Annotated in this window: 53 protein-coding genes (1 of these 53 only partly in view); 16 read left to right on the forward strand and 37 right to left on the reverse strand. The window is 61.7% G+C overall.

Going from position 1 to position 56,629, the window contains the following annotated elements; genetic code table 11:
• The first annotated feature begins 14 nt into the window (after positions 1-14).
• Positions 15-2,453, forward strand: coding sequence for a mechanosensitive ion channel domain-containing protein (locus ACNQ62_RS08540; protein ID WP_418094652.1), 2,439 nt, complete (start codon positions 15-17; stop codon positions 2,451-2,453).
• 83 nt (positions 2,454-2,536) lie between these two features.
• On the opposite strand, the gene ACNQ62_RS08545 is transcribed toward ACNQ62_RS08540, so the two are convergent.
• The 14 genes from ACNQ62_RS08545 to ACNQ62_RS08610 all read right to left on the reverse strand — a co-directional run bounded on the left by ACNQ62_RS08545 (position 2,537) and on the right by ACNQ62_RS08610 (position 16,813).
• Complete coding sequence (locus tag ACNQ62_RS08545) at positions 2,537-4,108, reverse strand: acetolactate synthase large subunit (RefSeq protein WP_418094653.1); 1,572 nt, start codon at positions 4,106-4,108, stop codon at positions 2,537-2,539.
• Between the two features lie 14 nt (positions 4,109-4,122).
• Complete coding sequence (locus tag ACNQ62_RS08550) at positions 4,123-5,691, reverse strand: class I adenylate-forming enzyme family protein (RefSeq protein ID WP_418094654.1); 1,569 nt, start codon at positions 5,689-5,691, stop codon at positions 4,123-4,125.
• Positions 5,692-5,792: 101 nt separating this feature from the next.
• Positions 5,793-7,520, reverse strand: a complete 1,728-nt coding sequence (locus ACNQ62_RS08555; RefSeq protein ID WP_418094655.1) for a SulP family inorganic anion transporter — start codon at positions 7,518-7,520, stop codon at positions 5,793-5,795.
• Positions 7,521-7,524: 4 nt separating this feature from the next.
• Positions 7,525-8,409, reverse strand: coding sequence for an MBL fold metallo-hydrolase (locus ACNQ62_RS08560; RefSeq protein ID WP_051577563.1), 885 nt, complete (start codon positions 8,407-8,409; stop codon positions 7,525-7,527).
• Between the two features lie 182 nt (positions 8,410-8,591).
• Positions 8,592-9,029 carry a DUF302 domain-containing protein gene (locus ACNQ62_RS08565; protein WP_005851974.1) on the reverse strand — a complete coding sequence of 146 codons (438 nt, stop codon included), beginning with the start codon at positions 9,027-9,029 and terminating at the stop codon, positions 8,592-8,594.
• A gap of 72 nt (positions 9,030-9,101) precedes the next feature.
• Positions 9,102-10,127 carry a c-type cytochrome gene (locus ACNQ62_RS08570; protein ID WP_418094656.1) on the reverse strand — a complete coding sequence of 342 codons (1,026 nt, stop codon included), beginning with the start codon at positions 10,125-10,127 and terminating at the stop codon, positions 9,102-9,104.
• Entirely contained in the window at positions 10,111-11,373 is a 1,263-nt protein-coding gene (gene soxC / locus ACNQ62_RS08575) for a sulfite dehydrogenase (RefSeq protein ID WP_418094657.1), read from the reverse strand. Before soxC ends, ACNQ62_RS08570 begins: the two co-directional genes overlap by 17 nt.
• Before the next feature lie 24 nt (positions 11,374-11,397).
• Positions 11,398-13,101 carry a thiosulfohydrolase SoxB gene (gene soxB, locus ACNQ62_RS08580; protein WP_418094658.1) on the reverse strand — a complete coding sequence of 568 codons (1,704 nt, stop codon included), beginning with the start codon at positions 13,099-13,101 and terminating at the stop codon, positions 11,398-11,400.
• A gap of 96 nt (positions 13,102-13,197) precedes the next feature.
• A complete protein-coding gene (gene soxA / locus ACNQ62_RS08585; RefSeq protein ID WP_037943598.1) occupies positions 13,198-14,052 on the reverse strand; it encodes a sulfur oxidation c-type cytochrome SoxA in 855 nt (284 codons plus the stop codon).
• A 27-nt stretch (positions 14,053-14,079) separates the two neighbouring features.
• Entirely contained in the window at positions 14,080-14,409 is a 330-nt protein-coding gene (gene soxZ / locus ACNQ62_RS08590) for a thiosulfate oxidation carrier complex protein SoxZ (RefSeq protein ID WP_418094659.1), read from the reverse strand.
• 18 nt (positions 14,410-14,427) lie between these two features.
• Complete coding sequence (soxY, locus tag ACNQ62_RS08595; RefSeq protein WP_037943596.1) at positions 14,428-14,847, reverse strand: thiosulfate oxidation carrier protein SoxY; 420 nt, start codon at positions 14,845-14,847, stop codon at positions 14,428-14,430.
• Between the two features lie 38 nt (positions 14,848-14,885).
• Positions 14,886-15,362, reverse strand: coding sequence for a sulfur oxidation c-type cytochrome SoxX (gene soxX, locus ACNQ62_RS08600; RefSeq protein WP_074635260.1), 477 nt, complete (start codon positions 15,360-15,362; stop codon positions 14,886-14,888).
• A 119-nt stretch (positions 15,363-15,481) separates the two neighbouring features.
• Positions 15,482-16,054 carry a thioredoxin family protein gene (locus ACNQ62_RS08605; RefSeq protein WP_418094660.1) on the reverse strand — a complete coding sequence of 191 codons (573 nt, stop codon included), beginning with the start codon at positions 16,052-16,054 and terminating at the stop codon, positions 15,482-15,484.
• An 18-nt stretch (positions 16,055-16,072) separates the two neighbouring features.
• Positions 16,073-16,813 carry a cytochrome c biogenesis CcdA family protein gene (locus tag ACNQ62_RS08610; protein ID WP_418094661.1) on the reverse strand — a complete coding sequence of 247 codons (741 nt, stop codon included), beginning with the start codon at positions 16,811-16,813 and terminating at the stop codon, positions 16,073-16,075.
• Positions 16,814-16,884: 71 nt separating this feature from the next.
• Between ACNQ62_RS08610 and ACNQ62_RS08615 the strand changes: the two genes are divergently transcribed.
• Positions 16,885-17,271 (forward strand): hypothetical protein, encoded by a 387-nt coding sequence (locus ACNQ62_RS08615; protein ID WP_064216231.1) that lies wholly within the window; start codon positions 16,885-16,887, stop codon positions 17,269-17,271.
• Between the two features lie 84 nt (positions 17,272-17,355).
• Positions 17,356-17,673 (forward strand): metalloregulator ArsR/SmtB family transcription factor, encoded by a 318-nt coding sequence (locus tag ACNQ62_RS08620; protein ID WP_348000473.1) that lies wholly within the window; start codon positions 17,356-17,358, stop codon positions 17,671-17,673.
• A gap of 7 nt (positions 17,674-17,680) precedes the next feature.
• Here ACNQ62_RS08620 and ACNQ62_RS08625 read toward each other — a convergent pair whose 3' ends face one another.
• The 5 genes from ACNQ62_RS08625 to ACNQ62_RS08645 form a co-directional block, all read right to left on the reverse strand.
• Positions 17,681-18,646 carry a DNA topoisomerase IB gene (locus ACNQ62_RS08625; RefSeq protein ID WP_418094662.1) on the reverse strand — a complete coding sequence of 322 codons (966 nt, stop codon included), beginning with the start codon at positions 18,644-18,646 and terminating at the stop codon, positions 17,681-17,683.
• Positions 18,647-18,649: 3 nt separating this feature from the next.
• On the reverse strand, positions 18,650-18,865 hold the full coding sequence (locus tag ACNQ62_RS08630) for a DUF2945 domain-containing protein (protein WP_278375504.1): 216 nt from the start codon (positions 18,863-18,865) through the stop codon (positions 18,650-18,652).
• A 67-nt stretch (positions 18,866-18,932) separates the two neighbouring features.
• Positions 18,933-19,739 carry an ABC transporter permease gene (locus ACNQ62_RS08635; protein ID WP_174226599.1) on the reverse strand — a complete coding sequence of 269 codons (807 nt, stop codon included), beginning with the start codon at positions 19,737-19,739 and terminating at the stop codon, positions 18,933-18,935.
• Positions 19,732-20,499, reverse strand: coding sequence for an ABC transporter ATP-binding protein (locus tag ACNQ62_RS08640; RefSeq protein ID WP_009826249.1), 768 nt, complete (start codon positions 20,497-20,499; stop codon positions 19,732-19,734). The genes ACNQ62_RS08635 and ACNQ62_RS08640 overlap by 8 nt, the downstream gene beginning before the upstream one ends.
• Before the next feature lie 69 nt (positions 20,500-20,568).
• Complete coding sequence (locus tag ACNQ62_RS08645; protein WP_418094663.1) at positions 20,569-21,588, reverse strand: ABC transporter substrate-binding protein; 1,020 nt, start codon at positions 21,586-21,588, stop codon at positions 20,569-20,571.
• Positions 21,589-21,829: 241 nt separating this feature from the next.
• Here ACNQ62_RS08645 and rpe point away from each other — a divergent pair, with 241 nt between their 5' ends.
• Positions 21,830-22,519, forward strand: coding sequence for a ribulose-phosphate 3-epimerase (rpe, locus tag ACNQ62_RS08650; RefSeq protein ID WP_418094664.1), 690 nt, complete (start codon positions 21,830-21,832; stop codon positions 22,517-22,519).
• A gap of 97 nt (positions 22,520-22,616) precedes the next feature.
• Here the strand turns inward: rpe and ACNQ62_RS08655 are convergent, their stop codons facing one another.
• The 11 genes from ACNQ62_RS08655 to ACNQ62_RS08705 all read right to left on the reverse strand — a co-directional run bounded on the left by ACNQ62_RS08655 (position 22,617) and on the right by ACNQ62_RS08705 (position 34,270).
• The gene (locus ACNQ62_RS08655) at positions 22,617-24,110 is read right to left on the reverse strand and encodes a class I adenylate-forming enzyme family protein (protein WP_289084569.1); all 1,494 of its coding nucleotides are present in this window, start codon (positions 24,108-24,110) and stop codon (positions 22,617-22,619) included.
• 84 nt (positions 24,111-24,194) lie between these two features.
• Positions 24,195-24,968, reverse strand: a complete 774-nt coding sequence (locus tag ACNQ62_RS08660) for an oxepin-CoA hydrolase, alternative type (protein WP_418094665.1) — start codon at positions 24,966-24,968, stop codon at positions 24,195-24,197.
• Positions 24,965-25,423 carry a PaaI family thioesterase gene (locus ACNQ62_RS08665; RefSeq protein WP_235208512.1) on the reverse strand — a complete coding sequence of 153 codons (459 nt, stop codon included), beginning with the start codon at positions 25,421-25,423 and terminating at the stop codon, positions 24,965-24,967. Before ACNQ62_RS08665 ends, ACNQ62_RS08660 begins: the two co-directional genes overlap by 4 nt.
• Positions 25,374-26,507 (reverse strand): acyl-CoA dehydrogenase family protein, encoded by a 1,134-nt coding sequence (locus tag ACNQ62_RS08670; protein ID WP_418094666.1) that lies wholly within the window; start codon positions 26,505-26,507, stop codon positions 25,374-25,376. The genes ACNQ62_RS08665 and ACNQ62_RS08670 overlap by 50 nt, the downstream gene beginning before the upstream one ends.
• Entirely contained in the window at positions 26,504-27,709 is a 1,206-nt protein-coding gene (locus tag ACNQ62_RS08675) for an acyl-CoA dehydrogenase family protein (RefSeq protein WP_005851934.1), read from the reverse strand. The genes ACNQ62_RS08670 and ACNQ62_RS08675 overlap by 4 nt, the downstream gene beginning before the upstream one ends.
• A gap of 46 nt (positions 27,710-27,755) precedes the next feature.
• The gene (locus tag ACNQ62_RS08680; protein WP_418094667.1) at positions 27,756-29,852 is read right to left on the reverse strand and encodes an FAD-dependent oxidoreductase; all 2,097 of its coding nucleotides are present in this window, start codon (positions 29,850-29,852) and stop codon (positions 27,756-27,758) included.
• A 28-nt stretch (positions 29,853-29,880) separates the two neighbouring features.
• Positions 29,881-30,657: an IclR family transcriptional regulator gene (locus ACNQ62_RS08685; RefSeq protein ID WP_009826240.1), complete on the reverse strand. Its 777-nt coding sequence runs from the start codon at positions 30,655-30,657 to the stop codon at positions 29,881-29,883.
• Entirely contained in the window at positions 30,654-31,994 is a 1,341-nt protein-coding gene (locus ACNQ62_RS08690; protein ID WP_005851928.1) for a TRAP transporter large permease, read from the reverse strand. Before ACNQ62_RS08690 ends, ACNQ62_RS08685 begins: the two co-directional genes overlap by 4 nt.
• Positions 31,994-32,527 carry a TRAP transporter small permease gene (locus ACNQ62_RS08695; RefSeq protein WP_418094668.1) on the reverse strand — a complete coding sequence of 178 codons (534 nt, stop codon included), beginning with the start codon at positions 32,525-32,527 and terminating at the stop codon, positions 31,994-31,996. The genes ACNQ62_RS08690 and ACNQ62_RS08695 overlap by 1 nt, the downstream gene beginning before the upstream one ends.
• A 27-nt stretch (positions 32,528-32,554) precedes the next feature.
• Complete coding sequence (locus tag ACNQ62_RS08700) at positions 32,555-33,610, reverse strand: C4-dicarboxylate TRAP transporter substrate-binding protein (protein ID WP_037943567.1); 1,056 nt, start codon at positions 33,608-33,610, stop codon at positions 32,555-32,557.
• A gap of 165 nt (positions 33,611-33,775) precedes the next feature.
• Complete coding sequence (locus ACNQ62_RS08705; protein WP_243251378.1) at positions 33,776-34,270, reverse strand: class I SAM-dependent methyltransferase; 495 nt, start codon at positions 34,268-34,270, stop codon at positions 33,776-33,778.
• Positions 34,271-34,430: 160 nt separating this feature from the next.
• Between ACNQ62_RS08705 and ACNQ62_RS08710 the strand changes: the two genes are divergently transcribed.
• Genes ACNQ62_RS08710 through ACNQ62_RS08725 form a run of 4 tightly spaced genes read left to right on the forward strand, consistent with a single transcriptional unit; the run spans position 34,431 to position 40,300 of the window.
• Entirely contained in the window at positions 34,431-36,206 is a 1,776-nt protein-coding gene (locus ACNQ62_RS08710) for a dipeptide ABC transporter ATP-binding protein (RefSeq protein WP_418094669.1), read from the forward strand.
• A complete protein-coding gene (locus tag ACNQ62_RS08715) occupies positions 36,199-38,124 on the forward strand; it encodes an ABC transporter substrate-binding protein (RefSeq protein WP_407474387.1) in 1,926 nt (641 codons plus the stop codon). The genes ACNQ62_RS08710 and ACNQ62_RS08715 overlap by 8 nt, the downstream gene beginning before the upstream one ends.
• Entirely contained in the window at positions 38,121-39,149 is a 1,029-nt protein-coding gene (locus ACNQ62_RS08720) for an ABC transporter permease (protein ID WP_005851921.1), read from the forward strand. The genes ACNQ62_RS08715 and ACNQ62_RS08720 overlap by 4 nt, the downstream gene beginning before the upstream one ends.
• Entirely contained in the window at positions 39,146-40,300 is a 1,155-nt protein-coding gene (locus tag ACNQ62_RS08725; RefSeq protein ID WP_338460486.1) for an ABC transporter permease, read from the forward strand. The genes ACNQ62_RS08720 and ACNQ62_RS08725 overlap by 4 nt, the downstream gene beginning before the upstream one ends.
• A gap of 72 nt (positions 40,301-40,372) precedes the next feature.
• On the opposite strand, the gene ACNQ62_RS08730 is transcribed toward ACNQ62_RS08725, so the two are convergent.
• Together ACNQ62_RS08730 and ACNQ62_RS08735 are read right to left on the reverse strand one after the other, a co-directional pair.
• Positions 40,373-41,143: an MBL fold metallo-hydrolase gene (locus ACNQ62_RS08730; RefSeq protein ID WP_418094670.1), complete on the reverse strand. Its 771-nt coding sequence runs from the start codon at positions 41,141-41,143 to the stop codon at positions 40,373-40,375.
• A 79-nt stretch (positions 41,144-41,222) separates the two neighbouring features.
• Positions 41,223-43,655 (reverse strand): mechanosensitive ion channel family protein, encoded by a 2,433-nt coding sequence (locus ACNQ62_RS08735; RefSeq protein WP_418094671.1) that lies wholly within the window; start codon positions 43,653-43,655, stop codon positions 41,223-41,225.
• Positions 43,656-44,066: 411 nt separating this feature from the next.
• Here ACNQ62_RS08735 and ACNQ62_RS08740 point away from each other — a divergent pair, with 411 nt between their 5' ends.
• From ACNQ62_RS08740 to ACNQ62_RS08765, 6 genes are read left to right on the forward strand one after another with little or no spacing between them, the layout of a single operon-like run.
• On the forward strand, positions 44,067-45,272 hold the full coding sequence (locus ACNQ62_RS08740) for a glycosyltransferase family protein (RefSeq protein ID WP_418094672.1): 1,206 nt from the start codon (positions 44,067-44,069) through the stop codon (positions 45,270-45,272).
• Positions 45,269-46,531 (forward strand): glycosyltransferase family 4 protein, encoded by a 1,263-nt coding sequence (locus ACNQ62_RS08745; protein ID WP_418094673.1) that lies wholly within the window; start codon positions 45,269-45,271, stop codon positions 46,529-46,531. The genes ACNQ62_RS08740 and ACNQ62_RS08745 overlap by 4 nt, the downstream gene beginning before the upstream one ends.
• Positions 46,531-47,607 (forward strand): glycosyltransferase family 4 protein, encoded by a 1,077-nt coding sequence (locus tag ACNQ62_RS08750; RefSeq protein WP_418094674.1) that lies wholly within the window; start codon positions 46,531-46,533, stop codon positions 47,605-47,607. Before ACNQ62_RS08745 ends, ACNQ62_RS08750 begins: the two co-directional genes overlap by 1 nt.
• Positions 47,604-48,185 carry a histidine phosphatase family protein gene (locus ACNQ62_RS08755; protein WP_418094675.1) on the forward strand — a complete coding sequence of 194 codons (582 nt, stop codon included), beginning with the start codon at positions 47,604-47,606 and terminating at the stop codon, positions 48,183-48,185. Before ACNQ62_RS08750 ends, ACNQ62_RS08755 begins: the two co-directional genes overlap by 4 nt.
• Positions 48,182-49,321 (forward strand): glycosyltransferase family protein, encoded by a 1,140-nt coding sequence (locus tag ACNQ62_RS08760; protein WP_418094676.1) that lies wholly within the window; start codon positions 48,182-48,184, stop codon positions 49,319-49,321. The genes ACNQ62_RS08755 and ACNQ62_RS08760 overlap by 4 nt, the downstream gene beginning before the upstream one ends.
• Entirely contained in the window at positions 49,318-50,067 is a 750-nt protein-coding gene (locus ACNQ62_RS08765) for a polysaccharide deacetylase family protein (protein ID WP_418094677.1), read from the forward strand. The genes ACNQ62_RS08760 and ACNQ62_RS08765 overlap by 4 nt, the downstream gene beginning before the upstream one ends.
• Positions 50,068-50,125: 58 nt before the next feature.
• On the opposite strand, the gene lepA is transcribed toward ACNQ62_RS08765, so the two are convergent.
• Positions 50,126-51,925, reverse strand: a complete 1,800-nt coding sequence (gene lepA / locus ACNQ62_RS08770) for a translation elongation factor 4 (RefSeq protein ID WP_005851903.1) — start codon at positions 51,923-51,925, stop codon at positions 50,126-50,128.
• A 355-nt stretch (positions 51,926-52,280) separates the two neighbouring features.
• On the opposite strand from lepA, the gene ACNQ62_RS08775 reads away from it, so the two are divergent.
• Both ACNQ62_RS08775 and ACNQ62_RS08780 read left to right on the forward strand, forming a co-directional pair.
• Positions 52,281-53,375 (forward strand): porin, encoded by a 1,095-nt coding sequence (locus tag ACNQ62_RS08775; protein WP_037943540.1) that lies wholly within the window; start codon positions 52,281-52,283, stop codon positions 53,373-53,375.
• A 156-nt stretch (positions 53,376-53,531) separates the two neighbouring features.
• Entirely contained in the window at positions 53,532-53,891 is a 360-nt protein-coding gene (locus ACNQ62_RS08780; RefSeq protein WP_107277672.1) for a hypothetical protein, read from the forward strand.
• Between the two features lie 35 nt (positions 53,892-53,926).
• Here ACNQ62_RS08780 and ACNQ62_RS08785 read toward each other — a convergent pair whose 3' ends face one another.
• The 4 genes from ACNQ62_RS08785 to ACNQ62_RS08800 form a co-directional block, all read right to left on the reverse strand.
• Complete coding sequence (locus ACNQ62_RS08785) at positions 53,927-54,391, reverse strand: low molecular weight phosphatase family protein (RefSeq protein ID WP_005851897.1); 465 nt, start codon at positions 54,389-54,391, stop codon at positions 53,927-53,929.
• Entirely contained in the window at positions 54,392-54,871 is a 480-nt protein-coding gene (locus tag ACNQ62_RS08790) for a UPF0262 family protein (RefSeq protein ID WP_009826222.1), read from the reverse strand.
• A 94-nt stretch (positions 54,872-54,965) separates the two neighbouring features.
• On the reverse strand, positions 54,966-56,267 hold the full coding sequence (gene hisD / locus ACNQ62_RS08795) for a histidinol dehydrogenase (protein ID WP_418094678.1): 1,302 nt from the start codon (positions 56,265-56,267) through the stop codon (positions 54,966-54,968).
• Between the two features lie 81 nt (positions 56,268-56,348).
• A protein-coding gene (locus ACNQ62_RS08800) for a DUF2948 family protein (protein WP_005851890.1) crosses the window boundary here: on the reverse strand, positions 56,349-56,629 show its 3' portion. Its footprint extends 190 nt past the window's final position; only the last 281 of its 471 coding nucleotides appear in the window; its start codon lies beyond the right edge, outside the window — the gene reads right to left on this strand; it ends in the stop codon at positions 56,349-56,351.

The raw sequence follows: 56,629 nt of genomic DNA on the forward strand, positions 1-56,629 counted from the left end.
TGAAAGAGGCCCCCATGTCAAAAACCGGAAAGATCGCGATGCCAACCCAAGGGTGGCTCTACGTACTGACGGGGCTTGTGGTGGCACTCTTCCTGACGCTCGCCCCTTTCGCGGCGCAGGCGCAATCGCTGTTCACCGGTGGCGGGTCTTCCGACACGGAAACAACCGAAACGACACCCGAGGCAGAGGCGAAGGCACCGCTGGATACCCTGCTGGAAGTGCTTAAGGACGATGACGCCCGCGCGGCGCTGATCGCGGACCTTGAAAAGTCGCTGGATGCCTCGGGCGACCCCGCGGGTGATGAAAACCCCGCGATTGAAACGATCACCGAAGCCGCGGATGCCGAAGGGGTATCGGTCGGGCGACAAATCGCCCTGATCACCCAGCAGATCGGCCAAGACACGGTCAGCACGCTCACCTCTTTCTGGAACGGGTTCGAACGCGGCGGCAAGGTCTTCTCTGGCCTCAGCGGTGCGGAACTGACCGTATTGCTGGAAGCGATCCCCGGTCTGCTTGCGGTCATTGCGATCACCGTCGCGCTCTTTGTGGTGCTGCGCTACCTTGCGCGGGGGCTATATGCGCGCATGGGGCGCACGGCCGAGCATGTGGGCCTCTTCCGCTCTATCGGGCTGTTTCTGGGGTCGAACCTGCTGGACGCCTTTATCGTTGTCGTAGCTTGGGCCGCTGGTTATCTGATCACCATCCTCGCCGTTGGCGAAGTCGGGCAGATCGGCATCCGCCAATCGATGTATCTGAACGCCTTCCTGCTGGTCGAAATGACCAAAGTCGTCATCCGGTCGTTCCTGTCGCCGGTTGCGTCGGGTCTGCGTCTGGTGCCCGTCGGTGACAAGGCCGCCGCGGCGCTGACCCGCTATCTGAGCATCGTGGTCAGTGTTCTGGGGTACGGGCAACTGCTGGTCGTGCCAATCGTCAACCAAAGCGTCAACACGGCCGCGGGCGCTGGCGTGTCGGCCCTTCTGTCGGTTCTCGTACTGCTGTATTTTGTCTACATCGTGCTGCGCCGTCGCAAGGCCGTCACCCGCTGGCTGCAAAGCGAGGCCGACCCCAGCGAGGCGCAAGCCGCCGAGGGTGTCGATCCGGCCACCATCGCAAAGGCGCGCCGCGGCTTTATCGCGCGCACGCTGCACGGGTTGGCAGGCATCTGGCACTGGTTCGCGCTGGCCTATATCGCGGTGATGTTCATCGTGGTCATGACCCAGCCCGCCGAGGTCACGCTGAACGCGATTGTCGGGTCGGGCAAGATCCTTGCCGCGATCATCATCGCCGCCCTGCTGTCGGGATGGTTGGCACAGGCCGTGCACCGCGGCATTTCACTGCCCGAGGACGTGAACGCCAAGCTGCCGCTGCTGGAACGTCGCATCAACACCTTTGTCCCCCGCGCCTTCAGCGCCTTGCGGCTGTTCCTGCTGGTCTGCGTGCTGTTCTTTACGTTGGACGTGATCGGCACGATCGACATGCGCAGCTGGCTTGAGGGGCAGGTCGGGCTGGCGGTGACCAAGGCGCTGATCTCTGTCGGGTTGATCCTGACGGTGGCCTTCGGCATCTGGCTCGCGCTGACATCCTTTGTCGACTACAAGCTGAACCCAGAATACGGGGCTGTGCCAACCTCGCGGGAAACCACCCTGCTCACCTTGCTGCGCAATGCGGCGACCATTACGCTGATCATCCTCACGCTGATGTTCGTGCTGAGCGAGATCGGGCTGGATATCGGGCCACTGCTCGCTTCTGCCGGGGTCTTGGGTCTGGCGATTGGTTTCGGCGCGCAGAAGATGGTGCAAGACATCATCACCGGTGTGTTCATCCAGTTCGAGAACGTCATCAACGTGGGCGATGTGATCACCGTGGGCGGCACCACTGGCACCGTCGAAAAGCTGTCGGTGCGCTCTGTCTCGCTGCGCGATGTGCAAGGCGCATTCCACATGATCCCCTTCTCTACCGTTGATGTGGTCAGCAACTATATGCGCGGCTTCTCCTACACGGTCTGTGACATGGGCATCGCCTACCGCGAGAATGTCGAAGAGGCCAAGCAGGCCATGTTCGACGCCTTCGACCGCATGATGGAGAACGAGCCAGAGATCGCCAATAGCATCATGGGAGAGCTGGAATGGTTCGGCGTGCAATCCCTTGGTGACAGCGCCGTGGTGCTGCGCGTGCGGATCAAGACCGATCCCGGCAAGCAATGGGGCATCGGGCGTATGTACAACGGCTACCTCAAGACGGTCTTTGACGAGCGTGGGATCGAGATCCCCTTCCCACAGCAGACCATCTGGCTGGGCGAGAACAAGGACGGCACCACCCAGCCGTTCAAGATCGAAGGCCCCGCCGCGCAGGACACAGGCCTGCCGCCGACCAAAACCGTGTCCAAGCCGATCGAGGCAGACGATGTGCCGGACAGCGATGATGCCGACGGCGATGGTGGTGCAGACCGCTAACAGACGCGGATGACTGAAATAGAAAAAGGCCCCCGATCAGTGCTGATCGGGGGCCTTTTCGTGTCGGGTAGTTGGCGCAGGCGCTACATCACCGCTTCGATCAGATACGGACCTTTATGCGCCAACCCTGTCTCGATCGCGAGCTCAAGCGCTTCGCAATCTGTGACCTGTGTTGCCTCTACCCCCATCGACTTTGCCATCTGTGCAAATTCAAGTGTCGGCTGGTCCAACGACAGCATATCCATCGCCTTGGGCCCCGCATTGCTGACGCCGACATTGGTCAGCTCGCCGCGCAGGATCTTGTAGACGCGGTTGGCGAAGATCACGATGGTGATGTCCAGCCCCTCGCGCGCCATCGTCCAAAGCGCTTGCACCGTGTACATCGCGCTGCCATCCCCGATCAGCGCCATCACCTTGCGGTCAGGGCAGGCCACGGCCGCCCCGATCGCCACAGGCATGCCATAGCCGATGGACCCGCCGCAGTTATTCACCCAAGTGTGCTTCGGGGCCCCTGCTGTTGCGGGGAAGAACGCGCGGCCTGTGGTGATCGCCTCGTCGATGACAATCGCATCCTCGGGGATGGTGCGCGCTAGGGCTTGCGCGATGCCGCCCGGCTCCAGCGGGCCGCTGGGTTTGTCGGAGGTGGCGGCTTCGGCCACATGGGCGGGTGGAGTGTCCGCCGCACCCACACCGCTGCACAGCGCCTCCAGCGCCCCTGCGATATCCTGCGCGGTGGTGCACAGGTTGGTGATCTGCGTGCCCTCGGCGGTCAGAATCGCGGGCTTGTTCGGATAGGCGAAAAAGCCGATGGGTGCGCGTGCGCCCAGCAGAACGATGCGCTTGAACGGGGCAAGCGTCTCCAGCGCCTGATCGATGGGATAGGGCACGCGGTTGACCACCACACGCCCTGCTCCGCGTTCCTGCCGCGCATTGGCCCATTCGCTTAGCAGTTTGCAGCCCGTCTTGGCCGCGATCCGCCCCGCAATCTCAAGCATCTCGGCGCTCAGCGCGGCACCGCCCAACAGCAGCAGGCTGTCGGGGCCGGACAGCGCGGCGACGGCTTCCTCCAACGCCGCCGCGTCGAAGGCAGGGCGCTGTGCAGGCTCTAGCGCGGGCGCGACAGCGCCGCCTTCGTTCCAGGCGGTGTCACTGGGCAGCATCAGCGTCGCCACCTGCCCCGGTGCCACATTTGCCGCCTGCACCGCACGGGCGGCATCCGCGCCCACATCCGCCGCCGACATGGATGTATGCACCCAATGGGACACGGGCCGCGCGATCCCTTCGATGTCAGAGGTCAGCGGCGCGTCCAGCTCGATATGGGTGACCGCATGTTCGCCGACAATATTCACCACGCCCGAGCCTGCCTTTTTCGCGTTATGCAGGTTCGACAACCCGTTGGCGAGCCCTGGCCCAAGGTGCAGCAGGGTGCAGGCGGGCTTGCCGGCCATACGGTAGTACCCATCCGCCGCCCCCGTCGCCACGCCCTCTTGCAGGACAAGGATCGACCGCATGCCGGGCACGTGATCCAGCGCGGCAACAAAGTGCATTTCCGACGTGCCGGGATTAGTGAAACAGGTATCAAGCCCACTATCGAGCAGCGTCTGCACAAGGCTATCGGCCCCGTTCATCTGGTCTGTATCGTCTTGGTCGCTCATGTCATCTTCCTTGTTCACGCAGAAACCGCCGCCCAGAAGGGCGCGCGCAATTCTTTCTTGAGGATCTTCCCGATAGAGCTGCGCGGCAGCTCTTCGCGCAGTTCCACCGCCGACAGACGCTGGCTTTTACCCAGCTTGGCATTGGCGTCAGCGCAGATATCATCGCCCGAACGCGTCGCCCCCTCGCGCAGCACCACCAACCCGTAAGGCGTTTCGCCCCAAGCGTCAGAGGGCACGCCGATCACGGCGGCATCCGTCACATCGGGGTCGGCCAGCAGCACCAGTTCAAGATCGTCGGCATAGATGTTCAACCCGCCCGAGATGATCATATCTTTCTTGCGGTCCGACAGGATCAAAAAGCCGTCCTCGTCGAAACGGCCCATATCGCCCGAGCGGAAGAAGACGTTGCCCGCTGCGTCGCGCCAGATGTAGTCAGCGGTCAGGTCATCGCGCCCGAAATACCCTGCCATCATCGTCGGCCCGCGGCCGCAAATTTCGCCCACGGAGCCCTTGGGAACCTCTGCACCGGTCTCGTCGATCAGGCGGATTTCATTGCCCGGCGCAGGCTGGCCCACCGTGTGCAGCTTGTCGGGATGTTCGGCAGAGTTCAGTACCGTGACCCCGCCGCCTTCGGTCAGACCATAGTATTCCAGCAGCTTGCCGGGAAAGCGCGCCAGCACATCCGCCTTGACCTCGGCCCTCAGCGGCGCGGAGGTGGAGAATTTCACCTGCATCGATGACAGGTCGAAGGCGTCAAAGTCTGGCACGTCCATGATGCGTTTGTACTGTACCGGCACCAGCATCGTGTGGGTGATCTTTTCACGCTGCACGATCTCGAGGTATCCGCGGGCGTCAAACTTCGGCATCAGATAGACGGTCGAGCCGCCATAGAGCGTCGGCAGGAAGGACACGATCGTTGTGTTGGAATACAGCGGCGTCGACAGCAGCGTGCGGGCGTTATCGTCATATCCGTTGGGCGACACGCGGTCCATCTGCGCCGACCGCATCCAGTGATTGTGCAAGATGCCCTTGGGCGTGCCGGTCGTGCCCGAGGAATAGATCAGGTTGAACGCATCCGACATCTCGATCTGGATTTCGGGGTCGGAGTCCGAAGCCCCGTCAACCGCAGCGCCATAAGGCTGAAATGCGGGATGGTCGAAATCAATGGCAAAGCGCGCCAGATCCAGATCAGCGATAAAGCCATCGACCAGTTCAAGGTATTGCGCCGCGACAAAGATCGCGCGTGCGCCGCAGTCGGTCAGCATCTTTTGCAGCGCGTCGGGCGAGGCCATCGTCGACAGCGGCGTCACGCAGGCCCCTGCCCGCAGGATGCCCATAAACAGTTCTGCATAAGGAATGGAATTGGGCGAGATGATCGCGATGTTGTCGCCCTTGCTCACCCCCATCGACAGCAGCAGATTGGCGATCTTGTTGATGCGCTGGTCGAATGCCCCCCAGCTGACGGTTTGCCCGCCACAGACCAGCGCAAGTTTTTCCGGATGTGCTTTGGCGTTGTCGCGCACGACCTCGACGATGGTTTTCGTGGGTGTCGTCGCCGGTGCCGGCGGATTGATCGGTATCATATCACTGTCCTGAAATAGTTCTCTCCCCGCTGCGGAACGCCGTTCCGCAGCCCCTGACAGCAGTTGTAACGATCAAACAGAAACTTGCAAACGATGGGTGACTATGCGGCAGCTTTTCCCAAGGCGACATAGGCTGCATGCTGGGACAGGAACACGCTGCCTGTCAAATCCGAGATGAAATGCTGCTTTTTCAGACGGTCCATGACAGGGCCTTTGACCTCGGACAGGTGCAGTTTGATCCCCATGTCGCGCAGCCGTGCGTTGATCGCTTCAAGCGATTCCAGCGCGCTAAAGTCGATCTCGTTGATGGCAGAGCACATCAGCACGACATGGCGCAGACAGGTGTTGCCCGCCAGCCGGTCGTAGATGCAATCCTCCAGGAACCGCGCATTGGCGAAATACAGGCTCTCGTCGATGCGCAGGGTCAGCACCGTTGGGCAGGTCTCTACCTCGTGGCGGTTGATATTGCGGAAGTGTTCGGTGCCCGGGACCAGCCCGACTTCGGCAATATGCGGTTTGGTGGTTTTATAGAGATGCAGAAAGATCGACAGCACCACCCCGCAGGTCACCCCCAATTCGACCCCGCTGCCCAAGGTGATCAACATGGTCGACAGCACGGCAGCGAAATCGGATTTGGAATAGCCCCATGCCTTTTTCAGGATGGAGAAATCCACCAGCGTCAGCACGGCCACGATGATTGTCGCGGCCAGGGTCGCTTGCGGCAGAAAGAAGACCAGCGGCGTCAGCGCCAGTGCGGCCACGGCCAGCCCCACGGCGGTATAGGCCCCCGCCGCCGGTGTCTGCGCCCCTGCGTCAAAGTTCACCACAGACCGCGCAAACCCGCCCGTGACCGGATAGCCCCCCGTAAAGGCCGCGCCGATATTGGCCGCCCCCAGACCAATCAGCTCTTGATCCGGATTGATCCGCTGACGCCGTTTCGCGGCAAGCGTTTGCGCGACAGAGATGGATTCAACAAACCCGATGACAGAGATCAGAAAAGCCGGCAGCAGCAGGCTGCCCATCAGTTCGAACGACAGGTCCGGCAGCGTCAGCGGCGGCAGGCTTTGCGGCACGGCCCCCACGATCTTGACGCCCTGCCCCGCGAGATCAAAGGCCCAGACCGCCAATGTGGTGACAACCACCGCCGCCACGGGCCCCGCCTTGGTCGCCACATCCGCCGCCCGTGGGCCCACGCCACGCGCGCGCAGGAAAGGTTTCAGCCCCTTGCGCACCCAGAACAGAAACAGCGTCGCGGACACACCAATCCCCACCGTCGTCCCGTTCACCGTGCCCAGATTGGCCCAGATCGACATCAGCAGCTCTGCCAGATTGCCGCCAGAGGCATCAATGCCCAGAATATGCTTGATCTGGCTGGCGGCGATGATCACACCAGAGGCGGTGATAAAGCCCGAGATCACGGGGTGAGACAGAAAATTCGCCAGAAACCCCAGTTTGAAAACGCCCATCACCAGCAGCATCACCCCAGACAGCAAGGCCAGCGTCAGCGCGGCGACGGCATAGCCCATCGTGCCCTGATCAGCGATATTGCCCAAGGCGGCGGCTGTCATCAGCGACACCACCGCCACCGGCCCCACCGCCAACGCGCGGCTGGTGCCAAAGACGGCATAAAGCAGGATCGGCGCGATAGATGCATAGAGCCCCGCTTCGGGCGGCAGCCCTGCCAGCAGCGCATAGGCCAGCGATTGCGGGATCAACATGATCGTGACGATCACCGCCGCGATCAGATCATTGGACAAAGCCGCCTTGTCATAGTCGCGCCCCCAGTCGAGGACAGGCAGATAGCGGCGGGCAGCGGCGGGGATACGCACCCGATTACAACCCGTTCACCGGCACCTTGAGCATCAGGTTCCCGTCCTTGTCACGCGGCATATGCCCGGCGCGCATGTTGACCTGAAGCGACGGGATGATCAGTTTCGGCATCGACAGCTGCGCGTCGCGTTCGGTGCGAAAGGCGATGAATTCCTCGCGCGTTTTGCCGCCGCCCACATGGATGTTATGCGCCTTCTCTTCGCCCACGGTGGTTTCCCACTGGATATCGCGCCCATTGGGCCCGTAGTCGTGGCACATGAACAGACGCATGTCGTCCGGCAGGGACAAGACCTTCTGGATGCTGTCATACAGCTCTCCGGCGTCGCCACCGGGGAAATCCGCGCGTGCAGAGCCGCCGTCGGGCATGAACAGCGTATCGCCCGTGAAGGCGGCGTTGCCCATGACATGCACCATGCAGGCGGGCGTGTGACCGGGGGTGTAGATAGCAAAACATTCCATGCCCCCGACGCGGTAGCGGTCGCCATCCTTGAACAAGGCGTCGAACTGCGAGCCGTCGCGCTGGAATTCCGTCCCCTCGTTGAACACTTTCCCAAAAGTGTCCTGCACGGTCATGATCTGCTCTCCGACGCCGATCTTGCCGCCCAGCTTTTGCTGGATATAGGGCGCGGCAGACAGGTGGTCGGCATGGACGTGGGTCTCGATGATCCACTCCAGCGCGAGCCCCTGCGCTTCGACCTCGGCGATGAGCTTGTCCGCGTGGTCATAGGTGATCCGTCCGGCGGCATAGTCGATATCCATCACGGAATCGATGATCGCACAGGCGTTGGAGTTCGGATCCCGCACGATATAGCTGATTGTATTGGTCACCGGATCAAAATGGCCCGAGACATCGGGGATGACATCCATATTCACGGGGTATTCAGTCATGGTCACCTGCTCCGTTTGCGCTTTTTCGCCCGACATCTGAAGGCTGCGCCCCGTCGTCGAGTCGAACATATTCATACTATGGAATTTTTTATCAAGGAAGCGGATTGTGCTGCCCGACCGCCACAGCCGCCGCGACAAAGCGTCCTGTGCCTGCCGCCTGCTCTACGCAACAGCGGCAGCATTCAGAACCCGTCCAGCGCGCTTTGCGTGATCTCGTCCAGCAGGGCCTGCACCTCTTGCATGGGGCCGTCCGGGTAGGTCGGATACCCGACAGAGACCGCGCCGTCGATGTCGGTGACAAAGATGCTGTAGGGACAATGGGCGATGTTCATCGGGTCCGCCTCCATCACCTTGCGCGACACCACGGCAGAGCAGAACAGAAACACATCTGCCGCGCGAAAGATCTCGACATCGCTGCCGACGTCGCTGGCGGTACGGGCCAGCATCTCGCCCGTGTGGCTGACGTGGTCGATCACCAGCCCCTTGCCGACAATCGCGTTCTCGACCGCGAAGGTCGCATCGTCAAAGCTACCGTCATAGGCGTAGGTCACGGCCTGATCCTGAGCAGCGAGCGGCGCGGCACAAAGGCAAAGTGCTGCGGCAATCTGTAACGGTCTCATCCTTGGTCCTTTCACAAACGGGCGCAGGCCTATCCTATCACCCTCGCCGTACGTCGCCAATCATGCGCACCGTCACGGGGCGGGAAAGCTGTTGAGATACGCGATCACCGCCTTGATCTCGGCATCGCTTTTCAAGCCGGAAAACCCCATCTTGGTGCCCTTCATAAAGCTGCGCGGTGCTGCCAGAAAGGCGTCCAGCGTCTGGGGTGTCCAGATCAGCCCATCCTCTGCCTGCGCCATCAGGGCGCGCGAGTATTTGAACCCCTCGACCCCACCGGCAGGCGCACCGACGATCCCGTTCAGGACCGGGCCCGCGCGGTTTTTGGCGCGTTTGCCCAGCTGATGGCAGGCTTTGCATTTGCGGAACACCAACTCTCCATCGGCGAGCAAGGCGGGGTCGGCAGCAGGCTCTGACGCTGGCTCGACATCGGCAACGGGCGTTTGTTGCGGCACAGTCGCGGGGGCGGCGTCCTTGGGTGTCACATCCAGCGACAGCGCACGCATGGTGACTTTCACGCTTTCCTTGCAGTCCTCCATACACGGATCGATCTGCCAGCCCGGCACTTCGGTGGTGTTGCGATCATCGCGAAGGAAACCGTCGGCATTGGGCATCCGGACCGTGGCGAAGTTGTCTTTGGACAGGGTAAATTCCTCTGCCACCAGATCGTTGGAATACAGGATATACGCCACGATGGCATAGACCTCATCCGCCGTCAGCGTTCCCGCATCGCCATAGGGCATGGATCGGCGGATATAGTCGAAGCTTGTCGACAGATGCGGCCAATAGGACCCGACCGTCTTGACCGGATCGGCATCCGCCAGCGTGTCCTGACCGCCCGCGAGCGCAGGCCAGTTCCCGCGGCCTTCGGCAAAGTCCCCGTGGCAGGCTGCGCATTTGTCGGTAAAGATCGTTTCGCCCGTCAGCACATCGCCCTGCCCCTCGGGCAGACCGCGCCCATCGGGCAGCACGTCCACATCCCAGGCGGCGATCTCTTCCGGCAGTGCGGCGCGGCCCAGACCGAAGGGGGCCGCCGCCAAGGGCAAAGCCGTGGCCGTGGCGATGACGCATGCAGCAATGGTGTTAAGAAACTTCGACATTTTCAACGCTCCCGTCCGCGTGCAGCCACCATGTCTGGATGCCATTGTTATGGTAGACAGAGTTCAGCCCCCGCACCGCGCGCAGTTGCGTTTTCGTCGGCTGGACATAGCCCGTGTCATCCATCGCACGCGATTGCAGCAGCATCTCTGTGCCGTCCCACTGCACATCGAGATAAAAGCGGCTGAGCGCCATCGGCGTGCCCTTTTGGACCAGTCGCGCGGTTTGCCAGCTTGCGCCACCATCGGTAGACACATCCACGCGGGTGATCGCACCGCGCCCCGACCATGCCAGCCCGGTGATCACCAAAGGCCCCGCCCCATGGGGCACCGGCGCTTGCGGGCTTGGTGCGGTGATGACGGATTTTGCGTCCATCGCCCACGTCCATTTGCGGCTGGTGCCATCGGCCAGCGTATCGGTGTATTTCGACGTTTCCTCGCGGCTTTCGACGGGCGCGTCCACGACCTCTATCCGGCGGAGCCATTTGACCCAGAGGTTGCCCTCCCACCCCGGCACGACAAGCCGCACGGGGTAGCCGTGTTCCTTGCGCAGCGCCTCGCCATTCGCTTTGAACGCGACAAGCACATCGTCGAGCGCCTTATCCATCGGGATCGACCGCCCGTTCGACGACGCATCCGCCCCCTCGACATACACCCATTTGCCCGCAGGGTCACAACCGGCTTCCTCTAGCAGCAACCGCAGGGGCACGCCGGTGTATTCCATATTATGGATCATGCCATGGGTGAACTGTGCCCCGTTCAACTGCGCGCCCGCCCATTCCATGCCCGAATTGGCCGCACATTCGCAGAAATATACGTGATTTTCGCGCGGGAAGCGCTCCAGATCGGCGTAGGTGAACACCAGCGGACGGTCCACCAGCCCGTTCACCATCAGGCGGTAATCCTGTTTCGACAGTTCGATCGCGCCCGAGTGATGCCGCTCAAAGGCGCAGCCCTGCGGGGTGATCGTACCGTCCAGCGCGTGGATCGGGGTGAAGTTGATCGAACTGACGGTATCCGCCGTCAGCCAAGGCACATTGCGCCGCACCACGTCCTGCTCGAACCGGATTGGCAGACCGTAGGGCGTGACATCGACCCCATCGCCCAAGCCCTGCGCCCAGGGTTGCGGTTCAACGATCAAAGGATCGGGCGATTGCGCGGCGGCGCTACGGGCCGCCATCGCCCCTAGTCCAGCAGTCGCCGCGCCACGCAAGAAGGCGCGTCTGTTCGCTGTCTTCCGTGGTGCCATGGCCTTGCCTTTCATGCTGCCCTGTTACGCGCCCTTGACGATGACGCTGGTGTTGGGGTCCAGCGACACGCTGCTCTGCTTGCGGATGTGGCTTTCGACCACGTCCCAGATCGCGGGGCCCTCGGTGCCTTCGTTCACGCTGGCCCAGCCTGCAACCTGATACGTCTTGGCCGGATCGATACGTTCCCCGGTTTTCAGCAAGGTCAGTTCAGTGATGCGGCTGCCTTGGGGCTGGGTCACGTCAATGCGGTAGCCAAGCCCGCCTGTGCGCACCATGTCACCGCCCTGCTGGTAATAGGGGTTAGGGTTGAACAGGTTGTCGGCCACATCTTCCAGCACGACATGCAGGAATTCACCCGTCATCTCGGTCCGGTAGGCTTCGGGGTAGGTCATGGAGGTGACGTTCCAGATATCCTCGCGCGTGATGTCCTGCCCCGGCAGGATCGACGGCCCCCAACGCACACCCGGGCTCAGCGCGATATCGGCCTCGCGCTCGGAAAGCAGCGCGTCGCAGATCAGGTCATCCCAGGTGCCGTTGAAATTACCGCGCCGGTACAGCAGCGTGTCTTCGGCGGTGGTGCCGATGACTTCGGTCAGTTGGTCAAGATAGGGGGCGCGTTGTGCGTCGATCAGCGCGGTCATCGCCGGATCAGGCGCAATCACGTCAGAGAAGATCGGGATCAGCTTGTGTCGGAAGCCCATCATGCGGCCGTTGCGCACGTCCAGATCGACGCGGCTGACGAATTTGCCGTTCGACCCCGAGGCCACGATGATCGTCTCGCCCACCAGCACAGGTTCGGGCAGCGCGTCATGGGTGTGACCCGACAGGATCACGTCGATCCCCGTCACCACGCCTGCCATCTGCTTGTCCACATCAAAGCCGTTGTGGCTTAGGCAGACGACCAGTTCGGCCCCTTTGGCGCGGACCTCGTCCACCATTTCCTGCATCCGTTCATCGCGGATACCGAACGAATATTCGGGGAACATCCAGCCGGGGTTGGCGATCGGCATATAGGGGAAAGCCTGCCCGATCACCGCGACTTTAACGCCGCCTGTCTCGTAGAACTTGTAGGGCGGAAAAAGCTCTGTCGGTTCGTCCCATTCGGCGTCAAAGATGTTCTGCCCCAGGGCGGCAAAGGGCAGCCCCTCGACGATCTCTGCCACGCGGTCAGAGCCGAGCGTGAATTCCCAGTGAAAGGTCATCGCGTCAGGCTTGAGCGCATTCATCACGTTGACCATGTCCTGACCCTGCGTGTGGTAGCAGGTGTAGCTGCCGTGCCAGGTGTCGCCGCCATCCAGCAGCAGCGCATCGGGCCGGTCCGCGCGGATCTGGTTGATCACACTCGCCACACGGTCCAGACCGCCCATCCTGCCATAGCCCTGCGCCAGAGCGGAAAAATCGTTATAGGTCAGCGCATAGGCCGAGGCGCCGCCGTCCGCGATCCCGTAAAGCTTGCGGAAATCCGCGCCGGTCAGATGCGGCACCTTCCCGCGGTTCTCGCCCACACCGATGTTGACCGAAGGTTCGCGGAAATAGATCGGTTTCAACTGCGCGTGGATGTCGGTCACGTGGATCAGGCTGACGTTGCCGAAGGCGTCGAATTCAAGCAATTTATCCTGCGTCAACGCCTGCTGCGCGGCGAGCTTGCCCCAGTTGCCAAAGGACGACGCACCATACAAAGCCGTTGCAGCCATGCTGGCCTGAAGGAAATCACGACGAGAGATCATAGGTTGGCCTTTTCGACGCGCAATTCATATGCGCATATTTGAATAATAATATAATAAAAAGACCCGCCTCGCATCGGCGAAACGGGTCTTTTCAGGTTAGTTCCGGACAGAGGGCCCTTCGACCGACAACCCGTTCCCGCGCGAGCCGACGTACAGCTCAAGCGCGACAAACTCGGGGCTGCCGGGGTCAAAGGTCTCGGCACGGGTGTCGCGAACACAGCCTTTAAAACGGGCCTGCACCGCGTTCAGCTTGGTGTTTTTCAGACGGTAAGTCGGGAAGCCGTTGATCTGGCCTTGGCTCAGGTGGTCGGCACGGATCATGTTGCCATAATTGTCCTCGTGGCAATTGGCACAGGACAGTTCAAGCTGGCCGAAACGGGTATAGTAGATCTCTTTGCCCTGCTCCCATGTGGATTGGGCCGGACCGTCGATGGCGATGTTCACCGGCATCCCCCGCGAGACAGAGGAGATCAGCGCCGTCATGTTCACCATGTCGCCGCCAGTGTATTTCCACTTTTCCGCCCCCATGCGGTTCTCGCGGCAATCGTTGATCTGCATTTCCAGCGTGCGCACCTCGCCCGCAGATTCAACATACTTGGGATAGACCGGACGCACGCCCGCCATCTCGGCCGAGGCCCCGTGACAATCCGCGCAGGATTTACCCTCTGATCCGTCGGCGGTGTTCCAGACGTCCTCGGCCTGTTCCACAAAGATCATGCCGGCGTTGTCAAAATCATCGGCCTGCATCGCGCGGGTCTCGGCGCCGCGGAACAGCCAGCCCGACATGACCTCGTCTACCGCGTCCGCCATATGCGCGGGGGCGGCAGTGCGGGTCACGATGTCGATCTCTTCGTTGATCACCAGCGTATCATCCACGGGATCGGCGAAGGCCCCCGTCGACATCAGCGCCGCAGCAAGGCACGCGCCCAGACCTTTTGTGAAATTGCTCATTCCTGTTCCTCCCAAGGATGCAGACGCTTAGCTGATCGCGATGTCTTTGGTTTCCTCGTAGACATCGCCGTCATCGTCATACCACGTGAAGGTGAATGTCCCCGCTTCGGGCACGGTGGCGTCGAATTCGAAATACGGGTTGGTCGAGATCGCGGGCTCCATCGCGACATCGATCACATTCTCGCCGTTAAAATCGCAGGTGAAACGGTTGATGATCGACCGCGGGATCGTGTTGCCGTCGCCGTCCTTGCGCTGGCCGGATTCCATCTTGTGGCTGATCAGGGTCTTGATCGTGATGGTTTCGCCAGCCGCTGCTGACTTGGGGACTTTGACGCGGGGTTTTACACCAGATGCCATGTTTTTCTTCCTCTCGCCTTAGCCGCCGCAGCCGCCGATTGTTACTTTGATTGTGCTGGTCGCCTTGGCGAAAGAGCCGTCGGCCAGCTTGGCGATCGCCACCACATCCTGCGTGCCCGCCAAGCGGATGCGGGTGGAGGCATGCTGCGTTGCTGCCAGCGGGCCGAACTTGAAGTTCGCCACAGGCGGCGTGGGGTTGCCAAGCGCCAGCACCATGATTTCAGTGGCACCGGGGGCGTCGACCTCGATCGGGACGGTATTGCCGTTCTCCGCAATCTCGGGGGCGGTCAGGGTCACGCCGGTATCAGCCATCTCTGCACCGCCGGTGAAGGCAGCAATCGCGTCATCCCCGGCGGCGGCCACGGCCAGCTTGGGCAGGGACAGTGCGGCAAAGGCACCTGCCCCCATCGCAATCGCACTACGTCGTGTAAATTCCATTATCATCACTCCTGATCAGATCCCGCTGGGTGGGGTTCTTAGTCTTTCAACGTGGCAAGATAGGCCACGACATCCTCGATCTGCTGGGCGGCCAGAATAGGCCCCAGCGTGTCATCAGCCGCCTTGCCGGTATAGCCCTTGCCCGGACGGATATATCCGCTGTCCTTGTAGAACGCAGGCATCATCGTTCCCTCGAACAGCATCTTCGCGTTGGCGACAATCCCGCGCAATTCAGCCTCGGTCCAGCGGTCCCCCGCGCCATCCAGCATCGGGCCGATTTCGCCCTGGAACGGGATATCGGGCAAAGCGCTGACCTGATGGCAGGCGATGCAGTTGCCAAGCTTTTTGCTGCCCACGATCTTGGCCCCCTCTTCGGGGTTACCGGGAGTGCCGGTCAGCGATTGTTCAACCGCGCCATACTCATCATAGACCACGTCACCGGGGGCCACGTCGGCCGCATGCGCCGCCGCGGCAAAGCCGACAGAGGCCACCAGGGCAAATACGGAAACTTTCATGCGTCCTCCCACAGACATTCATTTTGAAAACCCTACTGCCCGCGCCAAAATGACGCAACTATAAATTCAATTTATTGAATTTCTTATAGCAGCACAGCATTTAGCGGATCCTACCGCCGTTATTCCTGCTCTTCAATGAGCATACGCGCGTGATATTTCTGGAACGTCTCGTCCCCCTCATATCCCTTGTCGACGACCCAGTTCATCATGTGAAAGGTCGTCGCCGGACCAAAGGCACCGGGCACCGTCGCGACTGCCGCTTCAACGGCCGTCTGCCCTTCCTCTACGGTCTGGGGGAAATACATCAGCGTCGGCGTGAACATCTGACGCCATTTGCGTACCATCTCCTTCTCGGGCAATGTCTCTCCGTCAAAGTCGGTGACCTCGACATCGCCGAACATGTTGATCTGCACGACAAAGAAGTTCTCGCGCAGGTAGGCATCGATTTTGGGCAGGGGGAAAACCTCTTCGTGCATCTTGTTGCAGTAGATGCAGCCGCGCTGTTCGATGATAACCATCAGCCGCTTGCCCTCGTCCGTCGCCTCGGCCAGATCGTCGCGCAGATCTTTGAAGGTCTCGCGCATCCAGGCGGTCTTGTGCAAACCGTCATCCCCCAGGGTCGCGGCACTGCCCGCAGTCACCATATAAGCGACAGCCGCCAGCGCGGCCAAAGCGTTTCGGATCATCTTCATCAAAAGTCCCTCCGGTTGTTAGCCAATGGCGCTGAAAACAGGGAAGGTTTCAAGCATCCACTGCGCAATATAGTTGATCGAGTTGGTGGCGATCAGCAGGCCAAAGACAATCAGCAGAACCCCCATCGCCTTTTCTACCGTGCCCAGATGTTGCCGGAACCCCGCCATCCAGCGCATGAACGGCCCGATGAACAGCGCCGCCAGTACGAAAGGCGCGGTCATGCCCACGCCGTAGGTCAGCAGCAACAGCGCGCCCGAGCCCGCCGTCTCGGCCCCCGCGGCGGTGAACAGGATGGCCGCAAGCACAGGCCCGACGCAAGGGGTCCAGCCAAAGGCAAAGGCCAGCCCGATCACATAGGCCCCCAGAAAACTGGTCGCGGTCGTGTTCCCCGCATCCGCACGAAACTGGCGATATAGAAACCCGATACGGATCACGCCCAGAAAATGCAGGCCCATCGCAATGATAACAGCCGCAGCGACCCATCGCAAAATATCAAAATAGTCCCGCACGATCTGGCCAAAGGTCGTGGCCACCGCCCCCAGCCCGACAAAGATCGTGATCACCCCCGCCGCAAAGAACAGCGCCGCAATCACCGCGAGCCGGCGCACGGCGGCATCCACCGGCCCGTCTGCCGTGATCTGGTTCATGCCGACGCCCGCCAGATAGCTCAGATAAAAGGGCACGATCGGCAGGATGCAGGGCGACAAAAAGGACAAAAGCCCGGCAAATGCCGCGCCCAGAAAGGTGATTTCAAGCATGCAGGTTGCCTTTATCTTGTGCCATTCACATATTCACATTAAGTATTTTGAAATCAACAGGTGAATTCCCTATGCGGTTGCGCACTGCTTTCTTGTCTCTCTCAGTGGCCGCAGGCCTTGCGGTTTCCCCTGTGATCGCAGCGGCCCAGACCGCGCTGATCATGGTCGAGGAACAGGGCTGCGTGTGGTGTGCCCGTTGGGATGACCAGATCGCCCCGATCTATCCCAAGACCCAAGCGGGCAAGGCAGCCCCATTGCGCCGCGTTGATATCAACGATGACAAACCCGCCGATCTGCATTTTGCCCGCAGCCTGCATTACACGCCGACGTTCGTGTTGATGGTCGACGGCCATGAGGTGTCGCGCATCGAAGGCTACCCGGGCGAAGATTTCTTTTGGGGCGTGCTGGAAAAAATGCTATCCGACGCCCAATTGATGCCAGACCCCGCCAAAAGCTAGCGCCCCCTGCGATATGCGCACGCCAATCCCCTTTTATTCAGCCAAGGATGTTAACCAGTGGGTAACCCCGGTTCCGACACAGAAATGAGCCAAGCCGATCGGGACCGTATGGCCGAAAACGCCGCACGTGCCTCTAACTTCCTCAAGGCGATCAGCCACGAGGGGCGGTTGATGATCCTGTGTCACCTCTCTGCAGGCGAAAAATCCGTCACCGAGCTGGAAGAGCTACTGTCCGCCCGTCAGGCGGCGGTATCCCAACAGCTGTCACGCTTGCGGCTTGAAGGCTTGGTAACGCCACGCCGCGACGGCAAGACGATCTATTACAGGCTGGCCGATGACCGTCCGCAAAAGATCATGGAAGTCGTCTATGATATGTTCTGCACACCGGACAGCGACGGGTAAACGCGGCTCAGACCTGCTCCAGATACGTCAGCAGCCGCGCTTCCGAGGCGAATAGCCCGGTCTTGCGCCCGACCTTGATCTCGGGCGGCGCTTCGCCCGCCAGATCAATCACCGCCGGATGGATATAGCTGTTGCGCGCCACGGTCGGCGTATTGCTCAACTGTGCGGCAGCGGCTTCGGCCAATTGCTTGATGGTGGCCCGCCCCTTCTCGGCGGCCTCGAAGGCGGCAACGGTGCCCGCCCATGTGCGAAAGGTCTTGGCGGTAAAGTCGTCGCACCCCGATGCTTCGGCGATATAGGCGTTCAGTCCGGCTGAGTTCAACTGATGCACCTCGCCCTGCGCATCGGCCCATGTCAGCAGCTCCGCCCCCGGCAGGTCGTTAATTTTCTCCAGCGTTTTCGCCAGCGTCCGGTCATTGATCTGCCGCCGCACCTTCTTGCCCCCCTTGGCCGTATAGCGCAGCCGGATTACATTCCCGTCGAGTTTGACATGTTTCGACCGCAGGGTCAGCGTGCCATAGCTGCCATTCTCGCGCGTGTAGTCCGGATTCCCCACCCGCAGCGACGCGCGGTCGATCAGCGTGACGGCGCTGGCCAAGGCAAAGCTGCGCTCGCCTGCCTGCTGATCCAGATCGCGGGCGACAAAGCGGCGCAGGCGCGGCAAAGCATGCGCAAAATCCACCAAGCTTGCGAATTTCGTCTCTGCCTGCGCCTCTGACCATTTTTCGTGATAGCGATATTGTTTGCGATTGCGGGTGTCGCGCCCCGTGGCCAGCAAATGCCCGTTCACCAAAGGCGTCATCCACACGTCTTCATAAGCAGGCGGCACCGCCATCGCTTCCAGCCGCGCGCGCTCTTTTCCGCGGGCGATGGTAGTGCCGTCCGGTGCCTTATAGGTAAACCCGCGCCCGCGCCGCTGACGCGAAATACCGGGGCGGTCATCGCCATAATAGGTAAGCCCCGCGCCGCCCATATGTCAGGCGGCCTCGACTTCCGACAACAGCTTGAGCACCTCATCCCCGTCGTCTTGCTCGATCAACAGCGCCGGATCATCATCGGACCCGTTGCGCGTGACCTCGGAGCCCTTCAACGTACGGGTCACACTTTTGGTAAAGCGTTCTGTCACCTTGCCACTGGCAGTGCCCTGCCCCCATTCCCATTTGACCTTGGTGCCCTTGGATATGCCTGACATCGTCGTCCCCTCTGCACTGTTTGGTGTGAAAGGATAACGATCTATGCCCGAAACGGGTTCCCTCCGGTCAGACCCGCCAGCGCAGCACGCGGGTTTCGATGGCGGCAATCACGGCGCTCACGCAAACCCCAAGCACCGACAGGATCACGACACCCGCAAACAGACGTTCAAGATCATAAAGACTGCCGGCCTCAAGGATATAAGCCCCGATGCCATATTCCGCGCCCAGCATTTCAGCTGCCACCAACAGGATGATCGCAATCGCCAAAGAGATGCGTAGCCCCGACAGGATGCCCGGCATCGCCCCCGGCAGTACGATCTTGCGCACAATCGACCACCACGACAGACCAAAGCTCTGCCCCATACGGATCAATCCGCGGTCCACATTGTCCACCGCAGCATAGGTCGCCACGACCGTCGGCGTGAATGTCCCAAAGGCGATCAGCGCGTATTTACTGCCCTCGTCAATGCCGAACCAGATCACAAACAACGGCAAAAGCGCAATCTTGGGGATCGGGAACAGCGCCGCAACCAGGGGCACCAGCCCGGCGCGCACATAGCTGAACAGCCCGATCATCACCCCGACGCCGACACCAACCAAAGCCCCGAGCGTCGCCCCAACAGCCAAGCGGCTGAGCGAGGGGGCCAAATGTTTGAACAGCATCCCCGATTGCCACAGCTCGACAAAGGTCATCGCCACATCCGAGGGGCGCGGCAATGTCAGGTTAGAGATAAAGCCGCTGCGCGTGCCCCATTCGGCCAGCAGGATCAGCAGGACAAAGACCAAGACCCCCATGCCCCGTCGTTGCTTGGGGGCGAAACCGCCGCCACGAAAGGCGACGGGGCGGCTGTTTGTATGTGCTGCATCAGACATGGATCAACTCCGCATCGGCGGCGGCGGCTTCTTCGCGCATCAGCCCCCACAAATGTTGTTGTTGCGCCTCGAGGGCGGCATCGCCATAGGCACGCTCTGCCAACGGTGTCGTCAGTTCAACCACCTCGCGGATCTGCCCGGGGCGGCGAGATAGCACCACGATTCTGTGGCCCAGCCGCACGGCCTCTGCCAGATTGTGGGTGACATAGACGGCGGTAAAGGGCTGGCGGGTCCACAGGCTGATCAGATCGTCCATTAACAGCTCGCGCGTCTGGCTGTCCAGCGCGCTCAGCGGTTCGTCCATCAACATCACCGCAGGGTTCACCGCCAAGGCGCGTGCAATGGCGACCCGCTGTTTCATCCCGCCAGAAAGTTGTTTGGGCAGGGCATCGGCAAATTCGGTCAGCTTGGTACGGGCCAGCACGTCGTCGATGATCCGCGCCCGCGCGGCGGCGTCCAGACCGTGATCCTCCAGCACCAGCGCCACATTGCCGCGCACGCTGCGCCAGGGCAGCAAGGCGAAATCCTGAAATACGTAGGTGAGCGGGTTCAGACAGCCGGCTGGGGGCGTGCCCAGTTGCAGCACCTCGCCCGAAGTCGGCTGCTCCAGCCCGCCCAGCATCCGCAGCAGGGTCGACTTGCCACAGCCCGAAGGCCCGACGATGCAGACAATCTGCCCTGACGGGATATCAAGGTTGATATCGCGCAGCACTTCGGTCTCGCCATAAGTGTGGCTGACCCCCGCTAACCTAAGATCCATGAGAAACGTCCTGAAATATCAAAGGCCGGGCAAAGCCTGCCCGACCTGTCGTTGGTATAGATGGCGCGATCAGGCGCCGATGGTGTCGACGAAAGACGTGTCGATCAACGTCTCAAGCGTGATATCCGCATTCACCAGCCCCTCGGACTGGAACCAGCTCAGCTGGTCACGCACAGAGGCGACGTTCAACGCGGCCCCCTTGTTCAGACGCATGGTCCCGTTGACAATCCCCGGCGTCGCGGCCTCGAGCGTTTTGTCGGTGTAGACGTAGTTGTGGATCAGCTTGACCATCTCGGCCACGCCTTCCGCACCGGCGGTCTGTTCGATCATCGCCGCGTTGTAGTCAGCCGCCCCCTTGGCGTAGGCCGCAAGGTAATCCTGCGTCTGCTGCTTTTCGTCGGTCGCGTTCTTGGTCGAGGTAAAGACCGTGGTGACCTGATAGTCGGGCAGATAATCGGACACGTTCCCGATAATATGCACGGCACCCGAGCCCGCCAGTGGCTTGGCGATATGGGGCACGATGGACCAGGCATCAATCTGGCCGGTCTTCAGCGCGCCGATGATGGCACCCACCTTCTGCAACGGCTTGAACGACAGATCGATCCCCTCGGCCTGCGCCATCTTTGACCCCATATAATGGAACGACGATCCCGCCGTGGTCATGCCAAAGCTCTTCCCGTCCAGCATCGCAGGCGCGGTCACACCCGCCTGATAGGCCGCGTCCGAGGCCAGAAACTTCTGCCCGTCAATGCCCTTCTCTTCAGACAAGGCACCGCCGATCACCTTGATCGCACCCTTATCCGCCAGCGACACCAGCCCGCCCGAGATCGCGGTCACGGCATAGTCGACATCCCCGCTGGCAATCGCCACGGCCATCGGTTGGGCGGCCTGAAAGAACTTGAGCTCGACATCCAGACCGGCCTGCTTGAAATACTCGCGCTGATAGGCCACGAATGTACCGGAGTGGCTGGTGAAACGCAGCGCGCCCAGAGTGATCTTTTTGCCCTGCGCAACAGCCGGTGCAGCAAGCCCGACCGCGGCAGCGGCCCCCATGGTCGCCAATGTCTGGCGGCGGTTGAATGTGGTCATGATATCCTCCCCTTGAATTTGCGCGCACAATGGGTCGTGGCATGACGTAGTGTCAAGCGCACGCCCCCCGAAAACCACCCTCACGAACGAAGCGTCACGGCCTGTGGCACCAAGCCTCGCCCGCTTCCAAATGGCCTTAAATCCTCGCCGAAGGCTCCCCAGATTGCCAGCGCGCGCGACATTGCCTATATGGGCGTCACCGCTGCATCAGCCCCCTCCCTTGCACAAAAGGCCCGATCCCATGACCTTCGACCGTTCGATCAAAATCGCCCCCTCCATCCTTGCTGCCGACTTTGCCAATTTCGGGGCAGAGTGCGAAGCCATCGAAGCACAGGGTGCGGACTGGGTACATGTCGATGTAATGGACGGGCATTTCGTACCGAATATCAGCTTTGGCCCGACCACCTGCGCCGCGATCCGCCCCCATATCAAGGGCGTGATGGACGTGCATCTGATGATCGCACCCGTGGATCCCTACATTGATGCCTTCGCCAAAGCCGGTGCCGATGTGATCACGGCCCATGTCGAAGCAGGCCCCCATATCCACCGCACGCTGCAAGCGATCCGCGGTGCCGGTGCCAAGGCCGGTGTCGCGCTGAACCCCGGCACGCCTGCCGCAGCGGTAGAGCATCTGCTGGACGTTGCCGATCTGGTCTGTGTGATGACCGTGAACCCCGGTTTCGGCGGGCAGAAGTTCATCGACATGAGCGACAAGATCCGCACCCTGCGCGCGATGATCGGCGACCGCCCGGTGCATATCGAAATCGACGGCGGTGTGGACGTCAACACCGCTTCCAGCGTGGCGCAGGCGGGGGCGGATGTGCTGGTCGCAGGCTCCGCGGTGTTCCGTGGCGGGTCGGTCAGCAACCCCGCCACCTACGGCGAAAACATCCGCGCTATCCGCGCCGCTGCCGAAGGCGTCTACGTCTAAGCGCCAGCCGCACACCAGCGACAAAGGAAAAGGCCGGCCCCCACCACGGGGGACCGGCCTTTTCGTTAACTCCGCACAGGGAGCAATCAGGATCCAATCAGGCCAGCTGATCCTTGAATGTCTCGATCAGCTTGTGCTTGAGGATCTTGCCCGTGGGGGCCGCAGGCAGGGCCGTTCCGATAATAAACTGGCTGGGGCGCTTATAGCCAGTCAGCCGTTCCTTGACGAAGGCCTTCAGGTCTTGCGGGTCCAGCGTATCGCCCTCGGCGATCTGGACGAAGGCCAGCACCTCTTCGTCATTGCCGGTGGACCGGCCCACCACGGCGGCCTGAATGACTTGCGGGTGATCGTTGATCGCGGCCTCTACCTCGGGCGGGTAGACATTGAATCCGCCGTGGATGATCAGCTCTTTCGAGCGGCCCAGAATATGCAGATGACCGTGTTCGTCGAACGTCCCCAGATCGCCGGTGCGCAGCCAGCCATCCTGGCCGAGGACTTTGGCGGTTTCCTCGGGGTTCTTGTAGTAGCCCTTCATGACGTGGGCCCCACGGGTCAGGACCTCGCCCTTGCCATTGCTGCCGCCTTCGACGGTATCATCAATCTTGGTCTCGACACCGGGCAAGGACGGACCGACCGAGATATCGGGCGATCCCAGCGGGTTGCTGGTGGCCGAGATACCGGCGGTGGATTCCGTCATGCCATAGCCGTTCTGGATCGCGACGCCGTAAAAGGCTTCGGCCTTGCGCTTCCACGTGGGGTCCAGCGGCGCCGCCCCCGAAGATACATAGCGCAGCGTTTCGGAGTTGAGCTGCGTCAGCCCCTGCTCTTTCGTGTATTGCATCAGCAGCGCGTGCATCTGCGGCACGGCCGACAGGAAGTTCACCCCCGTGGTCAGCGCGGTATAGAGCTTTTCAGCCGAGAAACGCGCCTCCAGCCGGATTTCGGCACCGGCGCAGCAGGAGGCGGTCATGACAGAACACAGCCCGAAAACATGGGTCAGGGGCAACACGCCATAGACCACATCGCCCGCATTGATCCCCCGCAGCGTCGCCGAGGCGTTGCCGCCAAAGCGCACGTTGGCATGGGTCAGCATGACGCCCTTGGGGTCGCCCGTTGTGCCGGTGGTATACAGCAGCACCGCCACATCGCTCAGATCCCCATCGGGGTTGCTGGCGATCGGCGTGGCCAGATGCATCGCGCCGAAGGCACCGGTGATCTCTGCGGCACCCAGCCGTTCCGCATGGGCTGTCGCATCCGGTGAGGCGTGGCAGGTCATCAGCACAGCAGCAGGTGCCGCGTGGTCAATGATCCGCTGGATTTCGCCCGCGCTTTGGCGTGCATTGACGGGGATGATGACGGCGCCGGCTTTCCACGTGCCAAACACAGTGGCCACGGCGGCGGCACAGTTTTCCGACAGCATCAGCACGCGGTCGTTGGGCTGCACACCGGCATCCTTGAGCGCCTGCGCGATGTCGTCGCTTGCCTTGTCGAACATCTTGTACGTCCAGCGTACCCCTGTGCTGTCGCTCAGCGCGGGCGCGTCCCCGCGTGCGGCCACTTGATCCGCCAGAAATTGCTCTACACGTACCATTATATTCTCTGCCTCCCCGCAGTCTTTCAGAACCCGGTCAGCGCGTCTGGCTGCGGGTTGGGTCAATAGATCGGTGGCCGAGGGTCAGCCGCCGTAATTCGGTGTGCGCTTCTCGAGGAAAGCGGCGATGCCTTCGGCGGCTTCATCTGCGCCGGTGGCATGGGCCATGGCGTCACATTCCGCTTCAAGCTGGTCGGCCTCGGACACGTCATAGCCCTGTGCGACCAGCCCGCGGATCACCCCTTGGGCTTCGCGGGGGCCTGCGGCCAAGCGGTCGGCAAGCGCCATTGCGGCCTCGAACGCGCCGCCCTTGTCGGTGACGGCATTTACCACGCCCAGATCATGCATGCGTTCGACGGTGACGGGCTGCGCCAGCAAGCACATCTCCATCGCGAGCTGCCGCGGCAGCGCACGCGCGAGCGAGGCGGTCAGCCCGCCATCAGGCACCAGCCCCGCCTTGACGTAAGCGGCGGTGAACTTGGCACCGGCGGCGGCAACGATCAGATCGCAGGCCAGCGCGAAAGACAGCCCCGCGCCCGCGGCACCGCCTTCGACGGCGGCGATCACCGGCACCGGACAGGACCGGATCGCGCGGATCAGGCTGTGCAATTCGTTAATCTTGCCCCGACGTTCATCTTTGGGCATTTCGCGACGGGCGATCAGGACATTCAGATCGCCGCCCGCGCAAAAGAAATCCCCTTCGGAGGTGAGGATCACGGCACGGATACGCGGCTCGGCGGCCATTTCAATCGCTTGGCCGATGCAGGCGTAAAGCTCGGGCGACAGGGCCCCCCGCTTATGCGCGTTTCCGTTCCAGATGACGATCCGGTCACCCTTGTCTTCGATCCGAGCGCTCATTTCAGTTTCTCCTGTGGGACGCGCTTGAACACGCCGGTGGATGTCGCAATGACCGTGCCGTCTTCGTGGACGAGTTCAGCATCGATATACAGCAGGCTGCGGCCACCGCCCTTGATGGTGCCGGTCGCGGTCACGCGCCCGGGCTGCCCCGCGGCCAGAAACTGCGTCGTCAACGAGATCGTGAGGAACGGGTGCTGGCCGGTGGGATCCACGCTCAGCGATCCGGTCATGCCACAGGCGTTATCCAGCAATGTGGCGGCAATACCGCCATGAAGAACCCCATGGCGGTTGAAGTGTTGCGGACCCAGATCAAGAAAGCAGCGCCCGTGGGCCGGATCGGATATGTCGACGACATATCCGACCAGGGTTTGGGTGCCGGTCTCGTCCCGGATCAGCTGGCTTTCGTCAGGCTGCTGCAAGGGCAATGAAACGCTCCAGATGGTGGTCTGTGTCACCAAAGCGGTGGTCTGCCATGATGATACGCTTGGCGATATGGGCCAGTTCGTATTCTTGCGTCATGGCGATACCGCCGTGCATCTGGATGCTGTCTTCGGCAACCAGACGGCCCGCGCGACCCAGCAGGTTCTTGGCGGCAGAGATATGCGTCTCGCGCGCTTTATACTCCGCTTCGAGGTTGCCCGCGGCTACGATCACGGCAGAGCGCGCCTGCTCCATCTCGATCAACAGGTCGGACATGCGGTGCGCAAGCGCCTGGAACGTGCCGATGGGCTTGCCGAACTGCTTGCGGGTCATCAGGTATTCGCGGGTCAGGCGGGTTGCCGTTTCCATCGCACCAAGTGTTTCCGCACAGATCGCGACATTGGCCGCAGCGACGCGCGCCTCGATCGCCTTGAACGCCTTGCCCGCTTCACCCAGACGGGCAGAGGCAGGGACGGACACATCATCCAGCGTGACTTCGGCGGCACGGCCACCGGCCAGCAGCGCATAGCCTTGCAGCGTGATGCCCTTGGTGTCTGCCGGCACGAGGAACAGCGAGATCCCGTTTTCGTCGCCTGCCTCACCGCTTTCGCGGGCAGAAACGATCAGCATGTCGGCGTTTTCAGCGTTGACCACAACGGCCTTGCGGCCGTTCAGCACCACGTTGTCGCCATCGACCTTGGCTGTAGAAGTCAACTGGTTCAGGTCATAGCGGCTGGTGGGTTCGCCGTGGGCAAAAGCCACCTGCAACGCGCCACCGATCAGCTCTTCGACGTGAGCCTGCTGTTCTTCATTGCCCAGGTCGGCAATCAGACCGCCGCCCAGAATGGCGGTATCAAGGAAGGGTTCGACCACGCCAGCGCGGCCCAGTTCCTCGAACACGACGGCGATGTCGAATCCGGCACCGCCAAAGCCGCCCTGATCTTCGGTGAACAGCGCGCCGATGACGCCCAGTTCGGCCAGACCGTTCCAGATATCGGCGGAAAAGCCGGTGTCGCTTTCAAGGATCTTGTTGCGGGCTGCTGTATCGTATTTGTCGCGCAGGAAACGGCGCAGACTGTCTTGCAGCATTTGGCGTTCTTCTGTCAGGTCGAAGTTCATGCTCCACCTCCCATCGTTGTTTTGGCAATGATCTGGCGCTGGATTTCGTTCGAGCCGCCAAAGATCGACAGTTTACGGTTGTTGAAATATTGCGCGGCGACGGGGCCGGCATTCAACGGATCAGGCAGGGCCAGGTTCGACCCTTCGATCGCTTCGGATGCGAATGGCATCGCATAGGCACCCGCCGCACGACGTGCGAGGTCGTTGATCTCCTGACGGATAATCGTGCCTTTGACCTTCAGCATGGACGATTCAACACCCGGTGCCGCACCCGCGGCCGCCTTGGAGACGATGCGCAGGTTTGTGGTGCTCATCGCCATCAGGTCGATTTCAACCTGTGCCACACGTGCCGCGAAATGCGGGTTCTGCATCAACGGCTTGCCGCCGGACATCTCAGCCTTGGCGATACGTTTGACCGCAGTCAGACCCGCTTGCGAGAACCCGACGCCCGCGATGTTGGTGCGTTCGTGGGTCAGCAGGTACTTGGCGTAGGTCCAGCCTTCGTTCTCTTTGCCGACAAGGTTTTCGACCGGCACTTTCACATCCGAGAACCAGACCTCGTTCACCTCGTGGGTGCCGTCGAGCAGGATGATCGGGCGCACTTCGACGCCGGGGGTGTCCATGTCGATCAGCAGAAAGGAAATACCCTCTTGCTGCTTCACCGTCTTGTCGGTGCGCACAAGGCAGAAGATCATGTTCGCGTGCTGACCCAGCGTGGTCCAGGTCTTCTGGCCGTTGACGATGTAGTGCGTGCCTTCGTCGTTCAGAACCGCTTCGGTCTTGAGCGAGGCAAGGTCGGAACCGGCACCCGGCTCGGAATAGCCCTGACACCACCAGTCTTCGCCCGACAGGATGCGGGGCAGCCAGTAGTCGTTCTGCTCTTGCGAGCCGAATTTTTGCAGCACGGGCGCGAGCATCGACAGGCCAAAAGGCACAATGCGTGGCGCATAGGCGGCAGCAGCTTCTTCTTCGAAAATGTGACGCTGCACCGCGTTCCATTCCGCACCGCCAAATTTCTTGGGCCAGTTCGGGGCCAGCCAGCCTTGGGCGTTCAGGATAGCATGCCACTGTTCCTGACCGTCTTTACCCAGCTCTTCACCCTTGCGGATTTTGTCGCTCATTTCCTTGGGGAGCTTTTCCTCAAGAAAGGCCCGCACTTCGGCGCGGAAAGCCTTTTCTTCGTCGCTATAGCTCAGATCCATTTGTCTTCCTCCGGTTTATACTGTCGGGCATTGCGCCCTTGTTCATTTACTTAGCGGCTTGTTTGTTCAGGTCGTCAAAGTTGCGCCCTTCGGCCACCAGCTGTTTCAGCAGCGGCGCGGGTTCCCAGAACCAGGCGTCTTCCTTGGCGTAGCTTTCGATGTCGGCCAGCAGTGCAGGCAGCCCCTGCAGGTCGGCCCATTTCATCGGGCCACCCCAGTAGCGCGGGAAGCCGTAGCCAAAGAGCAGAACCATATCCACGTCCAAGGGCCGCTTCGCGATACCCTCGCCCACGACCTTTGCCGCCTCGTTGACCATCGCGGCCATATAGCGGCGGACGATCTCTGCGTCGGTAAAGTCACGCGGGGTGATGCCACGCTCGGCGCGTTCGGCGGCGATCAGCTCGGACACTTCGGGGTTCGGCACGCCGCCGCGCGATCCGGCCTCATAGATATAGTAGCCTTTGCCGGTCTTCTGACCAAAGTTACCGGCTTCGCAGATCTTGTCGGGGTATGTCGGCACGCGTTCGGCAGGGTGGCGCGTCGCCGCCTTGCGCTTGCGTGTGGCCCAGCCGATATCGAGTCCGGCCAGATCGCCCACGGCAAAGGGGCCCATGGCAAAACCGAAATCCACCAGCGCCTTATCGATCTGGAACGGCGATGCACCATCAAGCACCATGTGATCGGCAGCGGTGCGGTAAGTTGCCAGAATACGGTTGCCGATAAACCCGTCGCAGACACCGGCGCGCACAGAAATCTTGTTCAGCGCCTTGCCAAGAGCAAAGCCCGTGGCGACCACATCGGGGGCGGTCTTTTCGGCGACGACCACTTCGAGCAGCTTCATGATATGCGCGGGCGAGAAGAAGTGCAGCCCGATCACATCCGCAGGGCGCGAGGTGCTGGCCGCGATCTCGTCCACATCCAGATAGGATGTGTTGGACGCCAGAATAGCACCGGGTTTGCACACGGCATCAAGCTTGCCGAACACCTCTTTCTTGACACCCATGTCCTCGAACACCGCTTCGATCACCAGATCGACCGAGGCGAGGCTGTCATAGTTGATCGACACCTCAAGTGCTGTGTTGGTCATCGCGTCGTATTTCATCTGCGTGATCTTGCCACGCTTAAGCGCGCCGGAAAGATTGCCCGCGATGCGTCCGCGCGCGGCCTCTGCGGCGTCTTCCTTCATCTCGATCAGCACGACGTTGAAGCCTGCCAACAGCGCAGCCGTGGCGATGCCTGCGCCCATGGTGCCGCCGCCGATGATGCCGATGGATTGCAGCGCGCGGGGTTCGACGCCTTTCAGTTCCGGCAGGTTGCCTACCGCACGCTCAGAGAAGAACGCGTGGATCATGCCCTGACGCTGGTCTGTCTCCATCAACTCCATGAAAATCTTGCGCTCGGCCAGCATGCCTTCGTCAAAGGGCAGCTCTGCCGCGGCCTGAACCGCGCGGACCGCCTGCGCCGGAGAGATTTGCCCCCGCCCCTTTTTCAGCGTCCCGTCATAAGCGGCATCCCAGTCGATCGGCGCGGGTGCCGCCATCTCGCTGACGGGGCGGCGCGGTGCGTTGGTGGCGATCAGGTTCTCGGCATAGGCGACGCCCACATCCTCGGGGTCGCCCTCGGTGACCTGATCGACGATGCCAAGGCTTTCGGCTTCGGCCGCTTTGACCTGACGGCCAGAGGTGATCAGATCAAGCGAGGGGTCCACGCCGATCAGACGCGGCAAACGCTGGGTCGCACCGGCACCGGGGATCAGGCCCAGATGCACTTCGGGCAGGCCCACTTTGGCCGACGGCTGCGCCACGCGGTAATGCGCCGACAGCGCGATCTCGAGCCCGCCGCCCAAGGACACACCATGCATGGAGGCGACAACGATCAGCGAAGAATCCTCGATCCGTTTGCACACATCGGGCAGGAAAGGTTCCAGCGGCGTTTTGCCGAATTCGGTGATATCCGCACCGGCGATAAAGGCGCGGCCCTCGCCGACGATAACCACGGCCTTGACGCCGTCATCGGCCTCGGCCTGCGCCATACCGGCAACCAGACCTTCACGAACAGCATGGGACAACGCATTGACCGGGGGGTTCTTGATCCGCAGTACGGCCACGTCGCCTTTGCGGGTATATCCAATCTTGTCAGTCATTTAGCATATTCCTTGGTCTAGTCTTGTTTCAATCCCGGCGGCTGAGCGCGGGGGTGCGCCCGGTGCGCTGTTCAAGCGCGCGCACCAGTTCACGCAACGCGGGGCCGACCTCTTGCACGATACGGGAATCGGGCAAATCATGTGGCATGGCCCCGGCGGTGAACGATACCGGTTCGCCGAACTCTTCGGCAAAATAGGGGACACTTACGGCGTTGATCGTACTGGCATATCGTGTGCCCTCCGACGCGTAGGCGAACCCTTGTTCTATCAATTGCGAATATCCCTCCGCCCGGAACCTTCGCATATCCGCTTCGGGCGTCAACTGCTCAAAGCGCTCTTCGCCAAGTGACGCCACGACGGCCATGCCTGACGACGATCCGAACACGGGAATCCGGTGCCCCGGCTCCAGCCAGATGGTCGAAGCATTCTGTGGCCGCCATGTGCGCACCAGCATCATTTTCTCGTCGTCGCGCACGGCGACCAGCAATAGCGTGCCCGTTTTATCGGCCAGCTCTTGCATGGCGTCGGACACCAAATCCAGAAAGTTCACCGCCACCGACGCGACAGAGCCAAGCGCGATAGCCGACGGCCCAAGCCGAAAGCGGTCATTGCGCCCGCCGTGGCTGAGGTAGCCGAGTTCGCACAGCGTATAGGTCAGCCGCGACACCGTAGGCTTGGGCAGCCCCGTCCGGTCGGCAATCTGCGCGTGGGTCAGCCCGCTGTCACTGGCGCGAAAGGCCCGCAATACAGCAAGCCCCCGCGCCAGAGTGTTGGCAAACTTCCTGTCTGTGGTGTCCCCACTCATCGCGCCGCCATAGGAATAAGCAGCGAGATCATCGGGAAGGACATGATCAGCACCAGCACGATCACGTCAACGCTAAGGAAGCGCGTGATACCGGCAAAGATCTTGTCGATCGGAGCCTCTTTGCCCACCACATTGGCGATGACAAAGACGTTCAACCCGACAGGCGGCGTGATCAGCCCGATTTCCAGCAGCTTAATCACCACAACACCGAACCAGATCAGGTTCATGTCATAGCTTTCCACCAGCGGGATCATCAGCGGCAGGGTCAGAACCATGATGCCGATCGGATCAAGGAACATGCCAAGCAGCAGATAGATCGCGGCAATCGCCAGCAGCAGGACCACGACGGACAGCTCTGCCTCGGCCACGACGTTCACAATCATCGGGGCAACGTTGGTCAGGGCGATAAAGGCCACAAAGATCTTGGCCCCTGCCGCGATAAAGAAGATCGCCGCGGTCTGGATGCACGTCTCTTTCACCGCGTCCCACAGGCCCTGCAAGGTCAGCTTGCGCTGCGCAAAACCGATCAGCGTCGCCGCGACCACGCAGACAGCCGCCGCTTCGGTCGCCGTAAAGATACCGCCGTAGATACCGCCGATGATCAACACGAACAGCATGACCGCAGGCCAGCTTTCAGCCGCCGCCGCAAAGCGTTCTTTGGCGGAGTAGCGTGTCGCTGTCGAAGGGGCGATTTCGGGCGAACGCCAGACCCAGACGGCGATCACGAGGATAAAGCCCGCCAGCGTCAGCAGCCCCGGCAAAACACCCGCGAGGAACAGTGACGAAATCGAGGTTTCGGTGAAGATACCGTAGATGATGAACAAAACAGACGGCGGGATCAGCGAGCCCAGCGTGCCCCCTGCCGCGACCGACGCTGTTGCCAGACGCGGGTCATATCCCATGCGCAGCATCTCGGGCGTACAGATTTTCCCCATGGTCGAGGCACAGGCGATAGAGCTGCCGGTAATGGCCGAAAATCCGCCACAGCCCATGACACTTGCCATGGCAACACCGCCGGGCAGACGCGTCAGCCAAACCTTGGCCGCGTGGTAGATCTTGGTCGTGATATCCGCGCGATAGGCAATGTGCCCAAGGGCGACAAACAGCGGTATCATCGATAGATCGTAGGAGTGTATCAGGTCAAAGGAGTTCGAGAACACCATCGACGTTGTGGCACGGATGGCACGTTCGGGCATGAAAGTGCCAGTGCGGAAGGCAAAAATAAAGAAGGTCGCAATCGTCGCGACGCTGGCCAGCGCAAAGGCAATCGGCACACGTAGCGCCAACAGGATCAGAACGGCAGCAAAGGCAATCAGCCCGATGGTCGACGCATCCATTACAGCACCTCTTTTTCGGCAACGAGCTCGATTGTGTGGTTTTCTTCGTCCGAGACGATGCCCCCGGACAGGATGATCCGCACATCGCGGATCGCCAGTTCCGCCAGACGCAGCCAGCAGGCGGCGATACCGACCACAAACAACAGACGTCCGGGCCATTTGGGCAGGTTCAGGTCACCGTAGAAAAAGCTGCCCTTTTCCCAAACGCTCAGGAATTCGCGGCCGCCGGAATAGATCAGACCGCCCAAGGCGATCATCCCCATGACCGACCCCAGCACAATAAGCCAGGACCGGAGTTTGGGCCCGAACCGGTCGGACACAAAAGCCACACTAACGTGAGCGCGGTTTGCGGTCGCTGCCGCAAGGGGCAGGAGGATGGCCGCAACCATCAGCTCCCGCACCAAAGTGACGCTATCGGGTACGCTAGATGCGAAGACGGCGCGTGCGACCACGTTGGACGTGATCAAGATCCCCAAAAGGATGACCGCAGCCGCGCCCAACCCCAACAGGATTTTCTCAAGTGGTACCAACATGGTCCCTGCTCCTCCCAAAGCTTGTGTTTAGTTGTTGTCAGCTGCCCAAGGGTAACCGTTCTCGTCGCGCTCTTGCGTGTATTTGGCGATCAGCGCTTTGTAGTCTTCCAGCAGTTGCTCGCCCGGCAGACCGGTGCGGTTGGCTGTCTCGACCCACTCGGCCAGATACTTCTCGCCGCCTTCGACCAGCTTGGCGCGCTCTTCCGCGGGCAGTTCGAACACTTCGACACCTTGCTCTTTCATCGCGGCAATGGCGTTGTCGTTCGCGGTTGTGATCATGCGGCCGAATTCATCGGACAGATCCGCACCGGTTTCCAGCAGCACAGCTTGCTGATCTTCGGACAGCGCATCGAACATGTCTTTGTTCATGAAGATGCCGACGCCGCCAACCTGGCCCCAGTTCAGCAGGGTGTAGTTGTCCATGACTTCGGCCTGCTTCAGCGCGGCAACAGCGTAGGAATACCCTTGGCTACAATCGATCAGACCGGTGTCGAGCCCTTGGTACGCGTCATAGATCGACATGTTGACCATGTTCGCGCCTTCGTCACCAAAGACCTTACCATAGGCCCCTGTGCCGCGTACTTTCTTGCCGGCGATATCGGCAACCGAACGGATCGCGTCCCCCTTACAGCCGATGTTCACCTGGCTGGTGGTCCATGTCCCGATGTACACGAGGTTCTTTTCAGCCAGGTTTTCCGCAATCGCGGGGTTCGACCGCATCAGCTCGTCCGTGGCGCGCATACCGACCCAGGCGTCTGGGTTGTTTACGGGCAGGTCAGCGATGCCATAGGCGGCCATTTCCTGCGGGTAATACACCGCGATCACCGACCCCATATCCGCCACACCGTCACCGATGGACTGTACAGCCGCATTCGCCTTGAACAGCGCGCCGCCCCACTGGATGTCGAGGCGCAGATCGTTTTCCGACCGCTCTGCAACCTGATCGGCGAACCACTGCAACGCATCTGCACGGGCACCGCGATTCGGGCCTGCTTCGCCGTGGATAAGCACGGTTTCAGCACCGGCAACGGAAGCCGCCACAGTCATTGCAGCAGCGAAAGATAGGTTTTTCAAAAAGGACATGTAATTCCCTCCCAAGAATTGTTTTACCATGCGAAACATCGTTTCACTATGTCTCGGGCGCACACTAGGGAGGGGATTTGGAACGTGCAAGCGAAACTTAAAGCGGCGCCGGAATACCGACGCCGCTCACCATTTAACCAATACTTATCAAATACTTAATTCAGATCACGACTTCTCGCGGCGGTACATGAAGCAGCGCCCCTCCACAGCTTCAGGTGGTAAGGGGATTTCGATCAAATTGTCGAAATACATCCGGTCACTGGACACCATGATGCCCCCGACGGCCAATAACGGTTCGACCAAGGGCGAGATTTCACGCGCGAAAGCATCGTTTTTTGCAAGGTTATGCCCGCCAAGATCCGCGTGAATCAGAGCCGCATTCGCGCCAAAGCGCGTCAGTGCCGCAGGCAGGGTTTCGTGCACATCGCCCAGGATCAGTTGATGGTCCTCGGGCGTGCTATCGGGATTCGATGCAACCGCGCGCTCAAACACAAAGATATCGCGGTCGGGCATCGTTTCACGGATGTGGTGAAAGGTACGGCCATTGCCCAATCCCAGCTCGAACACCGGCCCCGTCATTGTCTGCGTCAGGGCGGCGGCATGGTCGATACACGCACGCTGTGACACCATACGGTTGATAAAAATGTCCAGGCGGCTCATCGCGGTTCTCCTTCGGGTTGGGTCGTACTGATGCAACATGGGGACGCCGCCCCCCTTTGTGTACCGCTGACGCTTGGTTTTTGCGCTGCCCCCTAGACGCTTGGGTGTTTATCGGCTTCACTCGATAGGTAATGATCGCTCTGACCCGCTTGGGATAACAATGGCCCCCCTTCTTGAAGTAAATGACCTATCGATCGGTTTCGGCAACGGCCCGTCGGTCGTGGACGGCGTCAGCTTTGCGTTGAACGCGGGCGAGACCCTCGCGCTGGTGGGCGAAAGCGGGTCTGGCAAAACGCTGTCCTGCCGGTCGGTTTTGCGCCTGCTGCCCGAGGCGGCACAGATGCGCGGCGGGTCGATCCGGTTCAACGGGGCCGAGGGTGCCGTCAACCTGCTGTCCCTCCCCGAAAAGAAGATGCGCGCCATTCGGGGGGATCGCATCTCGATGATCTTTCAAGAGCCGATGCGGTCGCTATCGCCGCTGCACCGGCTTGGCGATCAGGTCGCCGAAGTGCTGCGCTTGCACCGCAATATGGGACGAAGGGCGGCCAAACGTGCCGTGCTCGAACAGTTTGAGAAGGTCGGCTTTGTCGATCCCCTGCGCGCCTGGAAAAGCTATCCGTTCGAGATGTCCGGCGGGATGCGCCAGCGCGCGATGATCGCTATGGCCATGGTCGCCAAGCCCGAGCTGTTGATCGCGGACGAACCGACGACCGCCTTGGATGTGACGACACAGGCGCAGGTGCTCGGGCTGATCCGGTCGCTTCAGGCAGAAACCGGTATGGGCGTAATCCTTGTGACCCATGATCTGGGCGTCGTGGCGAATATGGCGCAGCGCGTCGTGGTGATGAACAAGGGCCGCGTGATGGAACGGGGCGATGCGCAAGAGGTGTTGGGCAGCCCTGCCCACCCCTACACCGCCAAGCTTTTCGCCGCCGCCCCGATGATCCCCGCCGTGGCCGCCCCTGCCCCCGCTTCCACGAAGCCCGCAGACGATGTGATCCTTGATCTGCGCGACGTGTCCAAGACCTACACCATGCGGGCGGGCGGCTGGCGCAAGCCGGTGTCCGTCTCCGCCTGCCAGCACGTTGACCTGCAACTGCCCCGCGGCAAGACGCTGGCGATTGTTGGCGAAAGCGGATCGGGCAAGACCACCTGCGCCCGTATCGCCATGGGGGCCGAACGTCCCGATGCCGCCGGCGAAGTGTTGTTTCGCCCCGACCCCGCCGCCGCACCGCTGGCCGTGCATGATCTGTCGCCCACTGAACGCACCGCATTTCAACGGCAAGCGCAGATGGTGTTTCAAGACCCGTATTCCTCGCTCAGCCCGCGGATGCGCGTGCAGCAAGCCCTGACCGAACCGATGGAGGTGCACAACATCGGCACCGCCCGCGACCGCCACGAAAAGGCGGCCGAAATGCTGCGGTGGGTCGGATTGAACCCTGATATGCTTGGCCGTTTCCCGCATGCGTTTTCAGGCGGCCAGCGCCAACGGCTGTCCATTGCCCGCGCGCTGACGCTCGACCCGAAGCTGCTGATCTGCGATGAACCCACCTCCGCGCTGGATGTCTCGGTCCAAGAGCAAATTCTGACCCTGCTCGAAGACATCCGCGACCGCGCCAACCTGAGTTACCTGTTCATCAGCCACGATCTGGCGGTCGTTGCCCGCATCGCGGACGAGGTCGCGGTTATGCGCGCTGGCGTGATCGTCGAACAGGCCCCGCCCGACACGTTGTTCTACAATCCGCAACACCCCTACACCCGCGCCTTGATCGCGGCACAGCCCGAACCCGACATCAGCCGGCCCATCGATCTTGATCTGGTCGCCAAGGGCGCGGGTTCTCCCACGCTCTGGCCCGAACAGTTCCGCTTTGAAGGCCATCACGCCCCCGCCCTGCGCGAGCTTGAGCCCGGCCATAAGGTACGTTGTCATGCGTAAGTTCTTCCTTGCCCTCGCCGCGACCCTCGGCTTTGCGCCCCTTGCCGCGCATAGCGACGGCCCCGTGCTGCAAGAAAGCAGCTTTTGGGCGCAAGAGGTCAACGCCGGCAGCCTGCCCCACGTGCAGGACCGCATCCCGTCAGAGCCTCTGGTCGTCGACCTCGAAGCCAAGGGCCGCAGCTTTGGGCGTCAGGGCGGTACGCTACGCACGTTGATCTCGCGCACCAAGGACGTGCGGCAAATGGTGGTTTACGGCTACGCGCGGCTGGTGGGGTATCAGCCTGACTACACGCTTGCCCCCGATATCCTCGCCGCGGTGGACGTGGAAGAAGGGCGCAAATTCACGCTACACCTGCGCCCCGGTCACCGCTGGTCGGACGGCATGCCCTTTACCTCGGATGATTTCCGCTACTGGTGGGAAAATGTTGCCAACGACCCGGACATCACCCCCAGCGGGCCGCCGGACTTCATGATCGTGGACAACCGCCTGGGAAAGGTCACCTTCCCCGATGAACATACGGTCGTGTTCGAATGGCAGATTCCCAATCCGAACTTCCTGCCGCTGTTGGCGCAAGCAAGCCCACCGTTCATCTATCGCCCCGCCCACTACCTGTCGCAGTTCCACAAGAAGTTCGCCGATCCCGATGCGCTGGTCGAAAAGGTCAAAGCCGCGCGGGTCAAAAGCTGGGCCGCGCTACACAACAAGCGCGACAATATGTACAAGTTCGACAACCCCGCGCTGCCGACCCTGCAGCCGTGGATCAACTCCTCGGACAAGGACAGTTCGCGCAAGCTCTTTGTGCGTAACCCCTATTTCCACCGTATCGACAGCCGCGGCGTGCAGCTGCCCTATATCGACGTGGTGCAGATGACCGTGGTCGGCGGTGGGCTGATCGCGGCCAAGGCCAACGCGGGCGAGGTCGACCTGCAGGCGCGCGGGCTCGATTTCCCCGATGTCGCGATCCTCAAGAAAGGCGAGGCGGACGGCGGCAAATACCGCACCCTGCTTTGGGCCAACGGCGCCGCCAGCCAGATCGCCATCTATCCCAATCTGAACTTCGCCGACCCCGTGTGGCGCGAGGTCATGCGCGACGTGCGTTTTCGCCGCGCCCTGAGCCTCGGCATTGATCGACGCATGATCAACCGCGCGCTCTATTTCGGCCTCGCCAGCGAAGGCGGCATGTCCGCCCTGTCGCAAAGCGCGCTTTACAACGACGACAACACACATGCGTGGTCCATGATGAACCTCGCCCACGCCAACGCGCTGCTGGATGATATGGGTCTGACCGACCGCACCCCCGCAGGGCTCCGCAAGCTTCCCGATGGCCGCCCGATGGAATTCGTGATCGAAACCGCCGGCGAACGCAGCGAGGAAGAAAACGCGCTGGCGATCATCGCGGACACATGGCGTGATCTGGGCATCCGCCTGATCATGCGCCCGCTGGACCGCGATATCCTGCGCAACCGGATCTATGCGGGGCGGACCATGGCCTCGGTCTGGTTCGGCTGGGACAACGGGCTTCCGGGGCCGTCGACCTCTCCTTCTTATCTGGCGCCGACCAATCAGGAATTCTTTGCCTGGCCGATGTGGGGACAATACTACCAAACAGTCGGACAGGCCGGGTCGCCCCCCGATATGCAGCCCGCGAAACGGCTGATGCTGCTGGCGAATGACTGGAACCACACCGACGACCCACAGGTGCGCGAAGACATCTGGAAGCGGATGCTCGCCATCCACGCCGAACAGCAATTCGCCATCGGCGTGCTGGCCGAGGCCCCGCAACCCGTCGTCGTCTCAAACGATCTGATGAATGTACCGGAGCATGGAATCTGGGCCTTTGATCCCGGCGCGCATTTCGGCATTCACCGCATCGACGAATTCTACTTCCAAGACCCCCATGTGCAGGTAAGCCGATGATCTTCCTCCGATACGCCGTGTGGCGTTTCATCACCATGCTACTGACCCTCTGGGTGGTCTCGCTTCTGGTCTTCGTCATCATCAACCTGCCACCCGGCGACTATCTGTCGAACCAGATCGCCGAGTTGCGCGCCACGGGTCAGGCCGAAGGCGTCGCCAAGGCCGAGTTTCTGCGCCACGAATACGCGCTGGATGAACCGATCTGGAAGCAATACCTGATCTGGGTCGGCATGGTGCCGGGGCCGCAGGGGTTTGCCGGGTTGATCCAAGGCAATTTCGGCTGGTCGTTCGAGTTTGACCGCCCCGTGGGCGAAATCGTCGGCGATGCGCTTTGGATGACGGTGCTGGTCAATCTCGCCGCCGTATTATTCGTTTATCTTATTGCCTTGCCGCTTGGCGTGCTCGCCGCCGCCAAATCCGAGACCTGGGTCGATTATACCGCTGGCTTTCTGGGCTACCTCGGGCTCGCGACACCGAACTTCCTGCTGGCACTGATCCTGTTTTACTATGGCCATAAATACTTTGACCTGCCGATTGGCGGGCTTATGGCCCCCGAGCTTGAGGGCCAGCCCATGTCCTGGGAAAAAGTACGCTCCGTCCTGCTGCACCTGATCGTCCCGACCTTTGTGATCGGCACCGCCGGAGCCGCCGCGATGATGCAGCGGTTGCGGGCGAATATGCTCGACGAGCTTGATAAACCCTATGTGGAAACCGCCAAGGCCAAGGGGATGGGCCCCGCACGACTGCTGTCGAAATACCCGCTGCGCGTGGCCTTCAACCCCTTTGTCGCGGATATCGGGAACCTGCTGCCTGCGATGGTCTCGGGCTCTGTGCTGGTATCGGTGGTGCTGGGCCTGCAAACCATCGGGCCCTATCTGCTGGTGGCGCTGAAGTCCCAAGACCAGTTCCTCGCGGCGTTCATCCTGATGTTCGTGGCCCTGCTGACGCTGATCGGCACGATGATCTCTGACATGCTGCTGGTCCTGCTTGATCCGCGCATCCGTTACGGGGCACGCAGCTCATGAGCATCCAGCCGGACAACCGCTTTGTCGACACCGCCCCCTGGACCGACGACGCTGATCTTTCCGCGCTTGAGCGGGCCGAGATGGACGCCTCTGTCGCGCGGCTCATGTGGCGCAAGTTCCGGCGGCACAAGCTGGCGCTGGTATCCGGGCTGTTTCTGGCCTTCTGCTATCTGATCCTGCCAGTGGCGGGGTTCATCGCGCCCTACACACCAAACGAGCGCAATGCCGAACACATCTACGCGCCACCCCAAAGCATCAACCTTTGGCACGAGGGCAGTTTCATCGGCCCCTTTGTCTACGAGACGACGGGCACTGCGGATCTGGTGAATTTCCGCTGGGAATACGACACCGATACCAGCAACCCGCGCAAGATTGAGTATTTTTGTAAGGGTGAAACCTACCACCTCTTTGCTGTCATCCCCAGCGACACCCACCTGTTCTGCGCGCCTGACGGGGCGACGGTGTTCCTCTGGGGATCGGATCGGTTGGGGCGCGATGTGTTCAGCCGCATCCTCTATGGCGCGCAGCTGTCCTTGACGGTGGGGTTGATCGGCATCACGGTCAGCTTTGTGCTGGGGATCTTCTTTGGATCGCTGGCCGGTTACTTCGGCGGCAAGACCGACTGGCTGGTCAACCGCGCGATCGAGATTTTGCGGTCCTTGCCAGAGCTTCCGCTCTGGCTGGCGCTTTCGGCGGCGGTGCCGTCGAACTGGGGGCCGGTGTCGGTGTTCTTTATCATCTCGATCATCCTCGGCATTCTGGACTGGCCCGGCCTGGCGCGGGCGGTACGGTCAAAATTCCTGAGCCTGCGTGAAGAGGAATACGTCAAAGCGGCCGAGATGATGGGCGCGTCGCCCGCACGGGTGATCCGCAAACACTTGCTGCCGAATTTCATGTCGCATCTGATCGCCAGCGCGACCCTATCGATCCCGGCGATGATCCTTGGGGAAACCGCGCTTAGTTTCCTCGGGTTGGGCCTACGCGCGCCCGCCGTCAGCTGGGGCGTCATGCTGAATGACGCGCAAAATCTGGCGAGCATCGAGATCTACTGGTGGACCGCCATTCCCATGCTGCCGATCATCGTCGTGGTGCTGGCGTTCAACTTTTTGGGCGATGGTCTGCGCGCAAGTCTTGATCCGTATAAATCCTGACCCGCTGGGGCCTTCAGTTCCAAATGGTCTAAATCCCGGGGGGTGCGGGGGGCTGGCCCCCGCTGCGCCGGGTTAGTACCAGTCGCCCATTTTGACTTCGATCCCCTCGCCGACCATGGCCGCAAAGGCGGCGGGGTCTTGCGTGCCGTCGTCGCGCCCACGGTAATGGTAGGGGTAGACGAAGGAGGGTTTGAACGTCGACACCGCAGCCGCGGCCGAGGTCGCGTCCATGGTAAACGGCAGGTTCATACAGACAAACGCCAGATCGATATTCTCTAGCGCCTGCATCTCCGGCGTCGCTTCGGTATCGCCCGAGATATACACGCGGAAATCGCTGAGGTTCACGATATAGCCGTTGTCACGCCCCTGCGGGTGGAACTGCTTGCGTTCTTCGGTGGTGTTATAGGCGGGGATCGCCTCGATCGAGACCTCGTTGAACATCGCCTGCTCGCCATTGGCCAGCGCATTCGCCTTGGCCTTCAGTGCTTCGGGCAGCATGTCGTAGACCGCAGGATTGGTAAGGATCTGCGTGTTTTCGCCCACCACACCGGCCAGTGTTTCGGCGTTATAGTGATCGCCGTGCTCGTGGGTGATCAGGATCAGATCGGGGGTGGCAAAATCGCTGTAGTTGGCGACCTCGCCCACGGGATCGCAATAGATCACGCCGGCTGGCGTCTCCATCACAAAGGACGCGTGGTCGATGGGGTGCACTTTGACCTCGCCGCCGGTAATGGGGAACATATTACCGCCGTGCGCCGCGGCTTGAGCGGCATAAGGCAGTAGCGTCACAACCCCGGCAGTGGCGACGGTGGTCGTCAGGAATTGGCGTCTGGACTGTTTCATGGGAATTCTCCTGTTGCAGGTGGAGATGATGCTAGCGCCCGCCGCCGTCGTTTCAATGTCACAACTGCGCGAGACGCGGCTATCGGTCGTCGCCGCCCGGCTCCGGGCCGGTTTGTGCCTCTTCTTCCAGCGATGCCTGCGCCGCTGCGGTCACCGCATCGCGTTCCTCGTCGCTCAGGTCTTTGACCTTACCGTCGGCCAGACGCACAGTGACCTCCCGATGGGCAAAACGGATTCCTTCGCGCTCGAACAAGGCTCGGATTTCCTCATAGACCTTCTTGCGCACCAGCCATTGATCCCCCGGTTTGGTCATGAACTTGACCCGGATGATCATTGCGGAATCCTGCATTTCAATCACGCCCTGCGATTTCAGCGGCTGGATAAAGTTGTCGCCGATCACCGGATCATCCAGCAGCGCGATGCCGAGCTTTTTGATCAGCTTGCGAACGCGTTCGACATCGGTGTCATAGGTCACCCGCAACGGCAGCTTCATGATCACCCAGTCGCGGCTGTAGTTGGTCATCACCTGCAGCTCGCCAAAGGGAATGGTGTGCAGCGCGCCCAGATGGTGGCGCAGCTGGAACGACCGGACCGAGATTTTCTCGACCGTGCCCTTCACGCCGCCCACATCAAGGTATTCCCCCTTGCGGAAAGCATCGTCGAACAGAAAGAACGCGCCGGCAAAGATATCGCGCACCAGCGCCTGACTGCCAAAGCCGACGGCAACACCGACGATCCCCGCACCGGCGAACAGCGGGCCGACATTGATCCCGAATTCCATCAACACAATGAGGGCGATGGTCACGATCAGAACGATCAGGACAAAGTTGCGAAACAGCGGCAGCAGCGTTGCCAATCGGCTGGCAGAGGACGCGCCGCTGCCTTCGTCGCCCAGTTCCGCCTCGGGCTGGTCGGCGGTTTCGGCCTCGATCTTGCTGTCGATCCAGATGCGGAAGGCGTGATAGACGACGTAGCCGATAAACAGGATCACCATCACGTCCAACAGCTTGTCCGCGTGGCTTTCGACCATCAACGTTGCTTCTGTGTCCCAGATATAGAAGAACGCATAGGCCCCCGTAACAAAGGCGAGGATACCGGCCACGCGCCGCGCCAGACCTTCAAAGCTGGTGAGACTTTGGCGTGGCACCATTGCCGCCTGTCTGTCAGCCTCGTCCAGCGACATGGTATCATCCGCTTGCGCTGTGCCGGCGGCCTCGGGCGCATCCTCGTCCAGGGCGGCATCAGCGCGCTTCTCGAGGCGCAGCTCGTTCAGGCGGCGCATCATGCGCGCGCGGGCAAAGCCGCGTTCAATAGCATAGTTGATCACGCCGTAGACCACGATGATCGACACCAGAATACCATAGGCCCCCGCGATCAGAGGCACGGAGCTTGGGTTCTCGAGCACCAGATCATAGGTCAGTTCGAACCAGGCAAAAATCGCGTATCCCACCACCAGCGGTGCCCAGGCCCGCGATATAAATCGCCCCACGGCGCTGCATTCCGACGCGGGCTTGCCCTGCCGAAGCGCGTTTGAAATGGGGCGGCGGTTGACCCAGATCATCAGAATATTCGCCACGACGATCGCCGCCGACATCAGGGAGGCGATGAAAGCATAGACATCATAGTTCAGCCCCAGTTCAGCGATCCAGATGCCGAACAGGATCGCGACGGTATCAAGGCTTGCCATCATCCACAGCCAGCGGTGCAGCCGTTTGGCGTCGCGGTCGCTAAACACGGGGATGCGGTATTGCGACAGGAAGGGTGACAGGATCATCCGCCACAGGCCCGCGGCCACGCGACAGACGAAATAGCCGATGTTGATCAGCGTGACAGTGAACTGGATCGCCGTGTCTTCAAGCGGTCCAAACAGCAGCGTGCCCAGAATATAGGCCACCACCATCGACACCAGAACGCCGATGACCCCCATGAAAAACCGAAACACCAGAAACGGCATCTTTTCGGTATAGCCAACGGGGTTCGCCTGCACTTTGGCGGTGACGAAGCCGCGTGCCATTCGCTTGCCGAACAGCTCTACCTCGACCACGGCCCCGACAGCAAACAGCGCGAGCGCCACCAGCAGCGTCTCACCAAAGGCCCAAAGCGTGCCGTCCGGGCTGGCGGCCCGCAGGATATAGATCACCTCGTTGATCGCGTCGGGCAACTGCACGATGCGTTCGATCAAGGCAGTGCGGAACTGGTTGCCCCGTTCTTGCAGGTGCATCAGCGCAGAGGTTTCCTTGGCCAGCGCCGCCTCTTGCTGGTCGCCCTCGGCCGGTTGGGCAGATGCGGGCTGGTTCAACAACTGGCCCGCGCTATCGACCACCACCACGCTCACCCCGCTTTCAGCGGCTTGTCTGATGACCTCTTGCAGTCGCGCGGCGTCGCCTTCTGCATCGCTGACGGCAGTTTCCTGCGCTGTTGGCAAAAGGGACAGAACCCCTTGAGCCGTCGCGGCGTTGGCAAAGGGCAAGACCCACAGCGACAAAAGAAGGGTGAAGATGAAATGCCGCATATGTCCTCGCTCATGGCCTTGGGGAGCAGTCTTGAGACGCTAAGCCACCCCCCGTGCCATTGCAATCTTTACCCCCCGGCCCCACCTACTCCTCCTGACGATGAACCGCGAAGGACGCCGAATATGACACGCGCCGCATCTTCCCACGGGCTTGGCCCCCTCAAACGCCGGTTTTCGCAGCCCATTCAGGGGCGGCGACGGCGGAAGGTGCTGAAATGCATGACATGTTCGCCATAGATGCCTAAGGTATTATTATTGGGCTGTTCGACCGGCAGACCAAGGTGATGTGAGTGTATTCGGTTTCTGGGTGCATCGGGCGGGACGGGTTCACCTGCCTTCGACAATAAACGCTTTCTAGCCGCCAGACTGATAGCTGCGGCCAAGGATATTTGACTAAGTTAGGATCGGCCCATGCGCCAAACGGTCTCGAACAACGCCCGCAATGGCAAACCAGCGCGGCGGGTGCTTTTCTATAGCCACGACACCTTTGGATTGGGCCACTTACGGCGGTCGCGCGCACTGGCTGCCGCCTTGATGGACGGGGACGAAGATGCCTCGGCCATCATCCTGACCGGATCCCCCGTCGCGGGGCGTTTCACCTTTCCCAAAGGCGTCGACCACATCCGCCTACCCGGCGTGACGAAGCTGGCCGACGGCAGCTATGTGGCGCAAACGCTTGGCCTTGATATCGACGAGGTCACCTCCCTGCGGGCCGGTCTGATCCGCACCGCGATCGAGGAATACACCCCCGATCTGCTGATCGTGGATAAAGAGCCGACGGGCTTTCGCGGGGAACTGCTGCCCAGCCTTGACTGGCTGCGCGAGAATGGCACCACCAAAGTCGTGCTGGGCCTGCGCGACGTGCTGGACGAACCCGAGGTGCTGGCCGCCGAATGGGAACGCAAGGGCGCGGTTGAAGCGACCGAGACATACTATGACGAGATTTGGGTCTACGGCATGCGAGATGTGTATGACCCGACCAAGGGGCTGCCCCTGTCGCAGGCGACCCACGACCGGATGCATTGGACCGGCTACCTGCGCCGCGAGGCCCCGGACGAGGTGCCCCCCGCCGAAGAACCCTATGTGCTGATTACCCCCGGCGGCGGCGGGGACGGTGCCGCGATGGTGTCGCTGGTGCTGGACGCCTACGAGCAAGACCCCGACCTGACGCCAAATGCCAAGCTGATCTACGGCCCCTTCCTGTCCGGCGACGTCCGCGACGCCTTTGACGCGCGGGTGGCCAAGCTGGGCGGGCGGGTGACCGCGCTTGGCTTTGATAGCCGGATCGAACAGCTTTATGTCGGGGCTGAGGGCGTGGTTTGCATGGGCGGCTACAACACCTTCTGCGAGGTGCTGTCTTTTGACAAACGCGCCGTCATCGTGCCGCGCACCGTGCCCCGGTTGGAACAATGGATCCGTGCCAGCCGCGCCGAAGAGCTTGGGCTTGTCCGCATGCTGGAAGAAACCCGTGATGGCATGACGCCGGAGGCGATGATCGCCGCAATCCGCAACCTGCCGCATCAGAACAAACCCTCGCAAGCCGGTGCAGACGGGCTGCTGGACGGGCTTGACGTGGTGGTTAAACGGGGCCGCGCCCTGATGGGCGGTGGCGCATGACCGACACCCCTGCCGCCCTCGCCCCCGCCCCCCTCGCCATTGTGGTCAAAGGCTGGCCGCGCCTGTCCGAGACCTTCATCGCACAAGAACTTGTCGCCCTTGAAGAAGCCGGCCTGCGGTTCGACATCTGGTCGCTGCGCCACCCGACCGATACGAAAACCCACCCGTTGCACGACCGACTGCAAGCGCGCGTGCGCTATTTGCCGGAATACCTGCGCGACGATCCCGAACGTGTGACCGCAGCACAAGAGGCCGCGAAAGCCATGCCCGGTTACGACGCGGCATGGGAGGTTTTCCAACAAGACCTTGCCCGCGATGACACCCCTAACCGCCGTCGCCGCTTTGGTCAGGCCTGCGTCATGGCACATGAGCTCCCCGCCGAGACCCGCGGCATCTATGCGCATTTCCTGCACACCCCGTCCTCGGTCGCGCGCTATGCCGCGATCCTGCGCGGACTGCCGTGGAGCTTTTCTGCCCACGCCAAGGACATCTGGACCTCGCCCGAATGGGAGTTGCGCGAGAAGCTGGACCCCGCCAGCCACGGTGCCGCCTTTGGTGCCACCTGCACGGACTTTAACGCGCAACATCTGCGCAGTCTTAGCACCGCCCCGGACCGGATTGATCTGGTCTATCACGGGCTGGATCTGGCGCGTTTCCCCGAACCGCCAACCCGGGTCCAACGCGCCAAAAGCGATCCGTTCCAGATGATGTCTGTCGGGCGCATGGTCGAGAAGAAGGGCTTTGATAACCTGATCGACGCGCTGGCGCTGCTGCCGAATGAGTTTGACTGGCACTGGACCCATATCGGCGGCGGAGACCTGTCGGAACCGATGAAAGCACGCGCTGAAACGCACGGGATCAACGACCGGATCACATGGCGCGGGGCCTGCGACCAGCCAGAGGTGATCGCCGCCATGCGCGCCGCCGATCTGTTCGTGCTGCCCTCGCGCATTGCCAAGGACGGTGACCGCGACGGGCTGCCCAATGTGCTGATGGAAGCGGCAAGCCAGAAGCTTCCGCTGCTCAGCACGCCCGTATCCGCCATCCCCGAGTTCATCACCAGCGGCACCACCGGCGTGCTAAGCGACGATGCCCCCGCCGCCCTTGCCGAGGCGATGCAGCGTTTTGCGGAGGATCCATCGCTTGGCCCCCGGCTGGCCGAAGCCGCCCACGACCGCCTGCATGCAGAGTTCACCATGGCCCCCGGCATTCGCCAGCTCCACAAGCGGCTGACGGCCATGCTGGCACAGGGCGGCTGATGCGGCTTGCGTTCTACGCTCCGTTAAAGTCGCCTGATCATCCGGTACCCTCGGGGGATCGGGCGATTGCGCGTGGATTGATGGCCGCGCTGCAACGGGGGGGCGCGACGGTTACAGTCGCCAGCACCCTGCGCAGCCGCGACGGGGCGGGCGACAGCGCGGCGCAGGCCATGCTGTTCAATGCTGCCGAGGCCGAAGTGACCCAAGCCACCGCCCGCGGACGTACCGAAGGCTGGCAGGCATGGATCACCTATCATAACTATTACAAGGCCCCCGACCTGATCGGCCCCGCCGTTGCCCGCGCCCTTGGCATCCCCTATCTGCTGGTCGAATCCAGCCGCGCGCGCAAACGGCTGACAGGCCCGTGGGCCGGTTTCGCCCAAGCTGCCGAGGCCGCAAGCGACGCGGCGGATGTGATCTTTTACCTCACGCACCGCGATGCCGAAACGCTGCGCCGCGACCAGACCGCGGGGCAGCGGCTGGTGCATCTGCCGCCGTTTCTCGCACAGGACGCTTTGCCTCTGCCGTCCGCGCTGGATGGCCCGATGCTGGCTGTCGGCATGCTGCGCGACGGGGACAAACGCGCCTCGTATCAGATCATCGCGGAGACGCTGGCGCTGCTGCCGACAGACAGCTGGCGGTTGGATATCGCGGGTGACGGCCCCGCCCGCACCGAGATAGAGACGATGATGGCCCCCTTTGGCGACGCGGTTCGGTTTCTCGGGGAGCTTGATGCGACCGCCATGGCCGCCGCCTATCGCCATGCGTCGCTGCTGTTCTGGCCCGGGGTGAACGAAGCCTTTGGCCTCGCCTATCTGGAGGCGCAGGCCGCGGGCCTGCCCGTCGTGGCCCAAGACCGCCCCGGCGTGCGCGATGTGCTGGCCCCTGCCTCCTATCCCGCGCCGGAAAGCGGCACTGCCCCGCTTGTCGCACAGATCACAGCGCTGCTGTCGGATACAACCCTACGCCACACACGCGCCCAAGCCGCCCGCGATTTTGTCGCGCAACATCATCTGCTTCCCACTGCCACCGCGACCTTGCTGGCGGGGTTGGAAAGCTGCGGGGTGCGCCCGTGATCCGGCTTGCCCTGCTCCGCCACGGGCATACAAGCTGGAACCGTGCGGGCCGCATTCAGGGGCGCACGGATATCCCGCTGGATGATGACGCCCGCGCCGGTCTGGCGGCGCTGACATTGCCGGCACCTTGGGACCGTGCCGATCTTGTGTCGAGCCCCCTGTCTCGCGCCGCTGAAACCGCCCGACTGGTCGCAGACCGCGAGCCGAAAACCGCGCCCGCGCTGATGGAGATGGACTGGGGCAAGTGGGAAGGGCTGCACGGCGTGGATCTTAAGGCAGACCCCGACAGCGGGTTCCGCGATATCGAGGATTGGGGCTGGGGCTACACGCCACCCGGCGGCGAAAGCCCCGACAGCCTGCGCGAACGGCTGATCCCTTGGGCCAACAGCTTGACGCGCGACACTGTCGCCGTCTGCCATATCGGCGTGATGCGTGTTTTGCTGGCCCATGCGACCGGCTGGGGTTTCGCTGGCCCCGCCCCCTTTCAGATCAAGCGCAACCGCTTATATCTGCTGGATATTTCACCCACGGGCTGGGCCGCCCACCCTGATCCCATCCGACTGGAGCCGCGCTTATGAAGGTCAGCATCGTCGTCACACATCTGCTGGGCACCGGCCATCTGGCCCGCGCCTTGACCCTTGGCCGCGCCTATGGGGCGGCGGGGCATGATGTGCAGGTCGTCTCGGGCGGGATGCCCGCACCGCAGTTGAACAGCGACGGCGTTGACGTGGTGCAGCTGCCGCCGCTGCGCTCTGACGGTGTGGATTTCGCACGGCTGCTGGATGAACACGGCACGCTTGCCTCTGAAGCGTTGAAGGCCGCGCGGCGCGAGATGCTGATCGCCCACATCCAGACCCGCGCCCCCGATCTGCTGATCACCGAACTGTTCCCCTTTGGGCGCCGCACCCTCAAGGCAGAGTTCATGGCCCTGCTTGACGCCGCAGATGCCCTGCCCACGCGCCCACTGATCTGCGCATCGGTGCGCGATATCCTCGCGCCGCCATCCAAACCCGCCAAGGCGCAGCTGGCCGATGATCTGGTTGCGCAGTATTACGATGCGGTGCTGGTCCATGCGGACGAGGCCGTGACGCCGCTCTCGCTCAGCTGGCCGGTGTCCGGCGCGATGCAGGGCAAGCTGCGCTATACCGGTTTCGTTGCACCGCCCCCCGCCAGCCCCCATCCCGACCGGCTTGGCGCGGGCGAGATTATCGTCAGCACAGGGGGCGGCGATGTGGGCGCGCATGTGTTCGACACCTGCCGCGCCGCGGCCGCGCGTGATGCGGGGCGGGTCTGGCGCTTGCTGCTAGGGGGGCAGGATGCGGCCGCACGCAGCGCCGCGCTGATGCAGAATGCCCCCGCGAATGTGGTGATCGAACCGGCGCGCCCCGAATTCCGCCAGATGCTGTATCACGCCGCCGCCTCTGTCTCTTTGTGCGGCTACAATACCGCGCTGGATGTGCTGCAAAGCGGGGTGCGCGCGCTGTTTGTCCCCTTTGACGCCGGCAACGAGGTGGAACAAGGGCTGCGCGCCGATGCGCTGTCCGCGCTACCGGGGATCGAGGTGCTGCGCAGCGCCGATCTGACACCGGACAGGTTGCTATCCGCCTTGGCAACTCTGCACGCCGCCCCGACCCGGCCTGCGCAGACAGACGGGTTTGACGGGGCCGCGAGGACGGTCACCCTGACCGAGGCGATGCGAAAGGGCACGCGATGACCGTGGATTGGGCCAATCTTGACGCCGAGCTTGCAATATGGCGCACAGAGGGATTGCACCTGTCGATCTGGTGGCGCGATGATGATGCCATCGCCCCAACCCCCGCGCTGGATCGCCTTGCCGCACTGGCCGAGGATCTGTCCCTGCCCGTGCATATCGCCGTGATCCCTAAACATGCAGACCCCGCGCTTGCCGCCTATAGCAAGGACCGTCCGCTGATCCGTCCGCTGGTGCATGGCTGGCAGCATATTAGCCACGCGCCCGACGGGGCGAAAAAGGCAGAGTTCGGACACCCGCGCCCCGATGCGGCCCACGAGCTCGCCCAAGCGCTGAACCGGATGCAACAGCTTTTCGGCGACGACCTGCTGCCGATCTTTGTGCCGCCGTGGAACCGGTTGGACGATGGGTTGCTGCCGGTGCTGGCAGACGCAGGCTATGTCGGGGTGTCGACCTATCTGCCGCGGGATAACCGGATTGCCGCCCCGGGGCTGGTGCAGATCAACACCCATATCGATCCGATTTTCTGGCGCGGCACCCGCAGCCTTGTGCCGCCGGACACGCTGATTACGGATATCACCAAACTGCTGCAGGACCGCCGCAAAGGGCTGACGGACCCGCAGGAACCCTTGGGATTTCTGACCCACCACCTGGTACATGACGAAGATATCTGGGGGTTCACCCACGCTTGTCTGGCGCGGCTGCTGGACGGTGTTGCGGTGCCGGCACAGATGACAGAGCTGCCCTGACCTTTGGTGTCGTTCCAACGAAAAAGGGGCGCATGAAGCGCCCCTTTCAACAATCGTCTTAGCTGTCCATCTTCAAGGCAGAGATAAATGCCTCTTGCGGGATGTCGACCTTGCCGAACTGGCGCATTTTCTTCTTACCCGCCTTCTGTTTATCCAACAGCTTGCGTTTCCGCGAGGCGTCGCCGCCGTAGCATTTCGCGGTCACATCCTTGCGCATCGCCGATAGGGTTTCGCGCGCGATCACCTTGCCGCCGATGGCCGCCTGAATCGGGATCTTGAACATGTGCCGCGGGATCAGATCCTTGAGCTTTTCAACCATGGCACGGCCGCGCATTTCGGCGCGGTCGCGGTGCACCATAGTGCTGAGCGCATCCACAGGTTCGTCGTTGACCAGAATAGACATCTTGACCAGCGCATCCTGACGGTAGCCGATCATCTGATAGTCGAACGAGGCATAGCCCTTGGTCACCGACTTCAACCGGTCATAGAAGTCGAAAACCACTTCGTTCAACGGCAGATCATAAACAACCATCGCGCGGCTGCCCGCATAGGTCAGGTCCATCTGGATGCCGCGACGGTCCTGACACAGCTTGAGCACGTCACCAAGATATTCATCCGGCACAAGGATGGTCGCCTTGATGCGTGGTTCTTCGATGTGGTCCACGAAGGTCAGGTCGGGCATGTCGGCGGGATTGTGCAACTGCTCGACCGTGCCGTCTTTCATGTGGATGTCATAGATAACCGACGGCGCGGTGGTGATCAGGTCGATGTCATACTCGCGCTCGATCCGGTCACGAATGACTTCAAGGTGCAGCAGGCCAAGGAAGCCGCAGCGGAAACCGAAACCCAGGGCGGCGGATGTTTCCATCTCGAAGCTGAAAGACGCGTCGTTCAGCGCCAGCTTTTCGATACTGTCGCGCAGGTCTTCGAACTCGGCTGCGTCCACTGGGAACAGACCACAGAACACCACGGGCTGCGCTGGCTTAAAGCCCGGCAGCGGGGTTTCGGTGCCCTTTTTCTCGTGCGTGATTGTATCCCCGACCCGTGTGTCGCGGACCTGTTTGATCGATGCGGTCAGAAACCCGATCTCGCCGGGGTTGAGGCTGTCGATCTCGGTCATGGCGGGACGGAAAACGCCGATACGGTCGACGTGGTGCACCGACCCGTTCTGCATCATGCGGATACGGTCGCCTTTTTTCAGCTGACCATCCATGATCCGCACCAGAACGATGACGCCCAGATAGCTGTCGTACCATGAATCGACCAGCATCGCCTTCAACGGCGCGTCCTGCGTGCCCTTTGGTGCGGGCAGCTTATGCACGATGGCTTCAAGCGTTTCGACAATGCCCTGACCTGTCTTGGCCGAAACACGGATCGCTTCGGAAGCATCGATCCCGATCACATCCTCGATCTGTTCCGCCACGCGGTCGCAGTCGGACGCAGGCAGGTCGATCTTGTTGAGAACCGGCACGATCTCGTGATCCGCATCAATCGCGTGATACACGTTGGCGAGCGTCTGCGCCTCTACGCCTTGGGTGCTGTCCACGACCAGCAGCGATCCTTCGACCGCGCGCATGGAGCGAGAGACCTCGTAGGCAAAGTCGACGTGACCGGGGGTGTCGATCAGATTGAGGATATATTCCTCGCCGTTCTGGGCGGTATAGTTGATCCGCACCGTCTGGGCCTTGATCGTGATCCCGCGCTCGCGCTCGATATCCATCGAGTCGAGCATCTGCGCTTTCATATCGCGCAGGGAAACGGTGTTCGTCTCTTGGATCAGGCGATCGGCGAGCGTGGATTTACCATGATCGATGTGCGCGACGATGGAGAAATTGCGGATATGTGAAAGTGGTGTCATGAGGCAAGGATATGGTGCGGATTCAAGCGCTGGTCAATGGGCTGGATCGCCTGTTCCCCTTGATCCTTAGGGCATTTGACGCGCGTCGGCGGATTTACCTGCATTCTGATCGCAAACGTCAAAGGGGGGATGCGATTTTTTCGCGGTCACCTGCCATGCAGAAACCGCATACCGCCGCCAACGCCAATATATCAAGGCGCTTGGCAGTACTGCGCGGTACCGCCCCCTTTAGCAATGTTGCAACACCGGCATTTCGTATGGCTGCCTTATGGTTTTATCCCGCGGGCGGCGGCGTTAGATCGGCCTTCTCAAATGGTCTGCACCCTTGCAGATCGGGCGAATAAGGAATTTTGAGATGAAGATGAAACACTCGCTTGGCACAGTGACCGTTGCAGCCCTTGGTCTGGCGTCGCTTCCCGCGCTGGCACAGGCCCAAGAAGGCCCCGTCTGGGACGTTTACGGCCAACTGAACTTTGGCGTTCTGAGCGTTGACGATGGTGAAGACACAAACACCACGTTTATCGACAACGACAACTCCAACAGCCGTGTTGGTCTGACCATGACCCAAGCGCTGCAAAACGGGTCCGAACTGCGTCTGACCTTCGAAGCTGGCCTTGGCCTGACCGGGTCCTCTGCCATCAATGGCGACGACGACAGCCTGGATTTCGACTACCACCGCACCGAACTGCGCAAACTGGACCTGACATACCGCACGCCAAACGCGGGTATCTTCTCGTTTGGTCAAGGCAGCACGTCGACAGATGGCTCGGCCGAAGCTGACTTCTCGGGCACCGGTGTTGCCGCCTATGTGGGCATCAGCGACATCGCGGGCAGCCAGCAACTGCGTTTCGCAGACGGCACGCTGTCGAGCGTTACAATCGGGGGCACCAACAGCTCTTTCGACGGCAGCCGCCGCTTCCGCGTGCGCTATGACACACCTGTGTTCAACGGCTTCTCCGCATCGGTTTCCTATGGTCAGGAAGTCCTGAGCTCGGGCGATGACAACGACTACACCGATGTCGGCACACGCTACGTTCAAGACTACGGCGACTATTCGGTCGACGCGCGCTTGGGCTATTCGTTCCGCGACACCAGCAACGATCTGGTCATGGGCTCCGCCGCTGTTCTGCACCAACCAACCGGTCTGAACCTCGCGGTTTCCGCAGGTCGCCGCGTTGCGGGTGACGCAGACTACGCCTACATCAAAGCGGGCATCACCCGTGATTACATCGCAGCCGGTTCGACATCCTTCTCCGTTGATTACTACGACGGGAACGACTTTGTTGTCGCAGGGTCCAGCACCTCTTCCGTGGGTGTCGCCGTTGTTCAGCGCCTCGACGCATACAACACCGAGCTTTACGCAACACACCGCACCTATGACTTCGACGATCCGTCGGCATCCTATCAGGATCTGGACGTGACCTTCGTTGGTGCGCGCTGGAAGTTCTAAGCAACACACGCCTTTGCCCGATCTGTTCGGGCAAAGGCATTTCCGTTTTGCGCCCTCAATCGTGAATTGCTCAATCTGCAGTTTTCCGGCATAAATGCCAGCAGCAGTTAGGGCAGCCTCGGGATCAACCCGGCGTCCGAGAGATGAGGCAAAACGATGGTACGACTTTTCACGATGATCTGTGTTGTTGGCACGCTGGCCGCTTGCGGCGGACCGCGCGGCTATAACCCCAGCGGCGGCTTTGGCCGGGGCGCTGTCTTGTTCGCCACCGGGCCGATCCACAACGCCTGCATGAAATCGGGGCGCAAACAGGCGAGCGCGGCGCGCTGCGGCTGTATCCAGGCCGTTGCCGACAAAGAGCTTTCTTCGTCAGAACAGCGCCGTGGCGTACGCGTTTTCTCGGACCCTCACAGCCTGCAAGAGGCGCGCCAGTCCGACCGCAAAAGCGACAATGATTTCTGGGCTGTATGGAAAGCCTATGGCCAGACAGCATCGACCCTGTGCAGCGCCACCTAAGACCGTGACACCGGCGGCAGGGGCACGCCCCTGCCCTAGATCTGTGGCCGCGAAGGCGGGCCGAAACGGTCAATCAGACGGTCTTTGATCTGATCACGGGCGGCGCGGTATTGCGCGATCTTGGCATCGCGCGTTTCCCCCAGCCCTGTCGGGTCGAGGATCGGCCAATATTCCACAGTCAGATGATAGAACCGCGTCAGTTCCAGCGCGCGGCGTTGGCTGGCGGGGCTCAGCGCGATGATCAGATCGAAAGAGCTTAGATCATCGCCCCAATTCTCCATCTCGTCGAAACTGCGGGACCGGTGGCGGGATAGTTCCACGTCCAGCTCTTGGCACACCGCGATAGAGAAACCGTCGATTTCCAGATCGTTCATCACGCCGACGGATTGCACATAGGTGCCCGTGCCGTAGAACTTTTTCATCAACCCTTCGGCCATAGGCGACCGCACCGCGTTGTGATCGCAGCAAAACAGCACCGATTGGGGCAGTTTCTGGGTCATCTAGCCGCCGTAGTGCAGAACGCAGATGAGGGTGAACAGGCGGCGGGCCGTATCTGTATCGATCTCGGCCTTGCCTTCAAGCCGCTCTTGCAACACCCGAGACCCTTCGTTGTGAATCCCGCGCCGTGCCATATCGATGGTCTCTATCTGCGAGGGGGCGGATTTCTTGACCGCCTCGAAATAGGATTCGCAAATCTGGAAATAGTCTTTGACAACCTGCCGGAACGGCCCCAGCGACAGATGGAATTCCGCCGCCTTTTCAGCGCTTTCGGTGTTCACATCAAACACCAGCCGTTTGTCACGGATCGACAGGCCCAGATGGTACGGCCCTTGTGGCACCGGGCGATCATCGCGCGACGGCAGGGTAAAGACGTTGTCCTCCAGCAGATCAAACATGGCGACCTTGCGCTCTTGCTCTATCTCGGGCGTGGGCGGGGGCAGGTTCGCGTCGTCAAGCGCGATATGCGTGATCCGGGACATGGGGACGTCTCATTTAGTGTCTATCCCGCCGACCTTAGACCGGGCGGCGGGGTTCTACAATTGACATCGGCGGGCCGGGCAAAGGGCCGTTGCGTCAGTCGTTCAGTTTGCGCAGCCGTGCGGTGACCGACAGACCGTGCGCCTCAAGGCTTTCGGATCGCGCCAGACGTTCCGCCGACGGGCCGATCGCGCGCAGCGCGTTCGGCGTCATCCGTGCCAGTGTCGTGCGCTTCATAAAGTCCAGCACCGACAGCCCGCTAGAAAACCGCGCAGAGCGCGCCGTGGGCAGCACGTGGTTCGGCCCGCCCACGTAATCGCCAATCGCTTCGGGCGTCCATTGACCAAGGAAGATCGCGCCCGCGTGGGTGATCTGCGCGCTTAGCGCATCCACATCCGCGACGCAAAGTTCAAGGTGCTCAGGCGCGATACGGTTGCTCAACTTGGCGGCTGTCGCCAGATCCGGCACGGTAATGATCGCCCCGTTCTCGCGCCAGCTGGTGCCCGCAATCGCGCGCCGTTCCAGCGTTTCCAACCGCGCATCCACAGCATCCGACACCGCGCGGCCAAACGCCTTGTCCGTGGTGATCAGGATCGATTGAGCGCTTTCGTCGTGTTCGGCCTGGCTGAGCAGATCAAGCGCGATCCAGTCAGCATCGTTGTCCCCATCCGCGATCACGAGAATTTCGGACGGGCCCGCGATCATGTCGATGCCCACCTTGCCAAACACCCGCCGTTTCGCGGCAGCGACATAGGCATTGCCGGGGCCGGTGATCTTGTCGACGGGGGGGATCGTGTTGGTGCCATAGGCCAGCGCCGCCACTGCCTGCGCCCCACCGATGCGGTAAATCTCATCAACCCCCGCCAGCCGCGCAGCCAGCAACACCAGCGGGTTCAGCACCCCGTCCGGCGTGGGCACGACCATCGCAAGCCGCTCAACCCCCGCGACCTTGGCCGGGATCGCGTTCATCAAGACAGAGGAAGGGTAGCTTGCCAGACCACCGGGCACATAAAGCCCTGCGGCGGATACCGCGCTCCACCGCCAGCCGAGCGTGGCACCGGCGTCGTCCTGCCACTGCGCATCCTCGGGCAGCTGCCGTTCGTGATAGGCACGGATACGCGCCGCAGCCAGCTCAAGCGCTGAGCGATCCGCGTCCGAGACTTGGGCAACCGCGGTGTCGACTTCAGCCGCGGTGATGCGCAGGGTGTCGGGGGTCAGCGCGATGCGGTCGAACTTCTGGGTCAGCTCGATCACAGCGGCATCGCCTTTGGACCGCACCTGCGCGATGATCTCGGCCACTGTGTCGTCCACGTCGGGGCTGTCTTCACGTTTGGCAGAAAGCAGCGCGGTGAACGCCTGTTCGAAATCGGGCTGATCGAAGTCTAGGAATTGGGGCATCGGATGTCCTTTGCAACGTGCAATGGGCTTTGAAGGGATGCCACGCGGGCGACCCGCACGGCACAGAATGTGGAAGAACGCTTAGGCCGGATGTTCCGGCAGCTTGCGCGATGGGGCCACATAGGGGCGCGTCACATCCTTCAAGGTCACATCCAGCGCTTCGACCGTCAGCCGGATCACACCGTCCCCCGCGAGGGTCAGCAGCACGTCGCCCGAGGGCGCATCGGTTTCGGTAAATTCGATCTGCAACAGCGACAGGATGGTATCCGCATCCCCCTTGTTCACGCCCTGGCTGGACACGCGCTGCACGTTGCTGAACATCAAGATTGTTTGCACGCGTTCCGGGGCGTGGCGCGATTTGC

Source organism: Sulfitobacter sp. SBS6 (assembly GCF_048285585.1).
In the GTDB taxonomy this organism is placed as follows: Bacteria; Pseudomonadota; Alphaproteobacteria; order Rhodobacterales; family Rhodobacteraceae; genus Sulfitobacter; species Sulfitobacter pontiacus.

Bases quoted from the DNA above. Each gene is read 5' to 3' on its own strand.
- ACNQ62_RS08540 (WP_418094652.1), top strand. From the start codon at position 15: ATGTCAAAAACCGGAAAGATCGCGATGCCAACCCAAGGGTGGCTCTAC.
- ACNQ62_RS08545 (WP_418094653.1), bottom strand. From the start codon at position 4,108: ATGAGCGACCAAGACGATACAGACCAGATGAACGGGGCCGATAGCCTT.
- ACNQ62_RS08550 (WP_418094654.1), bottom strand. From the start codon at position 5,691: ATGATACCGATCAATCCGCCGGCACCGGCGACGACACCCACGAAAACC.
- ACNQ62_RS08560 (WP_051577563.1), bottom strand. From the start codon at position 8,409: ATGACTGAATACCCCGTGAATATGGATGTCATCCCCGATGTCTCGGGC.
- ACNQ62_RS08565 (WP_005851974.1), bottom strand. From the start codon at position 9,029: ATGAGACCGTTACAGATTGCCGCAGCACTTTGCCTTTGTGCCGCGCCG.
- ACNQ62_RS08570 (WP_418094656.1), bottom strand. From the start codon at position 10,127: ATGTCGAAGTTTCTTAACACCATTGCTGCATGCGTCATCGCCACGGCC.
- soxC (WP_418094657.1), bottom strand. From the start codon at position 11,373: ATGGCACCACGGAAGACAGCGAACAGACGCGCCTTCTTGCGTGGCGCG.
- soxB (WP_418094658.1), bottom strand. From the start codon at position 13,101: ATGATCTCTCGTCGTGATTTCCTTCAGGCCAGCATGGCTGCAACGGCT.
- soxA (WP_037943598.1), bottom strand. From the start codon at position 14,052: ATGAGCAATTTCACAAAAGGTCTGGGCGCGTGCCTTGCTGCGGCGCTG.
- soxZ (WP_418094659.1), bottom strand. From the start codon at position 14,409: ATGGCATCTGGTGTAAAACCCCGCGTCAAAGTCCCCAAGTCAGCAGCG.
- soxY (WP_037943596.1), bottom strand. From the start codon at position 14,847: ATGGAATTTACACGACGTAGTGCGATTGCGATGGGGGCAGGTGCCTTT.
- soxX (WP_074635260.1), bottom strand. From the start codon at position 15,362: ATGAAAGTTTCCGTATTTGCCCTGGTGGCCTCTGTCGGCTTTGCCGCG.
- ACNQ62_RS08605 (WP_418094660.1), bottom strand. From the start codon at position 16,054: ATGAAGATGATCCGAAACGCTTTGGCCGCGCTGGCGGCTGTCGCTTAT.
- ACNQ62_RS08610 (WP_418094661.1), bottom strand. From the start codon at position 16,813: ATGCTTGAAATCACCTTTCTGGGCGCGGCATTTGCCGGGCTTTTGTCC.
- ACNQ62_RS08615 (WP_064216231.1), top strand. From the start codon at position 16,885: ATGCGGTTGCGCACTGCTTTCTTGTCTCTCTCAGTGGCCGCAGGCCTT.
- ACNQ62_RS08620 (WP_348000473.1), top strand. From the start codon at position 17,356: ATGAGCCAAGCCGATCGGGACCGTATGGCCGAAAACGCCGCACGTGCC.
- ACNQ62_RS08625 (WP_418094662.1), bottom strand. From the start codon at position 18,646: ATGGGCGGCGCGGGGCTTACCTATTATGGCGATGACCGCCCCGGTATT.
- ACNQ62_RS08630 (WP_278375504.1), bottom strand. From the start codon at position 18,865: ATGTCAGGCATATCCAAGGGCACCAAGGTCAAATGGGAATGGGGGCAG.
- ACNQ62_RS08635 (WP_174226599.1), bottom strand. From the start codon at position 19,739: ATGTCTGATGCAGCACATACAAACAGCCGCCCCGTCGCCTTTCGTGGC.
- ACNQ62_RS08640 (WP_009826249.1), bottom strand. From the start codon at position 20,499: ATGGATCTTAGGTTAGCGGGGGTCAGCCACACTTATGGCGAGACCGAA.
- ACNQ62_RS08645 (WP_418094663.1), bottom strand. From the start codon at position 21,588: ATGACCACATTCAACCGCCGCCAGACATTGGCGACCATGGGGGCCGCT.
- rpe (WP_418094664.1), top strand. From the start codon at position 21,830: ATGACCTTCGACCGTTCGATCAAAATCGCCCCCTCCATCCTTGCTGCC.
- ACNQ62_RS08655 (WP_289084569.1), bottom strand. From the start codon at position 24,110: ATGGTACGTGTAGAGCAATTTCTGGCGGATCAAGTGGCCGCACGCGGG.
- ACNQ62_RS08660 (WP_418094665.1), bottom strand. From the start codon at position 24,968: ATGAGCGCTCGGATCGAAGACAAGGGTGACCGGATCGTCATCTGGAAC.
- ACNQ62_RS08670 (WP_418094666.1), bottom strand. From the start codon at position 26,507: ATGAACTTCGACCTGACAGAAGAACGCCAAATGCTGCAAGACAGTCTG.
- ACNQ62_RS08675 (WP_005851934.1), bottom strand. From the start codon at position 27,709: ATGGATCTGAGCTATAGCGACGAAGAAAAGGCTTTCCGCGCCGAAGTG.
- ACNQ62_RS08680 (WP_418094667.1), bottom strand. From the start codon at position 29,852: ATGACTGACAAGATTGGATATACCCGCAAAGGCGACGTGGCCGTACTG.
- ACNQ62_RS08685 (WP_009826240.1), bottom strand. From the start codon at position 30,657: ATGAGTGGGGACACCACAGACAGGAAGTTTGCCAACACTCTGGCGCGG.
- ACNQ62_RS08690 (WP_005851928.1), bottom strand. From the start codon at position 31,994: ATGGATGCGTCGACCATCGGGCTGATTGCCTTTGCTGCCGTTCTGATC.
- ACNQ62_RS08695 (WP_418094668.1), bottom strand. From the start codon at position 32,527: ATGTTGGTACCACTTGAGAAAATCCTGTTGGGGTTGGGCGCGGCTGCG.
- ACNQ62_RS08700 (WP_037943567.1), bottom strand. From the start codon at position 33,610: ATGTCCTTTTTGAAAAACCTATCTTTCGCTGCTGCAATGACTGTGGCG.
- ACNQ62_RS08705 (WP_243251378.1), bottom strand. From the start codon at position 34,270: ATGAGCCGCCTGGACATTTTTATCAACCGTATGGTGTCACAGCGTGCG.
- ACNQ62_RS08710 (WP_418094669.1), top strand. From the start codon at position 34,431: ATGGCCCCCCTTCTTGAAGTAAATGACCTATCGATCGGTTTCGGCAAC.
- ACNQ62_RS08715 (WP_407474387.1), top strand. From the start codon at position 36,199: ATGCGTAAGTTCTTCCTTGCCCTCGCCGCGACCCTCGGCTTTGCGCCC.
- ACNQ62_RS08720 (WP_005851921.1), top strand. From the start codon at position 38,121: ATGATCTTCCTCCGATACGCCGTGTGGCGTTTCATCACCATGCTACTG.
- ACNQ62_RS08725 (WP_338460486.1), top strand. From the start codon at position 39,146: ATGAGCATCCAGCCGGACAACCGCTTTGTCGACACCGCCCCCTGGACC.
- ACNQ62_RS08730 (WP_418094670.1), bottom strand. From the start codon at position 41,143: ATGAAACAGTCCAGACGCCAATTCCTGACGACCACCGTCGCCACTGCC.
- ACNQ62_RS08735 (WP_418094671.1), bottom strand. From the start codon at position 43,655: ATGCGGCATTTCATCTTCACCCTTCTTTTGTCGCTGTGGGTCTTGCCC.
- ACNQ62_RS08740 (WP_418094672.1), top strand. From the start codon at position 44,067: ATGCGCCAAACGGTCTCGAACAACGCCCGCAATGGCAAACCAGCGCGG.
- ACNQ62_RS08745 (WP_418094673.1), top strand. From the start codon at position 45,269: ATGACCGACACCCCTGCCGCCCTCGCCCCCGCCCCCCTCGCCATTGTG.
- ACNQ62_RS08750 (WP_418094674.1), top strand. From the start codon at position 46,531: ATGCGGCTTGCGTTCTACGCTCCGTTAAAGTCGCCTGATCATCCGGTA.
- ACNQ62_RS08760 (WP_418094676.1), top strand. From the start codon at position 48,182: ATGAAGGTCAGCATCGTCGTCACACATCTGCTGGGCACCGGCCATCTG.
- ACNQ62_RS08765 (WP_418094677.1), top strand. From the start codon at position 49,318: ATGACCGTGGATTGGGCCAATCTTGACGCCGAGCTTGCAATATGGCGC.
- lepA (WP_005851903.1), bottom strand. From the start codon at position 51,925: ATGACACCACTTTCACATATCCGCAATTTCTCCATCGTCGCGCACATC.
- ACNQ62_RS08775 (WP_037943540.1), top strand. From the start codon at position 52,281: ATGAAGATGAAACACTCGCTTGGCACAGTGACCGTTGCAGCCCTTGGT.
- ACNQ62_RS08780 (WP_107277672.1), top strand. From the start codon at position 53,532: ATGGTACGACTTTTCACGATGATCTGTGTTGTTGGCACGCTGGCCGCT.
- ACNQ62_RS08785 (WP_005851897.1), bottom strand. From the start codon at position 54,391: ATGACCCAGAAACTGCCCCAATCGGTGCTGTTTTGCTGCGATCACAAC.
- ACNQ62_RS08790 (WP_009826222.1), bottom strand. From the start codon at position 54,871: ATGTCCCGGATCACGCATATCGCGCTTGACGACGCGAACCTGCCCCCG.
- hisD (WP_418094678.1), bottom strand. From the start codon at position 56,267: ATGCCCCAATTCCTAGACTTCGATCAGCCCGATTTCGAACAGGCGTTC.